The sequence below is a fragment of the Paraburkholderia strydomiana genome (assembly GCF_046030495.1).
Classification (GTDB): Bacteria; Pseudomonadota; Gammaproteobacteria; order Burkholderiales; family Burkholderiaceae; genus Paraburkholderia; species Paraburkholderia strydomiana_A.
In genome coordinates, this window is the sequence record NZ_JAQQCJ010000003.1 from 112,154 (window position 1) to 169,824 (window position 57,671).

49 protein-coding genes (2 of these 49 running past the window's edge) are annotated in these 57,671 nt (G+C 63.4%); 25 read left to right on the top strand and 24 right to left on the bottom strand.

Annotated features, from left to right (window positions below):
* Together PQQ53_RS05770 and PQQ53_RS05775 are read right to left on the bottom strand one after the other, a co-directional pair.
* Positions 1-1,436, bottom strand: the 5' portion of a protein-coding gene (locus tag PQQ53_RS05770) for an MFS transporter (protein WP_408323535.1). 61 nt of this gene lie to the left of the window's left edge; the window shows 1,436 of its 1,497 coding nt (coding positions 1-1,436); the start codon lies at positions 1,434-1,436; the stop codon falls past the left edge of the window.
* 169 nt (positions 1,437-1,605) lie between these two features.
* On the bottom strand, positions 1,606-2,907 hold the full coding sequence (locus tag PQQ53_RS05775; protein WP_408138940.1) for an MFS transporter: 1,302 nt from the start codon (positions 2,905-2,907) through the stop codon (positions 1,606-1,608).
* A gap of 355 nt (positions 2,908-3,262) precedes the next feature.
* Here PQQ53_RS05775 and PQQ53_RS05780 point away from each other — a divergent pair, with 355 nt between their 5' ends.
* On the top strand, positions 3,263-3,997 hold the full coding sequence (locus PQQ53_RS05780) for a response regulator transcription factor (RefSeq protein ID WP_408138938.1): 735 nt from the start codon (positions 3,263-3,265) through the stop codon (positions 3,995-3,997).
* Between the two features lie 1,192 nt (positions 3,998-5,189).
* The gene (locus PQQ53_RS05785) at positions 5,190-5,885 is read left to right on the top strand and encodes a response regulator transcription factor (RefSeq protein WP_408138936.1); all 696 of its coding nucleotides are present in this window, start codon (positions 5,190-5,192) and stop codon (positions 5,883-5,885) included.
* Between the two features lie 177 nt (positions 5,886-6,062).
* On the opposite strand, the gene PQQ53_RS05790 is transcribed toward PQQ53_RS05785, so the two are convergent.
* Complete coding sequence (locus tag PQQ53_RS05790; protein WP_408323419.1) at positions 6,063-6,968, bottom strand: dihydrodipicolinate synthase family protein; 906 nt, start codon at positions 6,966-6,968, stop codon at positions 6,063-6,065.
* Between the two features lie 360 nt (positions 6,969-7,328).
* Here PQQ53_RS05790 and PQQ53_RS05795 point away from each other — a divergent pair, with 360 nt between their 5' ends.
* The 6 genes from PQQ53_RS05795 to PQQ53_RS05820 all read left to right on the top strand — a co-directional run bounded on the left by PQQ53_RS05795 (position 7,329) and on the right by PQQ53_RS05820 (position 12,204).
* Positions 7,329-8,285: a 4-hydroxyproline epimerase gene (locus PQQ53_RS05795; protein WP_408323420.1), complete on the top strand. Its 957-nt coding sequence runs from the start codon at positions 7,329-7,331 to the stop codon at positions 8,283-8,285.
* Complete coding sequence (locus tag PQQ53_RS05800; protein ID WP_408323421.1) at positions 8,282-9,409, top strand: NAD(P)/FAD-dependent oxidoreductase; 1,128 nt, start codon at positions 8,282-8,284, stop codon at positions 9,407-9,409. The genes PQQ53_RS05795 and PQQ53_RS05800 overlap by 4 nt, the downstream gene beginning before the upstream one ends.
* Complete coding sequence (locus PQQ53_RS05805) at positions 9,402-9,683, top strand: 2Fe-2S iron-sulfur cluster-binding protein (RefSeq protein WP_408138930.1); 282 nt, start codon at positions 9,402-9,404, stop codon at positions 9,681-9,683. Before PQQ53_RS05800 ends, PQQ53_RS05805 begins: the two co-directional genes overlap by 8 nt.
* Positions 9,680-10,966, top strand: a complete 1,287-nt coding sequence (locus PQQ53_RS05810) for an FAD-dependent oxidoreductase (RefSeq protein ID WP_408323422.1) — start codon at positions 9,680-9,682, stop codon at positions 10,964-10,966. Before PQQ53_RS05805 ends, PQQ53_RS05810 begins: the two co-directional genes overlap by 4 nt.
* Before the next feature lie 130 nt (positions 10,967-11,096).
* The gene (locus PQQ53_RS05815; protein ID WP_408138927.1) at positions 11,097-11,864 is read left to right on the top strand and encodes an AraC family transcriptional regulator; all 768 of its coding nucleotides are present in this window, start codon (positions 11,097-11,099) and stop codon (positions 11,862-11,864) included.
* A gap of 10 nt (positions 11,865-11,874) precedes the next feature.
* Positions 11,875-12,204 (top strand): hypothetical protein, encoded by a 330-nt coding sequence (locus PQQ53_RS05820; protein WP_408152031.1) that lies wholly within the window; start codon positions 11,875-11,877, stop codon positions 12,202-12,204.
* A 134-nt stretch (positions 12,205-12,338) separates the two neighbouring features.
* Here the strand turns inward: PQQ53_RS05820 and PQQ53_RS05825 are convergent, their stop codons facing one another.
* The 3 genes from PQQ53_RS05825 to PQQ53_RS05835 all read right to left on the bottom strand — a co-directional run bounded on the left by PQQ53_RS05825 (position 12,339) and on the right by PQQ53_RS05835 (position 15,263).
* Complete coding sequence (locus PQQ53_RS05825; RefSeq protein WP_408138924.1) at positions 12,339-12,599, bottom strand: hypothetical protein; 261 nt, start codon at positions 12,597-12,599, stop codon at positions 12,339-12,341.
* A 155-nt stretch (positions 12,600-12,754) separates the two neighbouring features.
* Positions 12,755-13,087 carry a YdgH/BhsA/McbA family protein gene (locus PQQ53_RS05830; RefSeq protein ID WP_408138922.1) on the bottom strand — a complete coding sequence of 111 codons (333 nt, stop codon included), beginning with the start codon at positions 13,085-13,087 and terminating at the stop codon, positions 12,755-12,757.
* Positions 13,088-13,379: 292 nt separating this feature from the next.
* Positions 13,380-15,263, bottom strand: a complete 1,884-nt coding sequence (locus PQQ53_RS05835) for a bifunctional sugar phosphate isomerase/epimerase/4-hydroxyphenylpyruvate dioxygenase family protein (protein ID WP_408323423.1) — start codon at positions 15,261-15,263, stop codon at positions 13,380-13,382.
* Positions 15,264-15,582: 319 nt separating this feature from the next.
* On the opposite strand from PQQ53_RS05835, the gene aroQ reads away from it, so the two are divergent.
* From aroQ to PQQ53_RS05850, 3 genes are read left to right on the top strand one after another with little or no spacing between them, the layout of a single operon-like run.
* Positions 15,583-16,038 carry a type II 3-dehydroquinate dehydratase gene (gene aroQ / locus PQQ53_RS05840; protein ID WP_408138919.1) on the top strand — a complete coding sequence of 152 codons (456 nt, stop codon included), beginning with the start codon at positions 15,583-15,585 and terminating at the stop codon, positions 16,036-16,038.
* Positions 16,035-16,949 carry a shikimate dehydrogenase gene (locus PQQ53_RS05845; protein WP_408152034.1) on the top strand — a complete coding sequence of 305 codons (915 nt, stop codon included), beginning with the start codon at positions 16,035-16,037 and terminating at the stop codon, positions 16,947-16,949. Before aroQ ends, PQQ53_RS05845 begins: the two co-directional genes overlap by 4 nt.
* A 24-nt stretch (positions 16,950-16,973) precedes the next feature.
* A complete protein-coding gene (locus PQQ53_RS05850; protein WP_408138915.1) occupies positions 16,974-18,335 on the top strand; it encodes an MFS transporter in 1,362 nt (453 codons plus the stop codon).
* Between the two features lie 109 nt (positions 18,336-18,444).
* On the opposite strand, the gene PQQ53_RS05855 is transcribed toward PQQ53_RS05850, so the two are convergent.
* From PQQ53_RS05855 to PQQ53_RS05875, 5 genes are all read right to left on the bottom strand, one after another.
* Positions 18,445-19,140, bottom strand: a complete 696-nt coding sequence (locus PQQ53_RS05855) for a TetR/AcrR family transcriptional regulator (protein WP_408138913.1) — start codon at positions 19,138-19,140, stop codon at positions 18,445-18,447.
* 94 nt (positions 19,141-19,234) lie between these two features.
* Positions 19,235-20,524, bottom strand: coding sequence for an NAD(P)/FAD-dependent oxidoreductase (locus tag PQQ53_RS05860; protein ID WP_408138911.1), 1,290 nt, complete (start codon positions 20,522-20,524; stop codon positions 19,235-19,237).
* A gap of 175 nt (positions 20,525-20,699) precedes the next feature.
* Positions 20,700-21,503 carry an anti-sigma factor gene (locus PQQ53_RS05865; protein WP_408323424.1) on the bottom strand — a complete coding sequence of 268 codons (804 nt, stop codon included), beginning with the start codon at positions 21,501-21,503 and terminating at the stop codon, positions 20,700-20,702.
* Complete coding sequence (locus tag PQQ53_RS05870; protein ID WP_408323425.1) at positions 21,503-22,072, bottom strand: RNA polymerase sigma factor; 570 nt, start codon at positions 22,070-22,072, stop codon at positions 21,503-21,505. The genes PQQ53_RS05865 and PQQ53_RS05870 overlap by 1 nt, the downstream gene beginning before the upstream one ends.
* Positions 22,073-22,482: 410 nt before the next feature.
* The gene (locus tag PQQ53_RS05875; protein WP_408138905.1) at positions 22,483-23,415 is read right to left on the bottom strand and encodes a dihydrodipicolinate synthase family protein; all 933 of its coding nucleotides are present in this window, start codon (positions 23,413-23,415) and stop codon (positions 22,483-22,485) included.
* A 148-nt stretch (positions 23,416-23,563) separates the two neighbouring features.
* On the opposite strand from PQQ53_RS05875, the gene PQQ53_RS05880 reads away from it, so the two are divergent.
* Positions 23,564-24,553 (top strand): LysR family transcriptional regulator, encoded by a 990-nt coding sequence (locus PQQ53_RS05880; protein ID WP_408138903.1) that lies wholly within the window; start codon positions 23,564-23,566, stop codon positions 24,551-24,553.
* Positions 24,554-24,747: 194 nt separating this feature from the next.
* Positions 24,748-27,828 carry a transglycosylase domain-containing protein gene (locus PQQ53_RS05885; protein WP_408323426.1) on the top strand — a complete coding sequence of 1,027 codons (3,081 nt, stop codon included), beginning with the start codon at positions 24,748-24,750 and terminating at the stop codon, positions 27,826-27,828.
* 48 nt (positions 27,829-27,876) lie between these two features.
* On the opposite strand, the gene PQQ53_RS05890 is transcribed toward PQQ53_RS05885, so the two are convergent.
* The 5 genes from PQQ53_RS05890 to PQQ53_RS05910 form a co-directional block, all read right to left on the bottom strand.
* Complete coding sequence (locus tag PQQ53_RS05890) at positions 27,877-29,103, bottom strand: ROK family transcriptional regulator (RefSeq protein WP_408323427.1); 1,227 nt, start codon at positions 29,101-29,103, stop codon at positions 27,877-27,879.
* Between the two features lie 31 nt (positions 29,104-29,134).
* Positions 29,135-29,932, bottom strand: coding sequence for an ATP-binding cassette domain-containing protein (locus PQQ53_RS05895; RefSeq protein WP_408138899.1), 798 nt, complete (start codon positions 29,930-29,932; stop codon positions 29,135-29,137).
* Between the two features lie 29 nt (positions 29,933-29,961).
* Entirely contained in the window at positions 29,962-30,948 is a 987-nt protein-coding gene (locus tag PQQ53_RS05900; protein ID WP_408138897.1) for an ABC transporter permease, read from the bottom strand.
* A gap of 90 nt (positions 30,949-31,038) precedes the next feature.
* Positions 31,039-32,043, bottom strand: a complete 1,005-nt coding sequence (locus tag PQQ53_RS05905) for a sugar ABC transporter substrate-binding protein (RefSeq protein WP_408152040.1) — start codon at positions 32,041-32,043, stop codon at positions 31,039-31,041.
* 490 nt (positions 32,044-32,533) lie between these two features.
* Positions 32,534-33,565, bottom strand: a complete 1,032-nt coding sequence (locus tag PQQ53_RS05910) for a LacI family DNA-binding transcriptional regulator (protein WP_408138893.1) — start codon at positions 33,563-33,565, stop codon at positions 32,534-32,536.
* Between the two features lie 191 nt (positions 33,566-33,756).
* Between PQQ53_RS05910 and PQQ53_RS05915 the strand changes: the two genes are divergently transcribed.
* From PQQ53_RS05915 to PQQ53_RS05935, 5 genes are all read left to right on the top strand, one after another.
* Positions 33,757-34,920 (top strand): ABC transporter ATP-binding protein, encoded by a 1,164-nt coding sequence (locus PQQ53_RS05915; protein WP_408323428.1) that lies wholly within the window; start codon positions 33,757-33,759, stop codon positions 34,918-34,920.
* 17 nt (positions 34,921-34,937) lie between these two features.
* Positions 34,938-36,923: a beta-galactosidase gene (locus tag PQQ53_RS05920; protein ID WP_408323429.1), complete on the top strand. Its 1,986-nt coding sequence runs from the start codon at positions 34,938-34,940 to the stop codon at positions 36,921-36,923.
* Between the two features lie 82 nt (positions 36,924-37,005).
* A complete protein-coding gene (locus PQQ53_RS05925; protein WP_408323430.1) occupies positions 37,006-38,262 on the top strand; it encodes an ABC transporter substrate-binding protein in 1,257 nt (418 codons plus the stop codon).
* A gap of 248 nt (positions 38,263-38,510) precedes the next feature.
* Positions 38,511-39,488, top strand: coding sequence for a carbohydrate ABC transporter permease (locus PQQ53_RS05930; protein ID WP_408323431.1), 978 nt, complete (start codon positions 38,511-38,513; stop codon positions 39,486-39,488).
* 11 nt (positions 39,489-39,499) lie between these two features.
* Positions 39,500-40,351: a carbohydrate ABC transporter permease gene (locus PQQ53_RS05935; RefSeq protein ID WP_408138883.1), complete on the top strand. Its 852-nt coding sequence runs from the start codon at positions 39,500-39,502 to the stop codon at positions 40,349-40,351.
* Between the two features lie 88 nt (positions 40,352-40,439).
* Here PQQ53_RS05935 and PQQ53_RS05940 read toward each other — a convergent pair whose 3' ends face one another.
* Entirely contained in the window at positions 40,440-40,667 is a 228-nt protein-coding gene (locus PQQ53_RS05940) for a hypothetical protein (protein WP_408323432.1), read from the bottom strand.
* Here PQQ53_RS05940 and PQQ53_RS05945 point away from each other — a divergent pair.
* Complete coding sequence (locus PQQ53_RS05945) at positions 40,653-41,201, top strand: hypothetical protein (RefSeq protein WP_408323433.1); 549 nt, start codon at positions 40,653-40,655, stop codon at positions 41,199-41,201. The two genes, PQQ53_RS05940 and PQQ53_RS05945, sit on opposite strands and share 15 nt — an antisense overlap.
* A gap of 148 nt (positions 41,202-41,349) precedes the next feature.
* On the opposite strand, the gene PQQ53_RS05950 is transcribed toward PQQ53_RS05945, so the two are convergent.
* Positions 41,350-43,536, bottom strand: a complete 2,187-nt coding sequence (locus PQQ53_RS05950) for a hypothetical protein (RefSeq protein WP_408323434.1) — start codon at positions 43,534-43,536, stop codon at positions 41,350-41,352.
* Between the two features lie 990 nt (positions 43,537-44,526).
* On the opposite strand from PQQ53_RS05950, the gene PQQ53_RS05955 reads away from it, so the two are divergent.
* Positions 44,527-44,859 carry a DUF2322 family protein gene (locus PQQ53_RS05955; protein ID WP_408138876.1) on the top strand — a complete coding sequence of 111 codons (333 nt, stop codon included), beginning with the start codon at positions 44,527-44,529 and terminating at the stop codon, positions 44,857-44,859.
* 187 nt (positions 44,860-45,046) lie between these two features.
* On the opposite strand, the gene PQQ53_RS05960 is transcribed toward PQQ53_RS05955, so the two are convergent.
* Entirely contained in the window at positions 45,047-46,018 is a 972-nt protein-coding gene (locus tag PQQ53_RS05960) for a LysR family transcriptional regulator (protein ID WP_408138874.1), read from the bottom strand.
* Positions 46,019-46,139: 121 nt separating this feature from the next.
* On the opposite strand from PQQ53_RS05960, the gene PQQ53_RS05965 reads away from it, so the two are divergent.
* The 5 genes from PQQ53_RS05965 to PQQ53_RS05985 all read left to right on the top strand — a co-directional run bounded on the left by PQQ53_RS05965 (position 46,140) and on the right by PQQ53_RS05985 (position 51,166).
* Positions 46,140-46,997 (top strand): oxidoreductase, encoded by an 858-nt coding sequence (locus PQQ53_RS05965; RefSeq protein WP_408323435.1) that lies wholly within the window; start codon positions 46,140-46,142, stop codon positions 46,995-46,997.
* 181 nt (positions 46,998-47,178) lie between these two features.
* Complete coding sequence (locus tag PQQ53_RS05970) at positions 47,179-47,469, top strand: hypothetical protein (RefSeq protein ID WP_408138870.1); 291 nt, start codon at positions 47,179-47,181, stop codon at positions 47,467-47,469.
* A gap of 302 nt (positions 47,470-47,771) precedes the next feature.
* A complete protein-coding gene (locus tag PQQ53_RS05975; RefSeq protein WP_121323227.1) occupies positions 47,772-47,999 on the top strand; it encodes a hypothetical protein in 228 nt (75 codons plus the stop codon).
* A 520-nt stretch (positions 48,000-48,519) separates the two neighbouring features.
* The gene (locus PQQ53_RS05980) at positions 48,520-49,386 is read left to right on the top strand and encodes a M23 family metallopeptidase (RefSeq protein WP_408323436.1); all 867 of its coding nucleotides are present in this window, start codon (positions 48,520-48,522) and stop codon (positions 49,384-49,386) included.
* A 913-nt stretch (positions 49,387-50,299) separates the two neighbouring features.
* Positions 50,300-51,166, top strand: coding sequence for a sterol desaturase family protein (locus PQQ53_RS05985; protein WP_408152050.1), 867 nt, complete (start codon positions 50,300-50,302; stop codon positions 51,164-51,166).
* 33 nt (positions 51,167-51,199) lie between these two features.
* Here PQQ53_RS05985 and PQQ53_RS05990 read toward each other — a convergent pair whose 3' ends face one another.
* The 5 genes from PQQ53_RS05990 to PQQ53_RS06010 all read right to left on the bottom strand — a co-directional run.
* Positions 51,200-52,375 carry an MFS transporter gene (locus PQQ53_RS05990; RefSeq protein ID WP_408138864.1) on the bottom strand — a complete coding sequence of 392 codons (1,176 nt, stop codon included), beginning with the start codon at positions 52,373-52,375 and terminating at the stop codon, positions 51,200-51,202.
* Entirely contained in the window at positions 52,372-53,166 is a 795-nt protein-coding gene (locus tag PQQ53_RS05995; protein ID WP_408138862.1) for a DeoR/GlpR family DNA-binding transcription regulator, read from the bottom strand. The genes PQQ53_RS05990 and PQQ53_RS05995 overlap by 4 nt, the downstream gene beginning before the upstream one ends.
* Positions 53,167-53,408: 242 nt before the next feature.
* Positions 53,409-54,941, bottom strand: a complete 1,533-nt coding sequence (locus PQQ53_RS06000; RefSeq protein WP_408323437.1) for a PepSY-associated TM helix domain-containing protein — start codon at positions 54,939-54,941, stop codon at positions 53,409-53,411.
* Positions 54,942-55,025: 84 nt separating this feature from the next.
* A complete protein-coding gene (locus PQQ53_RS06005) occupies positions 55,026-57,449 on the bottom strand; it encodes a TonB-dependent receptor (protein WP_408323438.1) in 2,424 nt (807 codons plus the stop codon).
* 82 nt (positions 57,450-57,531) lie between these two features.
* Positions 57,532-57,671 carry the 3' end of a DUF2946 domain-containing protein gene (locus PQQ53_RS06010; protein ID WP_408138858.1) on the bottom strand. The gene runs 271 nt beyond the window's last position, so only the last 140 of its 411 coding nucleotides appear in the window; its start codon lies off the right edge, out of view — the gene reads right to left on this strand; it ends in the stop codon at positions 57,532-57,534.

Genomic DNA, 57,671 nt, shown 5'->3' on the forward strand with positions numbered 1-57,671 from the left:
GCCGCCGCATGCGGCTCGGGATCCACGAGGCAGCTCAACACGCCGCCCACCACCAGCAAGCCGACCGAGATCACGGTCGAAGCCTGCATCCCCGTGACGATCTGTGCCGCCGTCGTGCCGCTCGCCAGCGCGCCGAAGGCGGCCACGCCCACCGCGCCGCCCGTTTGCCGCGCCGTGTTCAACACGGCGGACGCCGTGCCCGCGCGTTGGGCGTCGGTCGACGCGAGCACGGCGGTGGTCATCGCCGGGACCGCGAGGCCCATGCCCGACGGAATCAGCAGGAACGGCAGCAGCAGACCAATGAGCGGGGTGGCGGCATCGACCCGATGCAGCAGGCCGTAGCCGAGCCCGGCGGTAATCGCCCCGAGGATCATCGGCACCCGCACGCCGAAGCGGCCGACCACCCAGCCGCTCGCCACGTTCGAGAGCAGAAAGCCGCCCGTCAACGGCAGAAACGCGAGCCCCGCCTGCAACGGCGTGTAGCCGCGCACGCGCTGCAGATAAAGACTCAGCACGAACACCATCCCGTAGTACGTCAGATTCACGCAGATGCCGAACAGCACGGCCGCGCTGAAAGTGCGCTTTCTGAACAGCGAAAGCGGCAGCATCGGCGCGGCGACGCGCGCTTGCACGGCGACGAACGCGCTCGCCGTGAGCAGTGCGACGACGAAGCCGCCTGCCACGAGCGGGTGACCGAGCCCCAGCGGCCGCCATTCGATCACCGCGGCGACGAAGGTGGTCAGCGCGACGATCGCAAGACACTGGCCGCCCAGATCGATTCCGCGCGGATTGACGTCGCCGTTTCTGCCGGCGTCGGCTGCAGGCGGGCTTCGGCGCCCAGCCTTGGGCCGCGGCACCCAGAGCAGGGTCGCCAGCAGACCGGCCGCGCACATCGGCAGATTGACGAGAAAGATGGCGCGCCAGCCGAATGCCGCGATCAGCAGACCGCCGACAACCGGTCCGGCCGCGATCGAGATCGCGCCCGCGGCGGTCCACAGGCCGACGGCGCGTGCCCTCAGTTTGGGATCGTGTCCATACGACTGATTGAGCAAGGCAAGCGAGTTCGGCAGCATCGCGGCGGCACCGATGCCCTGCAATGCGCGCGCGGCGACCAGCATCGTGGCATCGAGCGCGAGGCCGCAGGCGAGCGACGCGAGCGCGAACAGCACGATCCCGGCCGCGTACATGCGCCGGGCGCCGAAGCGGTCGCCGAGCGCGCCGGCCGACAGCATCAGCACCGCGAAGGCGAGCGTGTAGGCGTCGACGACCCATTGCAGGCCAGCGACGCTCGCGTGCAGGTCCGCGCCAATGCCTGGCAGCGCGATGTTGACGATGGTGACGTCGAGTTGCGTAACGACGAAACCGACGCTGACAGTCGCAAGAACGCGGCCGAGGGCGGGCGAAAGGGGGGAGGCTGGGGAGTTCATGCGGTACATCGTAGAGCCGATGCGGCGCACCATGCTTCGGGCTGGTGTGAAGTGTGGATGTTGGCCGGGGTGTGGTTGAGCGCGCAAGCCTGAAGCCCGGGAACCCTCAGTCGCAAACAACAACGGCGCTCCAAAGGAGCGCCGCCTCGTAACAGATCAGTCAGTCCACCCCGCCCGCTCAGCCCGCCCGCGGTGCATCCTTGATGAACAGCGTCGTCAATGCCCCGAGAACGCAGATCACCCCGACATAGATCGGCGCGGCCATCGGATTGGACTTCATCATCAGCGACACCGCGATCGGCGTGAGCCCGCCGAACACCGCATACGCGACGTTATACGAGAACGAAATGCCGGAGAAGCGCACGACGGGCGGAAACGCCTTGACCATCACGAACGGAATCGCGCCGATCACGCCGACGAACAACCCAGCCACCGCATAGAGCGGCACCAGCGCCGAGGTATCGACGGCGAGTTGCTGGAACATCACGTAGTACGTCACGGCCAGCGCGAGGCCGCCGATAAAAATCGTGCGTCCCGCGCCGATGCGCCCGGCGATCGAGCCGGCCATCACGCAGCCGATCGTCAGACAGAGCGTCGCCACGCAGTTCGCCAGCAACGCAGTGGCCGGCGCGATGTGAAACTGCTTCTGCAGCAACGTCGGCGTCATCAGAATCACGACGACGATCGCAGCCGACAGCATCCACGTGAGGAGCATCGACACGATCACGGCGCGGCCATGATCGCGCAGCACGGCCTTGAGCGGCACTTCCGCGGCGATCGCCTTGCGTTGCTTGAGCTCGGCGAACACCGGCGTTTCATGCAGCCAGCGGCGCAGATAAACCGAGAACATGCCGAACACGCCGCCCACCAGGAACGGCACGCGCCATGCGTAGGCGGAGATTTCCTCCGGGGCGAAGTGGTGGTTCACTGCCGACGCGATCAGCGAGCCGAGCAGGATGCCCGCCGTGAGGCCGGCGGTCAGCGTGCCGCACGCATAGCCGATGTGCCGCTGCGGCACGTGCTCGGAGACGAACACCCAGGCGCCCGGCACTTCGCCGCCGACCGCCGCGCCCTGCATCACACGGAACAACAGCAGCAGCACGGGCGCCATCACGCCGATGCTGGCGTAGGTGGGCAGCAGGCCCATCATCAGCGTCGGCACGGACATCAGCAGCACGCTCAGCGTGAACATGCGCTTGCGGCCGAACAGGTCGCCGAAGTGCGCCATGATGATGCCGCCGAGCGGCCGCGCGAGATAACCGGCGGCGAAGATGCCGAAGGTCTGCACCTGGCGCAGCCAGTCGGGCATCGCGGCCGGGAAGAACAGCTGGCCGATCGCCGGCGCGAAGAACACGAAGATGATGAAGTCGTAGAACTCGAGCGCGCCGCCGAGCGCGGCGAGACCGAGCGTCTTATAGTCGCTGCGCCCAAGAGGGCGTGGGGTGACAGCCTGCGCTCCACCCAGATTTGTCGCTTGCATTGCTATGTCGTTGTTTTGGAATGGGAAGCCACACGTAGCGCGTGGAAATACGGCGGTCGTCGGGCGAGAAGTGTGGCAGGCGCTGGGTAGAGCACGGGACACCGGCGCGCCGCCCGGGTAGGACGAACGCGGTGACGACTGGGGCCAGGCCGGGATTTTACAGGATGAAAGCCGCTCGCTTCGGGAAGTGCTTAATTGGATGGAAGCAAGTTCCCCCAGGCAAGGCTTTCTTGCGGTGCGTTGAATCGTACTCGCTGAGTCAGCTCAATCAATATGAAAATTAAGAATATTCCTATGGGATAGGGACGACATGCCTTGGAGAATGGCCTCCCAGCTATTCCGTTGAGAGTCACCTATGCGCGTTGCTGTACTTCAGCGTGACCCGGTCATGCGTTTGTCGATCGAACAGGCTCTCGTGAGAGCCGGCCACGCCTGCGTGACTTACGACGACGGCCTCGCCATGTCGAAGGCGCTCGCTCGTTCCACCGTGGATCTGCTGGTGCTGGACTGGCACGGCACCCGTCTGTCGGGTGCCGAAGTGCTGAGGTCGGTGCGTGCGGTCGGCGACGGCCGCCTGCCGGTCATGTTCGCGTCGAGCGACACGTTGGAGGAGAGCATGGTGCGCGCCTTCGCCAATGGCGCGGACGATTACGTGGCGTTGCCGTTGCGCCCGGCCGAGTTCCGTGAACGCGTCGCGGCTTTGTTGCGGCGCGCGTACCCGGATCGCCTCGGCGGCGCGAGTTTCCACGTCGGGCCCTATCATTTCGATACGCGTCGGCAACTCGTCATGCTGCGCAATCAGCCAGTGCCGCTGTCCGGCACTCAGTACCGGCTGGCGACGCTGTTCTTTTCCAACATCGGCCGCGTGATGTCGCGCGACCATATCTTCGCCATGGTCTGGGGCCGCGAGTTCCGTGAGTTCACCCGCACGATCGACAGCCACGTGTCGCGGCTGCGTCTGTTGCTCGAGATCGAGGCGCAGAACGAATTTCGTCTGCAACCGGTTTATAAGAGCGGTTATAGGCTGCTGCATTTGCGTCAAGGTGAATCGGATGATGAATCCGGTGTCGTGCAGAAGCAGGCTGCTTGAGATCTATTCCGGTTGGGTTTTGCGTTGATTCGATTTTAGGGGGGCCGGCGGGTCGTACGCCGTACTTTCGAGGAAACGTCATCCGTTCGGTCGAACTTTCTACTGAGCTCATCAAAACGTACTCTCTCCCGGAGACAGACTTCCTCGATTGATGCCGAAGCGCTGCAAAAAAGGCGGCATGCAGAACGTTTCTTGCATGTTCGAGTCCGCGAATTTTCACAATACGTTGAATTCATCAGTTTATCTGGATCTGTGCGACACAAATTCTGGCGGGAGTTGGCTACGCGAGCGTAGCTACGTAGCGAGGACCGGCTCCAGATGAATACCAGGCGGCTACATTTTGCCGGGAGTGCGACGTGCAAAAACAATCGCCTGGTTGCTAACTGACCTGGAACATGATCGGCAGGCTTTGCCTCCTCGCGAACTAGATGTCTTTTTCTCAGCGCAATGCGGCGAAAAAGGCGTCGCTTCGATGTGTTCGGCTTTGCATGGTGCGTCTACATTAGACGGCTGCGTGCAATCGTGGATTGAGCTAATGCTTTTGCTCGCGTTACGGTCGACTATTGAAAATATGATGAGTATCGCAAGCGAAATGAGGATGTAGTCGACAATGTCTAGATGTGGGTATTGCATTGATAACAGAACAAGGTATGCATAAGTCACGGAGCTGCGAGGGAAAATCGTGTAAAGACTTTTGTTTTCAGCGCGTTGTTAGAATTTTCCATGCTAGCAATGCGCCGGTAATGTTGCTGTCAACGATTGAAAGATAGATGCTGTGAAGCGGTTGCGAATTGCGATGAATGGTTTACCTGGAATCAATTTGTTTGTCAGCATAGAAGGACAAACTGACGCGAGCAGAGCGCCGTCGTCAATCAGAGGGCGTCTCTACTGTCGTGTCAAAAGAGGCAGTAGAGCGGGAGCGAAAAATCTCCGTGTCAAAACGCGAAACACGAATCACTGCAAAGCAGCCTCGTTGGCGAGGGGCCGCGTTGTGGCGATGTTATTTACTGAAACTACACGCGGAAGACGATAGATTAGTTCGTCGTCCGTATATATGCGTTGGATGTGATCGTGAAGACTTGAATGTCGGGCAGTATTTATGCTGTCTTCGAGATTCGAAACGCTAACTGAATGAAGAGCTTTTACGGAATGAACCGGGAAGACGAATGCTGGACGATCGTAGGAAGTCGTTATGAAGGTAGCTGTACTTGAGGATAGCCGGGAGATTCGCGAGTTTGTCTCTCACCAGTTGACGAGCGCAGGTTATCAATGTCAAGAATTTGTCGATAGTCGCTCGTTGCTGGACGAGCTGCGGCGGCAGACGTTTGATCTTCTGGTGCTCGACTGGATGCTTCCAGATAGACCAGGAACGGAAGTGCTTCACTGGGTTCGAGCGAACCTTCCACGCACGCTTGCGGTTCTGTTTTTGACATCACGAGCGAGCGATGACGACATGTCATCGGTCCTAAACTCGGGGGCCGATGACTATCTCGTCAAACCGGTCACATCAGCCATGCTGCTTGCACGCACTCGCGCGCTTCTGCGGCGATGTTCCATACCCGCCGAATCGTCTGGTCCGCAGAGTTTTGACGATTTCGAATTCGACTCCGGGCGCGGAGAATTACGATTGCGTGGCACGCTCATATCGCTGACGCCAAAGCAGTTCGCGCTCGCTCTGCTCCTGTTTCAGCATCTGGACGACCCGTTACCTAACGCACAGATTATCGAGACGGTGTGGAGAAGGGCGCCCGACGAGCCGGCGCTGCGGACGCTGAGCACGCATGCCTCGATGCTCAGAACAAAGCTGGGCCTTCGACCACAGAACGGCTATCGTCTGATGCCGATATATGGCTACGGATATAGATTGCAACGTGTGCCATCCGGTTGATTGAAATATCCTGGCTCGCCAACGTGCGGCGGCTAATCCCTTCTGCCGCCTCTGTTCAGTTCGACTCGCCCAGGCGCGAGAGCAACTGCAGGGTGCTGCATCTGCGTCAGGGCGAATCCGGCGGCGAGTCCACCACCGGTACACGCAGCGAGCAGTCTGGAGCGAAAGCCTGCCGCGTTAAACGGCAGGCAGCGTCGGCCGTGTTTCGATCGCACGACGAATCAGCGCTTCGACCGTCTTGCGTTCGTCGCCCACGAGCGCCAGACGAGGCGGCCGCACTGGCTCTGTGCCCAAGCCGACAACCGTCTCGGCCAGCTTGATGTTCTGCACGAGCTTCGGCGACACGTCGAGCGCCAGCAACGGTGCGAACCAGCGATAAATCGTGCGGGCTTCCTCGAGGCGTCCCGCTTTCAGCAGCTTATAGATCACCACGGTCTCGCGCGGAAAGGCGCACACCAGACCCGCCACCCAGCCATGCGCGCCCATCAGCATCGCTTCCATGGCGAGGTTGTCGACGCCGCACAGAATCGCGAAGCGGTCACCGACTACGTTGATCAGATCCGTCACGCGCCGTACGTCGCCGCATGACTCCTTGATTGCGACGATCTTCTTTTCGTCGGCGATCTCGGCGAACATGTCGGGCGTCATGTCGACGCCGTAGGCGAGCGGATTGTTGTAAATCATCAGCGGCAGCGAACTCGCATCGGCGACGCTGCGGAAATGGTTGAGCGTCTCGCGGCGGTCCGACAGATAACGCAGCCCCGGCAGCACCATATAACCCGCTGCGCCATGCTTGCTGCCGGCCTCGGCCTGGCGGCAGGCGTCGAGCGTGCTGTTTTCGGCGATCGTCAACAACACCGGCACGCGGCCGCGCGCGGCTTCTACGGCGACGTCGAGTACCTGCAGCTTTTCGTCGAGCGATAACGTCGATGCCTCACCGAGCGAGCCGCACACGATGATGCCGTCCACACCCGCGTCGATCTGCGCTTCGATATTCTTGCCGGTCCACCCGCGGTCTATGCTGAAATCCGCGTGGAATTTGGTGGTGACTGCGGGCAATACGCCTTCCCAGATATGCGCCACGACTGCTCTCCTGAGTGTGATGTGTCGATGCGCAGTGTAAGCAGGGAAAATGGCGGCGTCTTGCGCGAATCGCGCGCGGTGGATGACGATTTCGGCATAGTCGATCTATGTGTCATGACGTGCTTATGCCGCGCAACCGTGCTGCAAAGCGCATTCGCGGAGGGACCCATAATCAGTCGAAAGCGAATGAGCCTATCCATCCATTCATGACCGTCGCGATATCCGACGCGTACTGCCTACACGGACGCGCGGCGTGAGCATTCTCCATCGGCGCACCGGCAGCCTCTCGCGGCCGCTATGCCGAAATCGTCACAATCCACGCGCACGCTCACCAAGACCCGAATGCCCGCCGTTCCTACCATGAGCGTCATGAAAACGTTGAACATCATCGATTCGCACACAGGCGGTGAACCGACCCGCCTCGTGGTGTCAGGCGGCCCCGAACTCGGCGGCGGCACGCTCGCGCAACGGCTCGACACGTTCCGCACGCGCTTCGACGAGTGGCGCGCGGGCATCGTTACCGAACCGCGCGGTTCGGACGTGGTAGTCGGCGCACTGCTATGCGAGCCGGACGACCCCACGTGCGCGGCCGGCGTAATCTTCTTCAACAACGTCGGCTATCTCGGCATGTGCGGGCATGGGACGGTCGGACTCGTCGTGTCGCTCGCGCATATGGGACGGATCGGGCCGGGGCGTCATCGGATCGAGACGCCGGTCGGCGTGGTCGAAGCAATGCTTAACGACGACGGCAGCGTGGCCGTGCGCAACGTGCCGGCCTATCGCTATCGCGCGGCGGTCCTGGTTGACGTGCCCGGTTATGGCACGTTGACTGGCGACATCGGTTGGGGAGGCAACTGGTTTTTTCTCGTCGCCGATCATGGGCGCTCACTGGACGCGTCGGATATTCCCGGCCTGAGCGCGTTCAGCTCGGCGATTCGCGATGCGCTGATTGCGCAGCAAATCACCGGCGCGGACGGTGCGCTGATCGACCACATCGAACTCTTTGGACCCGGTTCGCGCGACGGCATCGACAGCCGCAGCTTCGTGCTGTGTCCCGGCAATGCGTACGACCGCTCGCCGTGCGGCACCGGCACCAGCGCCAAAGTCGCGTGTCTCGCGGCCGACGGCAAGCTGGCCGAGGGCGCGGTGTGGCGGCAGGAGAGCATCATCGGCAGCGTGTTCGAAGCGAGCTACGTTCAGGCGGGCGACGGCGTCTCGGTGATTCCCACCATCACGGGCCACGCGCATATCACGGCGGAAGGGCGGCTCTGTTTCGACGAGCGCGATCCGTTCGCGTGGGGCATTCGCGCGGCATGAGCGCGGACGCGGTGATCGTCGGAGCCGGAATTGTCGGCGCTGCATGCGCGGCGGAATTGGCCGCGCTCGGCATGCGGGTCGAGGTGCTCGACGCGCAGCGCATCGGCGGCGGCGCGACGGCCGCGGGTATGGGCCATATCGTCGTGATGAACGACTCGCCGGCGGAATTCGCGCTGAGCCGCTATTCGCGCGATTTGTGGCTGCAACTCGCGCCGCAGTTGCGTGCGCGCGACGCGTTTGCGCGTTGTGGCACGCTGTGGGCCGCCGCCGACGAAGAGGAATGGGAAGCCGCCCGCGCGATGCAGGCGGCGTTCGAAGCGCAGGGCGTCGCCGCACAACTGCTGAGCGCAGCCGAATTGCGCGACTGCGAGCCGGCATTGGCTGCGTCGTTGACGGGCGGCTTGCGTATCGAGCACGACAGCATCGTTTATGCGCCCACCGCCGCCGAATGGCTGCTGACGCAATCGCCCGACGCCGCGAACATCCGCGTGCGGCTCGCGGCGCCGGTGGCGTCGGTCAACGCGGGCGGCGTCACGCTGGCCGACGGCGAACGCGTCGGCGCGGCGTATGTGATCGTGGCGAACGGGCTGGGCGCGCGGCAACTCGTGCCGCGACTGCCCTTGCAAGCGAAGAAGGGCCATCTGCTGATCACTGACCGCTATCCTGGACTGATCCGTCATCAACTGCTTGAACTCGGCTATATCAAGAGCGCGCACCATGCGGCCGGCACGTCGGTAGCGTTCAATGTGCAACCGCGGCCCACGGGGCAACTGTTGATCGGCTCGTCGCGCCAGTTCGACATCACCGATCCCACTGTCGAAATGCCCGTACTCGCGCAGATGCTGCAGCGCGCCGCGCGCTATCTGCCGATGCTGCCGACGCTCAACGGCATTCGCGCGTGGACCGGCTTTCGCGCGGCCTCGCCGGACGGGTTGCCGCTGATCGGACCGGCTGGCGAGTTTGCGCCCGGCGTGTGGCTCGCTGTCGGGCATGAGGGGCTGGGCGTGACGACCTCGCTCGCCACCGCCAAACTGCTTGCCGCGCAGATCACGGTGAGCGCCGCGCCAATTCCCGTGGAACCTTATGTGCCCATCCGTTTTGCCGGGCAGGTGGCTCATGACTGACGCAGACGCTGACGTGGCCCGCATCCGTTTGACCATCGACGGCCGGCGTATCGATGTCGCAGCCGGCACGACCGTGGCGGCGGCACTCGTTGCCGCGGGCGTGCAGGGCTCACGACTCTCCGTCGGCGGCGAGCCTCGCAGCGCGCTGTGCGGCATGGGCGTGTGCCAGGAATGCCGCGTGACGATCGATGGCCGGGCACATGCGCTCGCTTGCCAGACGCTGTGCCGCGCCGGCCAGATCATTCACACGCAAGACGCGGCGGGCGTGCGATGACGCGGCACTTCGACATCGTCGTGGTCGGCGGCGGCCCTGCGGGCTTGAACGCCGCACACGCAGCGTTGCGCGAGGGTGCCACGGTCGCGCTGATCGACGACAATCCGCGCGCCGGTGGGCAGATCTGGCGGCAGGGTCCGGGGCAGACGCCGCAAGCGCCGCTGCACACGCTTCTCGTTGAATTGGAACAGCAGAGCAAGCTCACGCACTGGCCATCCACTCGTGTAATTGCCCCGCTGGATTCGCGCGGGTTGCTGCTCGAATCGGCGGAACTGGGTGGTGTGTGTATCAGCTATGACCGATTGATCCTCGCGACCGGCGCGCGCGAGCGGCTTTTGCCGTTCGCGGGCTGGACGTTGCCCGGCGTGACCGGCGCGGGAGCGTTGCAGGCGCTCATCAAAGGCGGCATGCCGGTGCGCGACGAACGGATCGTGATCGCCGGCAGCGGTCCCTTGCTGATCGCTGCGCTCGCCACAGCACGCGCGGCCGGTGCGCGGGTGGTAGCGGTGGTGGAACAGGCGCCGGCGTTCGAGGTCGCGCGCTTTGGCGCTTCATTGCTGACCGAGCCCGCCAAGTTGCGGCAAGCGCTCGGCATGACGCGCGGTTTCGCAGGGTTGCGCTACTGGACCGGCAGCATCGTGCGCGAGGTGCAAGGTGCAGGCCACGTGCAGCGAGCGATCATTCAGCGTGGCAGCCAGCCGGAGGTGACGCTCGATTGCGAGCGCGTCGCCTGCGGCTATGGACTCGTGCCGAACATCACGCTCGCGCAGTCGCTCGGCTGCGCGATCGGCGACGCGGGCGAGATCATCGTCGACGGCGAGCAGCGCACGTCGGTCGACTGCGTGCTCGCGGCCGGGGAGTGCACCGGCATCGGGGGCGCGGAACTGGCGTGTGTCGAAGGCGAGATCGCCGGGCTCGCGGCGAGCGGCGCTGCGGCTGCAAAGTGGACCGCGCTGCATTCGATACGGGCGCGCTGGCGCCGCTTCGGCCGACGCGTCGAGACCGCCTTCGCGTTGCGGGACGCCGCCCGTACGCCGCCCGCCGACGCCACGCTGCTGTGCCGTTGCGAAGACGTGCGCATCGGCGAAGTGCGCCACTGCGCCGACTGGCGCGAGGCCAAGCTGCTTACGCGCTGCGGTATGGGCGCTTGCCAGGGACGAATCTGCGGCGCGGCCGCGAGTGTGTACTTCGGTTGGCCGGCCGCCGCGCCGCGGCCGCCGTTCAGCCCAGCGCAAATCGGCACGTTGATGGTGCCTGGCGTGCCGGCGCCACCGGGTGATTGACGCACCCGCCCCACACCTTGCCGGGCGCCTCCGGATATTGTCGGCTACCTCACGGCCCTATAATCGACCGACCGCGCCAACGCCACTCGCGAATACACCTTTTCAGCAACGGACCAACGGGACCCGCACGATGAACACACTCGCTCATCCGCTCGAACCGGACAATGCCACGCTGTCGGACATGCTGTCGCACTTCAGGTTGCTGGAGCCGGTGTTCGACGCGATGCCGGACGTCGTGTTCTTCGTGAAGGATGCCGACGCGCGCTATGCGCTGGTCAATCGCACGCTGGCCTCGCGTTGCGGTTTCAAGGAGAAGGCCGCGCTGCTCGGCAAAACCGCCGAGGACGTGTTCCCGCGCCGCTTCGGGCGCATCTATACGGCGCAGGACAAGGCGATCATCGGCGTCGGCAGCCAGATGCTCGATCAACTGGAACTGCACCTGTATCCTGGCCGCCAGCCGGGCTGGTGTCTCACGTGCAAGCAGCCGCTGCGGGACCCGGCGGGCAAGGTGGTCGGGCTCGCCGGCATTTCCCGCGATCTGAAAGCCGACGAGAGCAGCCACCCGGCCTACAGCCGGCTCGCAGCGGTCGTGCAGTCGATCCAGGAAAATTACGTGCAGCCGTTGAATCTGAAGCAGCTCGCTGCGATGGCGGATATGTCGGTCGCGCAACTGGAACGCTATTTTCACAAAGTGTTTCACTTGACGCCGCGTCAGGTGCTGCTGAAAACGCGGCTGGACGCGGCCACCGCACTGCTGGTCTCGCACGACAAGGTCACCGACGTCGCCGCACTCTGCGGCTACACCGACCACAGCGCATTCACGCGGCAATTCAAGGCGACCGTCGGCGTCACACCGAGCGAATACCGGATGCTGCTGCACGGCACTTCGCGGAGCTGAGCCGCCGTCCATGGTTCGTCGCAGGCATCAATACTACGTGTACGTCGTCGCGCTCGACGACGCGGTCTGGAACGAGGCGCGCTTTCGCCGCGCGAATCCCGATTACCGGTTCGACAAGCCTTGCGTGTACGTGGGAATGACGGGATTGGACCCCGATTTGCGCTTCGACCGGCATAAGGCCGGCATTCAGGCGAACCGCTATGTGCGCGATTACGGCTTGCGTCTCGTCCCCGAACTATACGAAGTGTTCAACCCCATGCCTTACCGCGGCGCACAGGACATGGAAGTGGAACTGGCGATCGGGCTACGCGAAGCGGGATACGGCGTGTGGCAGGCCTGAAACGAGCGAGGTGGTGGTGGATGTGGGGGCGTGGCCTGCGCGTCGGGCGCGTGCACCGGCCGAAGCGCGGCGAGCCGGGAACCTTGGGTCTCTTGCAAGGGGGCGCGATTCAGCGGCCTCAGGCGCGGCTCGCTTTACTTGACGCCGAGCCCGCGCAGCACCGCATTGCCTTCGCGCGTCAGGCGAATATGCGACGAGCCGGCGTCGCCGGAAACGGTTTCGATCAGACCGGCTTCGTGAAGCTGAGGAATCTCGGGTTTCGCGGATGCGTCGATCGGCGCGTGCAGCAACAGCAGCAGCGTGGCGAGTTCGTGGTGGCTTAGCAGACGGCGCAGTATGGTGGGGCGCTTTGCCGGCGCGGGCGTATCGTTCGTGTTGGGATCGGGCTGGTTCATCGTGCGCACCTCGTGCGGGGTCGTGTCCGGGGGATCATGCGGACGGAGTCTTAAACGATTCTTAAGACTCCATTGTCCTGTAATACCGTGACATGAACATTGCAAAGGAACAACTTTCCGGATGTCCCACTTACGGTTCTTTAACCCGCAAATCCTTACGGGGCGCAGGTTTTGCCGGCCGACTCGAGCCACAGGTTGTTCACATGGCGCTTGCCCGCATAGAAACGGTAAGTTGTCGCCCCATTGTCGCTGCGCACCTTGATGATGTTCGAGTCGCCGAAGTCGAGCATCTGGCCTTGCGGGATCGCGGTGGACTTGAACGCGGCGTCGTGGCGGGTGGCGACCTGGGTCAGGCAGGCGACGACGTCGTCGACGGAGCGCTGCGTCGCGGTATCCGTGACGGGCTCACCGGCATCCGGATTCTTCTGAAAGTACGCGCAAGCGCTGAGGAGCAGGGGAACTGACAGGACTACGGCAAACTTCTTCATATCTCTCCTGGCGTTTCATTCGGCCGACGGGGATGTGACCCCGTACGTGGCGCAGCCGCGCGGCGTGGGCCGCAAAAATCAGGCGCCATTATATCGGGGCGGCGCGGATGCACGAGGCGAGGTCGCATGTGCCGTGCCTGAGATGGGGGGCGATGCGGCTGGAACTGTCTGGACTGCCGGGTCTGCCCAACCGCCAACCGCCAACCGCCAACCGCCAACCGCCAACCGCCAACCGCCAACCGCCAACCGCCAAACCCGCACACGGTCCGCGGAAAAGCAAACCGCCTGCTGCCTACTTACGCCGCTGCGCCTGAGCAGCAAGCCGCACCGCAGCATTGGCCGCGCCATAACCGTCGTAATCGCCGCGCCGCTCGACGATCTCCAGGAAAAAGCGCTGATCCAGCTGTTCCGTGTAAGCATGGAAAAACTCGCCGCCACGCTCATCGCGGTCGTACAGGATATTGCCGGCGCGCAACGCCTCCAGCATCTCGTCGGGCAACGCGTAACGCGCGGCGAGATCGTCGTAGTAATTGCGCGGGATGCGCAACACCGGCAGGCCGTCGGCGACGAATTCCGGAATCGCGCTGAAGATGTCGCCGGTGCTGAACGCCACGTGGTTCAGGCCGGAGCCGTGATACGTGTGCAGTGCCTCGGCCACCGCCGTGTGATGATCGACCGACGCGTTCAGCACGATCCGCACCGATCCGTCCCGACTGCGAAGCGCGCGGCTGCGCACCAGCCCGTACGGGTCCGGCACCAGCACGCCCGGCTCGGCCTGGAAGCCCAGTGCGGTTCTTAGAAACAGCACCCATGTATCCAGCGAATTCGCCGGCACCGACAGACACACGTGATCGATGCGGGAAAGCGGCCCGACTTCGGTCGGACCGTTGACGTCGGTGAGGACGAAATCGGCTTCGAACAGCGTGGGCTGATCCGGCGTTTCGTCGACGAAATAGTTCAGGCTGCCGTCCGGCCCCTGCACGGCGGGCAGCACGCGCTCGTTCGGGCCGATCTGACCGGAGAACGGCGCGTAGCCGAAACCGGCCGCGCGTTCGAACGCCTGATTGGCGTCGTCCACGCGAAACGCCGACGCGCACAGCGACAGGCCATGCTGCTGGAAGAACGCGTTGGCGAACGAATCGGGTTCGGCGTTCAGCACGATCGACGCTGCGCCGTGCTGGAACAACGTGACCTCTTTCGAGCGATGCTCGCCAGCCCGACGAAAACGCAGCTTGCCGAGCCAATCGACGAGTTGCGCGCGCGTGGTGTGGTCGACCGCGAATTCGAGGAACTGATAACCGACGTGGGCCGGTGCCGCAGGTGAGCGGTACAGATCACCGACCGGCTCCTGCGTGGATTCGAGCAGCGCGCGGGTCTGTTCCTCGAGGAACAGCAGCGAGCGGTGACCGTCCGCGGCCGTGATCGTGGTGGGGGCGGCGCGAAAGCCGTCATTGAAAATTTCCAGTGAAAGCGGGCCCTTGTAGCCCGTTTTCACGACCTGCGCGGTGAAGTTCGCCAGGTCGAAATCGCCCTGGCCGGGGAAGCACCGGTAGTGGCGGCTCCATTCGAGCACGTCCATCGCGAGCTTCGGCGCGTCGGCGATCTGCACGAACGCGATGCGCTCGCCCGGAATGTCGGCGATCGCGTCCACCGTGTCATTGAGCGACAGCGTGTGAAAACTGTCGAGCACGAGCCCGAGGTTCGGATGGTTCACCGCATCGACGAGTTTCCACGCGTGGCGGTAAGTCTTGACGTGCTTACCCCACGCGAGCGCCTCGTAACCGGCGATCACGCCGGCCGCCTCGGCCGCACGAGCCAGCGCGCCCAGTTGATCGACCATCAGCGCGTCGTCGCCGATGGTGTCGGGCGACACGTTGCTGCACACCAGAATGCGGTCCGTGCCCAGTTCGTGCATCACGTCGAACTTGCGTTTCGCGCGATCCAGATTGCGTTCGAGGCGCTCCGGGCTCACCCCGTCGAAATCGCGGAACGGCTGGAACAGCATGATCTTCAGCCCGAGATCTTCCGCGATGCGGCGCACGTCGGCGGGAGAGCCGTCGAAATACAGCAGATCGTTCTCGAAGATCTCGACGCCTTCGAAGCCCGCCGCCCGGATCGCGGTCAACTTCTCGACGAGGGTTCCGCTAATCGACACGGTGGCAATCGAACGTTGCATGAACGGCTCCTGCAAAAACAATCAGAACGGCAGTTGAAGAATAGGCACAGCGGTCAGCGCGGCGCGCCCGCGTGTGTCGCGCGATGCATGCTGCAATGCGCAAAGCGGGCCGACCGGCGACGTGCGTCCGCAAGACGCAGGCCAGAATTACCCACTCTAACGGAAGTTTCGCCAGTTTATACAAACTAACTAGATGGTACAAATTCGTAGAAACCCCCAATGACGCCGCTCGCCGATGAGTGCACACTTCGCTCCACGTCGTGGAGCAACCACGAGTGGCGTGGTCGGGTTTGCGCCTTACTTTGCAGGAGTCGTAGTCATGAGTTTTGCCTCCGTACTGGTCCTCAACGGACCGAACCTCAATCTGCTCGGCACGCGCGAGCCGGCCATCTATGGCGCGGAAACGCTCGACGACGTCGCGAAGCTGTGCCGCGACGCGGGCGAGCGCCTCGGTCTCGCGGTCGACTTCTGCCAGTCGAACGCCGAACATCAGTTGATCGACTGGTTGCACGCGGCGCGCACCAAGGTCGATGGCATCGTGATCAATCCCGCCGCTTACACGCATACGTCGGTTGCGATCGCCGACGCGCTTTCCGCGATCGACAAGCCGGTCGTCGAAGTGCATATCTCGAACGTGCATCGGCGCGAAGCGTTCCGCCATCATTCGTATGTGTCGGCGGTGGCGGATGCAATCATCGTTGGTTGCGGCACGCAGGGTTACGTCTTCGCGCTGGAGCGGATGGCGACCATCCTTAAGAATAGGGCGGCTAAGTGAACACACAAGCGAACACACGAGCAAACGTACCGGCGAACGCGCTGGTCAGCTCACAGGCCACGCCGAATTCGTATCTGGTCGGCCTGATCGGCGCGGGCATCGGCGGATCGCTGACGCCCGCTATGCACGAGGAAGAGGGCAGCAAGCTCGGCCTGCATTACGTGTACCGGCGCATCGATATCGAAGCATTGAAACTCGACGCCGCCGCGCTGCCGGACCTGCTGAACGCCGCCGAGCGCATGGGCTTCAACGGTCTGAACATCACGTATCCGTGCAAGCAGGCGGTGATTCCATTGCTCGACGAACTGTCCGACGACGCGCGCGCACTGGGCGCGGTCAACACGGTGCTGTTCAAGGATGGCAAGCGCATCGGCCACAACACCGACTGGTCCGGCTTCGCGCGTGCGTTCCAGCGCGGCTTGCCCGACGTATCGCTGGAGCGTGTCGTGCAACTCGGCGCGGGCGGCGCGGGCGCGGCGGTCGCGCATGCGGCGCTGCAGATGGGCGCGCAGTCGCTCACGCTGTTCGACGTGGACGCCGCGCGTGCCGCCTCGCTCGCCGACGAATTGCAAAAGCGCTTCCCGTCCAGCACGGTCAGCGCCGGCACGTCGCTCGCGGAATCACTCGCCGCCGCCAACGGCCTGATTCACGCGACGCCCACCGGCATGGCGAAATTGCCGGGCCTGCCGTTGCCGGTCGAATTGTTGCACCGCGATCTGTGGGTCGCGGACATCGTTTATTTCCCTATCCGCACCGCCTTGCTGCAGGCGGCCGAAGCCCTCGGCTGCCGCACGCTGAGCGGCGGCGGCATGGCGGTGTATCAGGCGGTCGACGCGATGCGAATCTTCACGGGCCTCGAGCCGGACGCCGAACGCGTGTATACGCACTTTCAGTCGTTGTTGCAACGATAACCAGAACGAGGAGACTAGCTCGACATGTCGCAACCGATTCAATCCACTTCTTCCGGCACGCCCCATCAGAAGGGCGCCACGGTCGGCACCGCGCGCCGCTCGAAGGCCCGTTATCAGATTCTCGGACTGCTCGCAGTCGGCACGATGATCAACTATCTGGACCGCACGGTGCTCGGCATCGCGGCGCCGCAGTTGACCAAGGAACTCGGCATCAACGCCGCGATGATGGGGCTGCTGTTCTCCGTCTTCTCATGGAGCTATGTGGCCGCGCAAATTCCGGGCGGCCTGTTTCTCGACCGCTTCGGCAGCAAGGTGACCTACTTCCTGTCGATGACGTTCTGGTCCCTGTGCACGCTTGCGCAAGGCCTGGTGCACGGGATCGGCGCGCTGTTCGCGTTCCGGCTGGGGCTCGGCGTGTCGGAGGCACCCTGTTTTCCGACCAATAGCCGCGTGGTGGCCACCTGGTTCCCGCAGAGCGAACGTGCGATGGCGACGGGCACGTACACCGTCGGCGAATACATCGGCCTCGCGTTTTTCAGCCCGTTCCTGTTCATGCTGATGGGAGCGTTCGGCTGGCGTTCGCTGTTCTATGTGGTGGGCGGCGTGGGCATCGTGTTCGGGCTGATCTGGTGGATGTTCTATCGCGAGCCGCACGAGCATCCGTCGGCCAATCAGGAAGAGCTCGACTATATCGAAGCGGGCGGTGGTCTCACGCATAGCCGCAAGCGCGACGATGTGGCGGCGGCGCCTGCGAAGAGCGGCTTCGAATGGCGCACCATCGGACGCCTGCTCAAGCATCGTCAACTGACGGGCATCTGCCTCGGCCAGTTCGCGGGCAATTCGACGCTGGTGTTCTTCCTCACGTGGTTTCCCACGTATCTCGCCACCGAGCGTCACATGGCGTGGCTGAAAATCGGCTTCTTCGCGATCATGCCGTTCATCGCGGCGTCGATCGGCGTGATGTTCGGCGGCGTGTTCTCCGACTGGCTGCTGCGCCGCGGCATCTCACCGAATGTCGCGCGCAAGCTGCCGATCATCGCCGGCCTGCTGCTCGCGTCGACCATCATTCTCGCCAACTATGTCGAGAGCAATGTGGTGGTGATCGCGATCCTGTCGGTGGCGTTTTTCGCACAGGGTATGGCCGCATTGGGCTGGACGCTCGTGTCGGATATTGCGCCCGAAGGGCTGCTCGGCGTGACCGGCGGCATCTTCAACTTCGCCGCGAATCTGGCCGGCATCATCACGCCGCTGGTGGTGGGTTTCATCGTCGCGGCAACCGGCTCGTTTGTCGGCGCGCTGGTGTTCATCGGCGTGGTCGCACTGATCGGCGCGCTGTCGTACATCTTCATCGTCGGCGATATCAAGCGGATCGTGCTGGTGGACTGAGCGGTCTTTCATTGGCTGAATGAGAAACGGGACGGGGGCTCACAAGCCCACGTCCCGTTTTCATTTTCATGCTGGCCTAACCACGGGCCGATACCGGTTCAAGCGCGCTTCAATCGTCCTTGCGCACGAAACGCAGCACCGCATCGACGATCATCGCGCGATGCCTTGCGCGCAGGCGCGGATGCGACGGATCGCGGCCGAACGCGGTGCCGAACGTATGGCGATTGCCGACGCGGTGAAAGCACAGCGAGCTGATCAGCAGATGCAGATCGATCGGGTCGAGGTCGCTGCGGAACTGTCCCGCCGCGATACCGCGCGCAAGCAGATCTTCGATCGTGTGAATGACGGTGACATTACGGCCCTTGAACGACTTCACCTGCTCGACGTACTTCGCGCCGTGAATGTTTTCGATGGTCACAAGACGCACGAAGTCACGCTGACGGTCGTGATAGTCGAACGTGAATTCGACCAGCGCGCGCATGCCCTCGACCGGATCCAGTTCGCTGACGTGCAGATCCTGTTCGAGCGCGCGAATGTCGCCATACACCTTTTCCAGCACGGCCTGGTACAACCCTTCCTTGCTGCCGAAGTAGTAGTACAGCATGCGCTTGGTGGTGTTCGTGCGTTCCGCGATCGCGTCGACGCGTGCGCCCGTCAGTCCCATCGCGGAGAACTCCTGGGTCGCGACGTCGAGGATGTTGCGCTTCGTCTGTTCGGGGTCGTACTTGCGCCGGGCGTCTCCACGCGGCGTATCGGACGGGATGCCGTTGGTATCAGGCTCGGCGGCCTTGCTTCCCTTTTTCATTGTGTATTCGAGCGGCGGTGACGGCGCATTCTAGCATGGCGAAACTGGCCTCTGGCGCGGGTCCCGGGCATAAGTGGCGGCGTATTGCGATGGCTCAGACGACGGGGCGCGCGGCCCGGCGGCGCGCGGCGAGCGCGTCGCGCGTCTGCATCGTGGTGTAGGTCAGTTGCGCGGCGGCGAGGCCGAGCGCGCCGAAGGCGGGCGTCAGGCCGAAGCGCGCGAACGCGTCGGGCACCGGATGCTCGCCGGCAATGGCCGCCGCGAGCAGTTCGCCGGACACGGTGGTCGGCGCCATGCCGTGTCCGCCGAAACCGACCGCATACCAGACGCCGTCCGCGCTGCGGCCGATTTGCGGCATCTTGTGCCGCGCGTAGCTCATCAGACCGCCCCAGGCGTACTCGATCCGCACGTCGCGCAATTGCGGATAGACCTTCAGCAGATCGCGCCGCAGCAGTCGCGCGATCGTGCCGGGCGCGCGGTCGCGCACCGAGATGCGGCCGCCCCATAGAATGCGCGTGTCGGGCAAAGGCCGGTAGTAGTCGAACGCGAAACGGGTGTCGTAGACGGCGGCGCGCGTGTCGATCGCATCGTGCAGGCGCGCGCCGAGCGGTTCGGTCGCCATCACGTAGGTGGCGATCGGCAGCACCGCGCGCTCGACGCGTGCGTAGACATTGCGCGCATAGCCGCCGCCCGCCATCACGACATGGCGCGCGTCGAGCGCCCCTTGCTGCGTGTGCACGACGAAGCCCGCGCCCGCGCGCTGCAGGCGAACGACCGGCGAGTGCTCGTGGATCGTGACGCCCGCGCGCGCCGCGGCATCGGCGACGCCGAGCACGTATTTGAGCGGATGAAAGTGGAACGCGTTGCGCTCGAACAGGCCGCCGTGATAGCGGCGCGTCTTCAGTTGCGAAGCGAGCTGCGCGGCCGCTACGGGTTCCCATTCGACGCCGAACGATTCGCGCATCAGGCGCCGCTGCGCGTCGAGACGGGCCGGTTCGTCGAACCAGTTCGCGAGGATCACGCCGGCATCGGTCGCATCGCAATCGATCCGGTAGCGCGCGATGCGCTGGCGCATCAGATCGACGGCGTCGGTGGTCAGCGTATAGAGCTCGCGGGCGTGAGCGGGGCCGAGGGTTTTCAGCAAATCGGCGCAATCGAGGCTGTAGCCGCCGAACACGAAGCCGCCGTTGCGTCCCGACGCGCCGAAGCCCACCTGCTGCGCTTCGAGGACGACGACCTCGCCGACGCCGCGCTCCGCAAGTCCCAATGCCGTCGACAAGCCGGCGAGCCCGCCGCCGATGATGCAGACATGGGCGCTGCGCCGGCCGGCCAGCGGCGCATGGTCGGAGGGGCGGGTGACGGTGGCTTCGTAAAAGCTTTGCATGGGGCTAAGGGTAGCGGCAATCGAGCGCTCGCGTCCAGTTGCACTTTAATGGAGTGACATCGCTGGAGCGGAGCGTCGCGGTATCGCCCGGGCGTTCAACACTCAATACTCCGAACAAAAGGCCGGCATCCGCACGCAGCGAACGCCGGCCTCGTCACTCAACTACAGAACCAGCTCAGGACACCGGCAGCAGCTTGCCCGTGAACACCACCGGACCACTCGGCGCATTGTGATCCGGCGAGCCGCCAGGCGCTTCGATCGATACCGCAAGCGCCTCGTAATTCTCCGGCTTCTGCTGACCGGCGGTGACCGTGCCGGTCGCGCTGTCCGGCAACAGGCCGAGCGACACCGGATGCCCGTTCGCCGGAATGCCCCACAGCTCCATCGTGCGGCCGGGCGGGACGTCGACCTTGCCGAGCGGTTGGAGCGTCATCGTCGAGCGGCCTTCGTCCCACGCGATCAGCATGACCGGACGCGCGTCCGTGCTGTTCAGCACGGCGACATGCGACACGGACGGCGCCGGCTTCTGCGCGATGGTCGGCGCGGGTGTCGGCACAGGTGTCGGGGCGGTCGGTACTGTCGTGGCCGGCAACAGCGCGCGCACCGCGACCACCACGGCGATGGCGGCAAGCGCCGTGGTGCCGATCGCCCAGCCGCGCCAGAACGCGAGGTTGTCGAATCGTCCGCGCGAAGGGCGCGCCGGCGTCGGCAACGCGCTATGCGGCCGCGCGGCCTCGCGCGCGGCGCTCAGGCCCAGACGCTGTTCGATCGCTTCCCATACGGCCGCAGGCGGCATGCGCGGCTGGGCGAGTTCGGCCATCGGCGCGAGGTGCCGTTGCCATGCGGCGACCGCAGCGCGGATCGACGCGTCCTGATCCGCATACCGTTGAAAGCGACGCCGGGCGGCGCCGCGCAACGTGCCGAGCACATACTCGGCGGCCAGCAGATCGACGAGCTGAGGATAGCGAGTCAGATTCATCACTCGCCTCCCAGACAGGTTTTCAGTTTGGCGAGGCCGCGTCTGATCCAGGATTTGATGGTGCCGAGCGGCACCCTCAGCATGTCGGCGATCTCGCTATGGCTCTGATCGCGCAGGTAAGCAAGCGCGACTGCCTGACGCTGGGCCGGTTCCAGCTGCTGCATGCAGCCGGCCAGCAGGCGTGCCTGCAGGCTGACCCCGGTCAACGCTTCGGGATCCGGATCGCCGCTTGCCACGAGATCGTCCAACGCATCGCTCCATTCCGTTTCCTGCGTATTGAGCCGTCGCAGGTGATCGAGAGCACGGTTCCGGACGATCGCGGACATCCACGTCATCGGTGCGGACAGTGCGCGGCGATAGTCGCCGGCAAAGCGCCAGATATTGACGAAGCTGTCCTGCAAGACTTCTTCAGCCCACTCATGCCTGTTCAATATACGGAGCGCGAGACCAAACAGTTTCGGAGCGGCGAGATCATAGAGTTCGCGCAGTGCCGCTGCATCTTCCCTGGCAATGCGTTCGATCAGCTCGGCGAGGGTTTCCGGCGTCAGTTCTCGAGGATCGGCGGTCATGGAAAGAAGTAGGGTGGGCTTGCGGGCCTATGTTACTCACTTTCTTCCCGGCCTTATATGTGGATTTTTCTTGCGACGCGCATCCGTGCGGAGATGGAACACGTATAGGCAACAGAGGCTGGCGCTGCGCTTATGCGTGCGGCCTCTCGAACACAAACAGAGCGATGTGGCTTAGCCGAATAGCAAGGACACGGGGTGCGTGGGCAGGGAGAGGCGTGCCGTTGCGCGGGTTCGAATCGACAGCCGGCGACGGAGCCATGCGATGCGGGACGGACAAAGCATCGCGGGCGGGTTTGATGTGGGGTTGCTTGAGCGTAGCGCTCATCCCTGTGAAGGTTCGAACACTTGCCGACAGCCTGGCAAGCGTTCGAACCGGAATGGATTCGCCGCCGCGTTTCGACGAACGCCTTTTAACGACCCCAGCGCAGCACCAGCGGATCGAGCCGCCGTGCGACTTTGAGCAAGCCTTCGCGGGTCGCCGGATGCATTGCCGGCAGCGGATGGCGCACCGCATCCGAACGAATCACGCCGCCTTCCTTCATCAGCGCCTTGCACGAGGCAAGCCCGCCCTGGCGGTTTTCGTAGTTGATCAGCGGCAGCCACTGCTGATAGTGCGCGGCGGCCGCTTCGGTCTCGCCGGCCGCATAGGCGTCGATGATCAGACGGATGCCGTCGGCGTAACCGCCGCCAGTCATCGAACCCGTCGCGCCCGCATCCAGATCGGCCATCAGCGTGATCGCTTCTTCGCCGTCCCACGGACCCACGATCGCATCGCCACCCAGTTCGATCAGCTCGCGCAGCTTGTTCGCGGCTTGCGGCACTTCGATCTTGAAGTACGACACGTTGTCGATCTCGCGCGCCATGCGGGCGAGAAACGGCGCCGACAACGGCGTGCCGCTCACCGGCGCGTCCTGGATCATGATCGGAATCTGGATTGCATCGGACACCGTACGATAGAACTCATAGATGCCGCGCTCGCCGATGCGGATCGTCGCGCCATGGTACGGCGGCATCACCATCACCATTGCGGCGCCCGCGGCCTGCGCGCTGCGGCTGCGTTCCGCGCACTGATACGAGCTGAAATGCGTGGTCGTGACGATCACCGGCACGCGGCCCGCGACGTGTTCGAGTACGACGTGCATCAGCGTATTGCGCTCTTCGTCGGACAGCGCGAACTGCTCGGAAAAGTTAGCCAGAATGCACAGGCCGTTCGAACCCGCGTCGATCATGAAGTCGATGCAGCGTTTCTGGCCTTCGAGGTCCAGCCGGCCGGCGTCGTCGAAGATGGTCGGCGCGACGGGGAACACGCCGCGCAATGCGGTGGGATGCGATGCCTGGGTCATGGTGATGTCGTTGTCCGTGGATGATCGGTGAAGCAGTTTGAATGTCTCCAACGCCGACTATACGGCGGCCCGCGTCGCAGGTATATTGAATTGTTTCCATCTTGTGATCGCTTTTACGACTCACCCCCTGAAACCTCGCACTTCTCCCATGAAAGACACGCTGAACGTTCTGCTGGCGAAACTGCGCATGAAGCAACTGCAACTGCTGATCGCGCTCGACGACCTGAAGTCGCTGCACAAGGCCGCCGGCGCAATGTCGATGACACAATCGGCGGCGAGCAAGGCGCTGCAGGAACTGGAATCGATGCTCGACGCGCCGCTCTTCGAACGCTCGAAGACCGGCATGATCCCGAATCAGCTCGGCCACTGCGTGATCCGCTACGCGCGCCTCGTCGCGACGGACCTGACCGCGTTGTGCCAGGACGTCGCCGAGATACGCTCGGGGCGCGGCGGCCGGCTCGCGGTCGGCGCGATCATGGGCGCGATTCCGGAGTGCGTCGTGCCGGCGCTGAACCGGCTGCATGCGGGGCAGCCGAATCTGTCGATCGAAGTAATGGAAGACACCAGCGCGCGGATGCTGCTGCAACTCGACGACGGCCGCCTCGATCTGGTGATCGGCCGCGCGGCGGTGGCGGCCGATCCGTCGAAGTATCAATATCGTCCGCTCGGCGACGAGCCGTTGTCGGTGGTGGTGGGCTACGGCCATCCGCCGCTGCCGAAGAAGGAGGTGCGCTTGCGCGATCTGGCCGGCCACCGTTGGGTGATGTATCCGTCGCACATGCCGTTGCACGCGCTGCTCGAACGGGAGATGGATCTGGCCGGCCTCGACATGCCGGACAACCCGATTTCGACCGCTTCCACGTTTGTGACAGTCGCGTTGCTGCAAAGCAGCGCCGAGCTGGTTTCCCTGCTGCCGACCGCGATCGCCGCGATGTTCGTCCGGCAGAAGATGCTGCGCGTGGTGCCGGTCAAGCTGAAGTCGCCGTCACAAACCTTCGGCGTGGTGACGCGCAAAGGCGGCGTGTTGTCGACGCCGGCCGAACAGTTCATCGAGTTGCTGCGCGACGAGGCGCTGGAGCACACGCCGACGCCCGCGCCTGCGCGGAAACGGGCGGCGCAAAAGCGCAAAACCGCCTGAGGCGGCGCGCCTCCGACGCGTGAAAGACACTCAATATCTCACGGCAATTCGCGTTTTGCCACGTGCCGCGACCATGTGTTGTAGCCGCGACACTGTGGGGTTAATACGAACCCATGGCGGCACGAGGTTCCGCGCTACACTGCTCCGAAGTCAGCCGGGTTAGGAAGCCTGGCGATCGCTCGGGGAGAGCAGCCATGAATCGGCCACTGCTTCGGTTTCCGCTTCGCGCGACCGGCACGACACCAGTGCGGAAGTGGTTCAAATGGGGGCTGGCGGCTGCGTTGCTGCTTGCGCTGGCATTGGCGGCGCGTTTCGTGCAGGTCGAGATCGAAACGTCACGGCTCCAGGCGCGCTACCTCTCCGAACTGACCCGCGACGTGGGCTATTCCGTCGCCGAAGGTCCCAGTCATTCGATCCGCTTTCCTCAAGCCGACAAAGGCCCGTACGACAGCCGTCTCGGCTATGCACTGCTGCCTTCGATCCAGCAACGATTGCTGACACGCGGGTTTGAAATCAGCGAGCAGGCACGCGATTCCGAGCGGATGCTGTCGTTGGCCGATAACGGTCTCTTTCTGCCCTACGCCGAAAAAGATATTGCCGGGCTGCAGCTTTTCGACGGCACCGGTGCGCCGCTTTTCGACGCCCGCTTTCCGGGCCACGTGTACGACAGCTTCGAGGCGATTCCGCCGGTCATCGTGAACTCGCTGCTGTTCATCGAAGACCGCTATCTGCTCGATCCCAACCAGCCGAACCGCAATCCGGCGATCGACTGGGGACGCTTCAGCCGCGCGTTGGCCGACCAGGGCGTACGCATTTTCAACAGTCATCAGCCCGCGCCCGGCGGCAGCACGCTCGCCACGCAGATCGAAAAATTCCGCCACTCCGCGGGCGGCCGCACGGCGACACCGCCGGAGAAGTTGCGGCAGATCGCATCGGCGTCGGTGCGAGCCTATATGAATGGCCCGCAGACGCTGCCCGCGCGGCAGCAGATCGTGGTCCGCTATCTGAACTCGGTGCCGCTTGCCGCACAACCGGGGATCGGCGAAATCAACGGCATCGGCGACGGTCTCGCCGCGTGGTACGGACGCGATTTCGGCGACGTCAACCGCCTGCTGAACGCGCCTTCGAGCGCACAGAACCTGGCGGAGCAGGGCAAGACGTTCCGCGAGGTGCTCTCGCTGATGATCGCGCAACGCGCGCCGTCGTATTTCCTGCATCGCGGCTATGGCGAGCTCGAACGGCTGACCGACAGCTATCTGCGGTTGCTGGCGAGCGGCGGCGTGGTGTCGGGTGAATTACGCGATGCCGCACTGTCCGCGCATGTCGAACTGCATCGCGCGCCCGCCGCCATGCAGAGCGCCGGCTCGTTCGTGTCGCGCAAGGCCGTCACGTCGATGCGCTCGCATCTGCTGGCCTCGCTCGGCATTCCGAGTTTCTATGAACTCGACCGCCTCGATCTGCAGGCCAGAGGCACGCTCAACAACGCCGTGCAGCAGGCCGTCAGCGAACGGCTCGCCGCCGCCTCGACGCGCGACGGCGCGAAAGCCGCGGGACTCGTCGGCTTCGAAATGCTGCGGCCGTCGGACGATCCGTCGAAAATCGCCTATAGCTTCACGCTGTTCGAGCGGCGCGACGGAGCGAACCTCGTGCGGGTGCAGACAGACAGCGTCAACCAGCCGTTCGACATCAACTCCGGCGCGCGCCTGAACCTCGGTTCGACAGCGAAACTGCGTACCGTGGTCACGTATTTGCAGATCGTCTCCGACCTGCACGCGCGTTATGCACCGCTGAGCACAGCGGAGCTGAAAGCCGTGAAGCCCGATCCGACCGATCAGTTGACGCGCTGGGCGCTCGACTATCTCGCGCACACCTCCGACCGCTCGTTGCAGGCGATGCTCGATGCGGCCGTGGAGCGCAAATATTCGGCGAGCCCCGGCGAAACGTTTTACACGGGTGGCGGCGCGCAGACCTTCAACAACTTCGAGTCCGACGACAACAGCCGCATCCTGACCGTGCACCGCGCGTTCCAGCACTCGGTGAATCTGGTGTTCGTGCGGCTGATGCGCGACATCGTCCACTACGAGATGGTGCAGACGACCGGGCCGTCCGCGCTGTGGCTCGGCGATCCGGCGATCCGCAAGATGTATCTGACGCATTTCGCCGATCAGGAAAGCCGCGTGTACATGAACCGTTTCTACGCGAAGTATCACGGCAAGACGCCTGATCAGGCGCTGGCGCTACTGATGCTCGGCGTGCGCAAGTCGCCGCCGAAAGTGGCGACGGTCTTGCGCAGCGTCGCGCCGGTCGAATCGAATGCGTGGTTCAACGCGCAGATGCGCGCGGCGCTGAAGAACACCCCGGCCGCATCGATGCTCGACGATGAAGACCTCGCGAACCTGTACGCGAAGTATGCGATCGACCGCTTCAATCTGAACGACCGCGGTTATATCGCGAGCGTCCATCCGCTCGAACTGTGGACGCTCAACTATTTGCGCGCGCATCCTGCCGCCACGCTCGACGAGATTCAGAAAGCGAGCCGTGACGTGCGGCTGTCGACCTATTCGTGGCTCTTCAAGACGCGTTACCACGCCACGCAGGATCGCCGCATCAAGCGGATGGTCGAGCTGCGCGCATACGACGCGATCGGCAAATCGTGGCAGGCGCTCGGCTATCCGTTCACGACGCTCACGCCTTCGTATGCGGCGGCGATCGGCGCATCGGGCGACCGGCCTGCCGCACTCGCCCAACTGATCGGCGTAATTGCCAACGACGGCAACAAGGTGCCGACCGAAAGCCTGACACAACTCGACTTCGCGAAAGACACGCCGTACGAAACGCACTTCAAGCGCGCGGCGCTCGCGCCTGAGCAGCAGTTGTCGCCGGAGATCGCCGGTGTGATGAAAACGCTGTTGCGCGATGTCGTGACGGGCGGCACGGCGCGGCGGCTCGCGCAAGGCATGACGTTCCCCGACGGCCAGACGCTGGCGGTGTACGGCAAGACGGGTACAGGCGACCAGCGTTTGAACGTCTATGCCAAAGGCGCGCGGCTAATCGAGTCGCGCAAGGTGAACCGCAGCGCGACCTTCGTGTTCGCGATGGGTGACCGCTTCTACGGCACGTTGACCGCGTGGGTGCATGAGCCGTATGCAGCGCATTATGAATTCACCAGTGCGTTGTCGGTGCAGTTGTTGAAGTCGATGGCGCCCGTGTTGCAGCCGCTGCTGGATAGTCCAAAGCCAAAGACGGCTGTGATGGCAAAGGTGGCCGCGAAGTGATGGCGAGGGCGAGGTGGGCGCGTGTTACTTGCCGTCAGCGATGAACACTCAATAATCCGTCTCGGACGCCGGCTTCAGGAACAGCTCATGCACCGGCGCGAAATGTGCATACAGCGGCAGAATCGCACCGCCCATCGCACGCGCATCGGCGCCGATCGCGCCTTCGAGCAATTGCGGGCGCACCATCCCTTCCCATTCGAAACGATCGAGCACACGCTCGGTGCGGCGAATGATCTCGCGCACCAGTTGCCGGTCGAGTTCGCCGTCGATCACGATCGCTTCGAGATCGAGCAACGCGGCCGCATTGGTCAGCGCGCTGGCGATTGCCGGACATGCGCTGTCGAGCCATTGCTCGGTATGCCGCCACAACTCCGGCGACAGCGCGCGATGATCGTGTGCGGCGGCGGGTAACGCGCCCGCGTCGCTGAACAGCTTTTCGAGCACGAAGCCCGATGCCGCGTGCAGCAATTGCCGCGCGGGTTTGCGCGCGCTGCCGTCGCGTAGCGGAATCGAACCGACGGCGCCCGCGTTGTCGTGCGGCCCGCCATGCAGGCGTCCGTCGATCACGAGCCCGCCGCCGATGAAGGTGCCGACGAACAGATACAGGAAGTTGTGAATGCCGCGGCCCTGGCCCATCACGAGTTCGGCCGCGCAGGCGGCTGTCGTGTCTTTGGCGAACTCGACGGGCAGCCCAGTCATGGTCGCGATGCGGGCGCGCAAGTCGATCTCGTTCCAGGCGTCGAGCGCGTCGGGCGGCGCGCCGAGAAAGTCGCGCCAACCGCCGAGCCACAGCGGCGCCGCGACGCCCATGCCGACCACCTTGGCGGCTTTCGCGCCGAGCGTGCGCTTCACGCGCGCGAGCTTGCTTTCGAGTGCGGGAAACAGCGTGCGCGGATCGGGATAGGCATACTCGAATACATCGCGGCACACCACGTGGCCGGCGAAATCCATCGCCAGCACGTCGAGGCTGCGGCGTCCCACCTTGATGCCGATGGTGTACGCGCCGTCCGCGCGCAACGCGATCGGCACCGACGGCTGGCCGATCCTGCCGCGCAGGCGCGCCTGCTTTTCGAGCAGGCCGTCGTCGATCAGACGGTCGACGATCATCGACACCGTTTGCATCGACAGGCGCGTGAGGCGCCCTACGTCGGCTTTCGGCAGCGGCCCGTGCAGGCGGATCGCCTGCAGCACGATGCGTTCGTTGAATTGACGCATGCCGACCTGATTCGAGCCGACCGTGCGTTTGAGCGGGGAGCGGGCGCCGGTGGTATCCATCGTCGGCAATCCGCTCAGTAGTGGGCGCGCGTCATGCAATCGCCTTGACGTCTGCTTCCTTTGCGCCGGTCATGATCGCAACCGCCTCCGACATGTGCACGTCGCTCCGGTTGACGAGCGCCGCGCGCCGGCCGAGCCGTTGAATATGAATGCGGTCGGCGACTTCGAACACGTGCGGCATGTTGTGGCTGATGAGAATCACCGGCAGCCCGCGATCGCGCACGCGCCGGATCAGTTCGAGCACCATGTTGCCTTCCTTCACGCCGAGCGCGGCGGTGGGTTCGTCGAGAATCACCACGTGGCGCGCGAAGGCCGCGCTGCGCGCCACCGCGACGCCTTGGCGCTGGCCGCCCGACAGCGTTTCGACCGCCTGGCGCATCGAGCGGATGCCGATCTGCAGGTCCTTCATATGCGCGGTCGCTTCTTCGAGCATGCGGCGCTTATCGATCATCTTAAAGAGCGAGCCGCGCCAGCCTGGCTTGAGCAGTTCGCGGGCGAGAAACAGGTTTTCGGCGATGCTCATGGCCGGCGCCACCGCGAGTTCCTGGTACACGGTTTCGATGCCTTGTGCGCGCGCATCCAGCGGGCTGCGGAATTTGACCGGCTTGCCGTCGAGCAGAATCTCGCCTTCGTCGGGCACGGTCGCGCCGGACAGCGCCTTGATCAACGACGATTTGCCTGCGCCGTTGTCGCCGATCACCGCGAGAATTTCTCCGGGCAGCACTTCGAAATCGCAACCGTCGAGCGCGGTCACGTTGCCATAACGTTTGACGAGTCCGCGTGCCTGCAGAACGGGCATCGTGGGGGAAGCGGAAATAGGTGTCGACATGACGGGCTCCATGCAAGTGCCGTGAGTACTCAACCGCGACGATGAGAGAGTTTGTCCGCAGCCACCGCGAGAATCACCAGCATGCCGGTGATCAACACCTGGTAGACCGAAGAAACGCCGATCAGCGTCAAGCCGTTGCGAAACACGCCGACGATCAGCGCACCGAGCAAGGTGCCGACAATCGAGCCGCGCCCGCCGAACAGGCTCGTGCCGCCGAGCACGACCGCGGTAATACTGTCGAGGTTCTCGGTTTGCCCCGCCTGCGGATCGCCGACGCCGGTGCGCGACACCGACAGCAGCGCGGCAATCCCATAGATCGCGCCGGCCAGCGAGTACACGGTGAGCAGGATTTTCTGCGAAGAGAGACCCATCAAACGCGCGGCCTCGGCGTTGTTGCCGAGCGCATATAAGTGACGCCCAGGCACTGTGTCGCGCAGCACGAACCAGGTGGCGAGATACATCAGCAGCGTGAGGACGGTGCCGTACGTGACGTCCGCCGGGCCGAGCTTGAACGTATTGCCGAAGAACATGATCGCGTCCGGCAGGTTCGACACGCTTTCCGCATTCGAATAGATCTGCGTGAGCGCGAACGCGATGTTCAACGTCCCCAGCGTGACGATGAACGCGGGCAGCTTGATGCGCGTGATCAACACGCCGTTGAGCGCGCCGAACAAGGTGCTCGCGGCGATCCCGCACAGGATCGCGAGAATCGGCGGCACGCCTAGCGTGACAGCGAATTTGGTCATGATGATCGAGCCGAACGCCATCACCATGCCGCACGACAGATCGATGCCGCCAGTCAGCACGATCAACGTCTGACCGATGGCGATGACCGCGACCACCATGGTCTGTTGCAGGATCAGCGAGAGGTTCTGGAACGACAGGAAGCGGCTGCTCTGCGAGATGAAGAAGCCGCACGCCAGCACCAGCGCGATCAGCGGACCGACCTCGGCAAGCGACGGCAGACGATCGGCGAAAGTACGTGAATGGCCGGCGGGCGCGGAAGGAGTCGACATGATGATGTCCTCGATACATGAGCGTGCCATACAGGCCACGCGGTAATTCAGATTGCGGCCCGCCGCGGCGGGCACGTCACACGGTGCGCGTTACTTGTTGCCCCAGCAGTTGTCGAGGCCGAACTTCGTATCCTTGCTGTCGATGCCGGACATCGGCTTGTCGGTGATCAGCGTCACGCCCGTGTCCTGATAGCCGGAGACTTTCTTGCCGGTCTTCGCGTACTCGACCCCGGCGTTCACGCCGAGTGCGGCCATCTTCAGCGGATACTGCTGCGAGGTCGCGGCGATCGAACCGGCCTTCACGTTGCGCACGCCTTCGCATCCACCGTCGATCGAAACGATCATCACGCTCTTGTCCTTGCCCGCCGCCTTGAGCGCGCGATACGCACCCGCCGCGGCCGGTTCGTTGATCGTGTAGACCACGTTGATGTCCGGCGATTTCTGCAGGCAGTTCTCCATCGCCGTCTGGCCCTTCGCCTGATCGCCGCGCGTGTCCTGGCTGCAGACCACCGACGGGTCGCCTTCCTTCACGCCGAAGCCTTCCAGAAAGCCGTTATGACGCAGCACGCCGACCGATACGCCGGGCGCGAGATCGAGCGTGGCGATCTTCGCGGGCTTGCCGTTCAGCGCGGCTTTCGCGTATTTGCCGATCAGCACGCCGGCCTTGAAGTTGTCGGTGGCGAAGAGGGCGTCGGTGGCATCTTGCGGATCGGTCGGCGTGTCGAGTGCGACCACCATCACGCCGGCGGCGCGCGCTTTTCTGATGCTCGGCACGATCGCCTTGGTGTCGCTCGGCGTGATCAGAATCGCTTTCGCGCCGGCCGTCATCATGTTTTCGATTGCGGTGACCTGGCTCGCGTTGTCGCCGTCGAACTTGCCTGCAGCGCTGATCAGCTTCGCGCCGTCTTTCGAGGCGGCCGCTTCGGCACCCTGTTTCATCTTCACGAAGAATGGGTTGGTGTCGGTCTTGGTGATCAGGCCGACGACCGGCTGATCGGCGGCCTGGCTTGCGCTCGCACACCACACCGCCGATGCCGCGACGCACATCGACACGATTTTTCTGGCGACAGGATGCCTGCGGGAATGATGATTCATGGGACGCTCCTCCGGTTGTTGGTGACGACGTTGTGAACTACTGGCTGCCAGCGGCGGGCGCGCAACGCTACGCGCCGGCAACCGGGTTATCGCGTTGATGTGAAGTGGCGGCTTGCTGCGACGCTGCGGCGAAAACGGGTCGCCTAAATCAGTTTGGTTGATTTAGTACAGCAGGCTGTGTGACTTGCGTCAAGGCAGGATTTCGACGGGACGTCGACACACGCGAGCATGCCCGAAGGCGGCGGGCCTTATGGCGAGAGGCTTACGCGCTGTGGTGCGATGCAAGATGAAGGAGCGGGGCTTCGGGAAAGTCCTGGCTCGTTCGACAGGTGTTTGAAGTCTGAATGATGCGATTTTCGCCGGCAAACGGCGTGCGTCGAGTGGGTATTCAGCAAACCCTGAAGTGCGTAGCGAACACGCTGGCGGCCAGGTGATTACCGTGCTCGAAGGATTCGCTACGTAACGTGCGCGCCGCGCTGTTACGGCTCCATCACCGCGCGCGCGGCGCACCCGTGGAGGCCCGCACGACAAGTTCGGGCGGGGACGAGACCCGCATCGGCACGTCGGCCGCACCGCGCCCTGTCTGACCGTACGACGACTCGATCAGCTCGCGCAGTAGCGACACCGCGAGTCCCGCTACCTCGACCGTAGGGACGGCCACCGTCGTCAACGCGGGCCGCGATTCGCGCGCGAGTTGAATGTCGGTAATGCCGATCACGGACAGGTCGCCGGGGACGTTCAAGCCGAGATCGGCGGCGGCGTGCATCGCACCGAGCGCCGGCAGGTCGTTGGTCGCGAAGATTGCGGTGAGCTTCGGATCGGCTTCGAGCAGTGCGCGCGCCGCGACGTAACCGCCGTGGATCGTATCGGCCGCGTGCCGGACGCGGTTCTTCGGCGCGCCGGCCGCGCGCAGCGCGTCGACGAAACCCTCGTAGCGGGCCGCATGAATGCCCGAAGCCTTGCTGCCGACAATCGCGCCGATCCGCCGATGCCCGAGCTCCAGCAGATGCGCGCCGGCCAGCTCGCCCGCGCGCCGGAAGTCCACCGCGACGCACGGCAGCCCTGGCGGTTCGTGCGGCCGTTCCCACATGCACAGCACCACCGGCGTGCCGCGCGCTTCGGTCGTATGGAGGTCGGCGAAGTCGAGATTCGCGTTCGTCACGAGCACGCCCTCGGAAAGCGTGCCTGCGATCTGGTCGAGATACGCGCGGCCGCTCAACGGATCTTCGTTCGTATTGCAGATGATCACGAAGTGGCCGCTCGTGCGCGCCGCGCGTTCGACGGCGAGCGCGAACTCCGGATAGAACGGATTGGCAATGCTCGACACCATCAGCGCGAGCGTCGGCGCGCGGCCTTCGGCGAGTGCGCGGGCGGCCAGATGCGGACGATAGCCGAGCGCCTCGACGGCATCGAGAACCCGCTGCCGGGTCGTCGCGCCGACGCGGCCGCGATTGCGCAGCACGTTCGATACGGTGGCAGGGGTGACGCCTGCATGACGCGCGACTTCGCTGAGTGTGGGCATGTTGTTTTCAATATTTGGGATGGCTGTTCGACATTTGCGTCGCGACGCAAGGCGCGGCACCATCTGTCGCACAAACAAACGATATCGGAGACAGGCTGGGCCCAACGATCGCAAGCGATCGATTTTTTCGGGTCTGCTGATTAAGCGCTTAATCTCCGACTTCGAGCTGATTAAATCACGGAGTCGATGCAATGGCGAGCATTTCGTTACGAGGCGTGCAAAAAGCGTATGGCGATGGCGCGCCGGTGATCCGCGACGTCGATCTCGAGATCGCGGAGAACGAGTTCTGCGTGTTTCTCGGTCCGTCGGGTTGCGGCAAGTCCACCTTGCTGCGAATGATCGCCGGTCTCGAAGACGTCAGCGACGGCGACCTGTCGATCGGCGGCAAGCTCGTCAACGACGTGCCCGCCGCGCAGCGCGGCGTGGCGATGGTGTTCCAGAGCTACGCGCTGTTTCCGCACATGACGGTGTTCGAGAACATGGCCTTCGGCCTCAAGCTCGCCAAAACCCCGAAGGATGAAATCGATCGCAAGGTGCGGGAAGCCGCGCGCATCCTGCAACTGGAGGCGCTGCTCGAACGGCGGCCCAAGGCGTTGTCGGGCGGACAGCGGCAGCGCGTGGCGATCGGCCGGGCGATCGTACGCGAGCCCGGCGTGTTTCTGTTCGACGAACCGTTGTCCAATCTCGACGCCACGTTGCGCGGGCAGACCCGCGTCGAGATCGCGCGGCTGCACAGGCAGTTTGCCAAGGCGAGCGTGGTCTACGTGACGCACGACCAGATCGAGGCGATGACGCTTGCCGACAAGATCGTGCTGCTGCATGCGGGCAAGGACACCGAGCGTTACGGCAGCATCGCGCAGATCGGCGCGCCGCTCGAGTTGTACCACCGTCCGAAGAGCCGCTTCGTGGCCGGTTTCATCGGCTCGCCGCGGATGAATTTCCTGCCGGGCAAAGTGACGTCGATCGATCCGCAAGGCGTGGCCATCACGCTCGACCACACCGCTGAAAACTTGCGGGTGCCGGTCAGTGGAGAAGGGCTGCAAAGCGGGCAAACGGTCACGCTCGGCGTGCGTCCCGAGCACCTGGAGTTTGTCGACGCGTCGTCCGCTTCAACCGCCGGTTCCGCCGACGGCGTGCTCGCGCGCACCGTGTCGCTCGTCGAGCAACTCGGCGAACACAGCTACGTTCACCTCGATCAGCCCGGCGGCGCCGTGCTGATCGCCAAAGCGCCGGGCGATACGCGCCTGGTACCCGGGGACGCTGCGCACTTGCGCGTGCCCCGTCTCGCTTGCCATCTGTTTACCGAAGACGGCTTTGCGGCCGCTTCGCTCGAATCCGTCGAACACTACGCATAACGTTAGGGGACATTGGGATGCGCCTTGGAGTCTGTTATTACCCGGAACACTGGCCGGAGTCGATGTGGGAAGACGACGCCCGCCGCATGAAAGCGCTCGGCATCGAGCAGGTGCGGATCGCCGAATTCGCGTGGAGCCGCATGGAGCCGACGCCCGGCGAATACGACTGGGGCTGGCTCGATCGCGCGATCGACGTGCTGGGCGCAGCCGGGCTGAAGGTCGTCATGTGCACGCCGACCGCCACGCCGCCCAAGTGGCTGATCGATCGTTATCCTGACATTCTGCCGATCGGCGCGGACGGACGGCCGCGCGCATTCGGTTCGCGGCGTCATTACGATTTTTCGTCGCCGTCGTATTTCGAAGCGTCGCAACGCATCTGCACCGCGGTGGCCGAGCGTTACGGCAAGCATCCGGCAGTCGCGTACTGGCAGACCGATAACGAGTTCGGCTGTCATCACACGGTGGTCAGCTATTCGCCCGCGGCAGTGCAGCGCTTCCGTGAATGGCTGAAGTCGCGCTATCGCACGATCCAGGCATTGAACGACGCGTGGGGCACGGTGTTCTGGAGCATGGAGTACCGCAGCTTCGACGAGATCGATGCGCCGGTGGCGACCGTCACCGAAGCGCATCCTTCGCATCGCCTCGATTACCGGCGTTTCGCGTCCGACGAAGTGGCGCGCTACAACCGCATGCAGGTCGAGATCATTCGCACGCATTCGCCGGGCCGCCCGGTTGCGCACAACTTCATGCAGCTCTTCACCGAGTTCGATCACTACAAGGTCGCGGCCGATCTCGACGTCGCGAGCTGGGACAGCTATCCGCTCGGCGCGCTCGAAGAACAATGGTTCGCGCCGGACGTGAAGGCGCGCTGGCTGCGCAGCGGCCATCCCGACTTCGCGTCGTTCAATCACGACGTGTATCGCGGCATGTCGAAGCTGCCGTTCTGGGTGATGGAGCAACAGCCCGGTCCGGTGAACTGGGCGCTGTGGAATCCGGCACCGCTGCCGGGCATGGTGCGCCTGTGGAGTTGGGAGGCGTTCGCGCACGGCGCGGGCTGCGTGTCGTACTTCCGCTGGCGTCAGGCGCCGTTTGCACAGGAGCAGATGCACGCGGGGCTGAACACGCCGGACAACCGGCTCGACGTCGGCGGCAACGAGGCGGCTCAGGTGGCGGACGAGATTCGCACGGTGCTCGCCGCGAATGCCGACGCCAACGCGGCGATCCGTTCGAAGGTCGCGCTCGTCTACGACTACGAGGCGAAGTGGCTGTTCGAGATTCATCCGCAAGGGGCGGACTTTCACTATCCGCGCTTCGCATTCGAGTATTACTCGGCGTTGCGTGCGCTCGGTCTCGATGTCGATGTCGTGCCGGTGAACGCGCCGCTCGATGGCTACAGTCTGATCGTCGTGCCGCCGCTGCCGGTCGTGCCGGACGATTTCGCGGCGCGCCTCGCCAGTTCGGGCGCGCAGGTGGTGCTCGGTCCGCGTACCGGTTCGAAGACGCCCGATTTGCGGATTCCGGCGAATCTTCCGCCGGGTTCGCTGGCCTCGGTGCTGCCGGGGCGTGTGTGGCGTGTCGAGTCGATGCGGCCGAACGCGACCGAAGGCGTGCGTCTCGCGGACAGCAAGAATGCGGGCAATGACGACGGTTATGCACGTCACTGGCGCGATTTCATCGATAGCGATGCGGCAGCCGCGCTCGACGTGCGCGCCCGTTTCGTGGATGGCCATCCCGCGTATGTGCGCAGCGGCTCGTTCCACTACTTCGCGAGTCTGTTCGACGACGCGCTCACGGTGCAATTGTTCGAGCGGATCGCGCGGGAGGCGGGTGTCGCGACCATGCAGCTCGGTGAGAGCGTACGCCTCAGCCGGCGCGGCGCGTTGACGTATGCGTTCAACTACGGCGACGCCACTCACGTGCTCGGCGACGTGGCCGACGACGCTTTCGTGATCGGTTCGCGCACGCTCGCGCCGCAAGGTGTGGCAGTCTACCGGTCGCGCTGACGCGCTGAAGCAGGAGCTTGAAGAGGATTCCACGCAGTAACAAACAACGACGCTAAATCAAGGCATAAAGGAGACAGGCAGCATGAAACTGAAACCACGCAAGATTCTGTTGGCATTCGCGTTGGCTGCGGCGGCAGCGGGGGCATCGGTCGTCAGCACGGCTTCGCAGGCCGGTACGCTCGCGGTCAATATCGCGTACAAGGGCGCAAGCCAGCGCGCGGTGTGGCAGTCGGTGATCGACGAGTTCAAGAAGACGCATCCCGGGATCGACGTGAAGGTGTCGTTCATCGATGAAGAAGCGTACAAGGTGCAGTTGCCCGGCTGGCTCTCCACCGTCGCGCCCGATATCGTCAACTGGCATGACGGCGAACGGATGGCGTATTACGCGCAGCGCGGCCTGTTCGAAGATCTGAGCGGCGACTGGGCGAAGAACGGCTGGAACGACATGTATGCGTCGACCAGGGAAGCGTCGTCGTATAAGGGCAAGCAGTACGCCGCGCCGACGGTGTACTACTCCTGGGGCATGTTCTATCGCAAGGACCTGCTGGACAAAGCCGGCGTGAAGGGCGAGCCGAAAACGTGGGATGAGTTTCTCGACGCTGCGAAGAAGCTGAAGGCCGCCGGCATTACGCCGATCGCCGTGGCGGGGCGCGACGCGTGGACGCTCGCCGGCTGGTTCGACTATCTCGACCTGCGTCTGAACGGCAATGCGTTCCATCAGAAGCTCATGGCCGGTGAGATTCCGTACACCGATCCGCGCGTGAAGAAGGTTTATACGACGTGGAAGCAATTGCTCGACGCCGGCTATTTCATCGACAATTCGCTCTCCTACGATCTGGACTCGGTGCAGCCGTTCCTGTTCCAGGGCAAGGCCGCGATGATGCTGATGGGCACCTTCATCACCGCCGGTTTCCCGGCGAACGTGAAGCCGCAAATGGGTTACTTCCAGTTTCCGGTGATCGACCCGAAGGTGCCGACTGCCGAAGATGGTCCGGTCGAATCGCTGCATATCCCATCGAAAGCGAAGAACAAGGCGGACGCGCACGCGTTCCTCGCCTTCGTCGAAACGCCTCAGATCGGCGCGCAACTGGCGACCGGACTCGGCTCGCTGTCGGCGAACAGCAAGTCGCCTGAACCTGAAGACCCGATCTCGAAGATCGGCTTCCAGATTCTCGCGAATACGAAGGGCGGCATTGCGCAGTTCTACGATCGCGATATGACCAAGGAAATGGCCGACGAAGGGATGAAGGGGATGCAGCAGTTCGTCTCCGATCCTACCAAGCTCGACGACGTGCTTGCGCAACTCGAGCAGACGCGCAAGCGGATCTATAAGAAGTGAGCGGGGCGGCCGTGAGGCCGCTTTTCCGTTGTATTTGACCGCGTTGCATGGGACCAGAGTAAGCGCTAAAGCGCCAACTCTGGTCGACCGCGTTGCATGGGACCAGAGTAAGCGCTGAAGCGCCAACTCTGGTCGACCGCGTTGCATGGGACCAGAGTAAGCGCTGAAGCGCCAACTCTGGTCGACCGCTTTGCATGGGACCAGAGTAAGCGCTAAAGCGCCAACTCTGGTCGACAGGAGAAAAGATCGTGTCGCAATCCGTGAGCCGTCACACCGTCGGCGGCCCTGTTGAACCTGGAGTGCCGGGAGCGCCTGCGCCGGGCGGCGCCGTGCGTGGCGGGCCATCGGCTGCGCCGCGCCGCCGCCGTCCCACGCCGACCGCGCGCCGGCAGCGGCGTGCCGCGTTCCTGTTTCTCGCGCCGGCCTGCGTGATGGTGGCGATCTATGTCGTCTGGCCGATCCTGTCGACCATCCGGCTAAGCTTCTTCAACTGGGACGGCATGACGGAGCCGTCGTTCATCGGCCTCGCGAACTACGTGGAGTTGTTCCAGACGCAGACGTTCTACACCGCGCTGAAGAACAACCTCATCTGGCTGGTGCTGTTTCTGCTCGCTCCGCCGATGGGCCTCGCAGTCGCGTTGTATCTGAACCAGGCGGTGGCCGGCATCCGCATCGTCAAATCGCTGTTCTTCGCGCCATTCGTATTGTCGGGCGTGGTGGTCGGTTTGATCTTCTCGTGGTTCTACGACCCGACCTTCGGCCTGCTCGCGCTGATGCTCGGCCATGGCGTGCCGGTGCTCGGCGATCCACGCTATGCAACATTCGGGATCGTGTTCGCGGCGCTGTGGCCGCAAACCGCCTATTGCATGATTCTTTATCTGACCGGGCTTGCGTCGCTGAACGCCGAACAGATCGAAGCCGCACGCATGGAAGGCGCGCATGGCTGGTCGATGCTGTGGCACGTGATCCTGCCGCAATTGCGGCCGACCACGTTCATGGCGATCGTCGTCACGATCATCGGCGCGTTGCGCAGTTTCGATCTGATCTCGGTGATGACGGGCGGCGGACCGTTCGAAAGCTCGACCGTACTCGCCTATTACATGTACGACCAGGCGATCAAGTACTACCGCATCGGCTATTCGGCGGCAGTGGCCGTCGTGCTGTTCGGCATCATGCTGGTGTACATCATTTATCACTTGCGGCGGATGCTGCGCGCCGAGCAATAAAGGAACCGATCATGTTTCCGATCCCGATCGACAAATGGAAGCCGCTCACGCGCCGCGCGTACAAACTGACGTTGCCCGTCGCCTTGCTGATCTGGCTGCTGCCGATGATCGCGGTGCTCGTCACCTCGGTGCGTTCGACGGAAGAACTGAGCGAGGGCAACTACTGGGGATGGCCAAAGCACTTCGCGATGTTCGACAATTATCGCGAGGCGTTGACCACATCGCCGATGCTGCATTACTTCTGGAACAGCGTGCTGATTACGCTGCCCGCGGTGGTCGGCTCGATTGCACTGGCCGCGATGGCTGGCTTCGCGTTGGCGATCTACCGCTTTCGCGGCAACTCGACATTGTTCGCCACCTTCGTCGCGGGGAATTTCGTGCCGGTGCAGGTGTTGATGATTCCGGTGCGCGACCTGTCGTTGCAACTCGGGCTGTTCAATACCGTGAGCGCACTGATTCTGTTCCACGTGTCGTTTCAGACCGGCTTTTGCGCGCTGTTTTTGCGCAACTTCATCAAGCAGTTGCCGTTCGAACTGGTCGAGGCGGCGCGGATCGAAGGGGCGAACGAGTGGACGGTGTTCTTCAGAATCGTGCTGCCGCTGATTCGTCCGGCGCTCGCAGCATTGGCGATTCTCGTGTTTACGTTCGTGTGGAACGACTATTTCTGGGCGCTGTGTCTGACGCAAGGCGATGATGCCGCGCCGATCACGGTGGGCGTCGCCGCGTTGAAGGGACAGTGGACGACGGCATGGAATCTCGTTTCGGCGGGGTCGATTCTGGCCGCGTTGCCGTCGGTGGCGATGTTCTTTGCAATGCAGAAGCACTTCGTCGCCGGCCTCACGTTTGGGGCGACGAAGGGGTGAGGGCGGGTTGCTTGATGCTTGATGCCGCAGAAGGGTTGCCCGCGAAAGCGGGCTTTTTTTGGGGCTTGCTATTCGGACCGAGGGTTGCTCACGGTCGGTACATCACGGCGCGCAGCGCTGCGTGGGGGCTATCGAGCGGTTGCCGGCCCTGGCTCGCGAACTTCACGGCTGGCGCCATCCATGGATGAGCAAACGCGACAACGCTTGCGCCCGCCTCATACGCGTCGTCCGCCGACGCCGCGACAGTGGCGAGACATGCATCCATGTCGCCACTTTTGAACAGCGCCCAGACTTGCGGCACATGAATGACTTTCACGGACGCATCGGTTCTGCTCGCGTGTTGCGCGAAGAGTCGCCGCGTGGGCTCGATCGCGGATTCAACGGCGCACAACACGGCGATAGATCCGCCGACTTCCGCTGCTGCGGCGGCCAATGCGGCATCCGCTCTCACGATGGGCACGGTCGAGCTTTCCATCTCCGCGACGGCGGGCCCGAGCGTAGCGCAAGTCACAATGACGGCGTCGGAATCGGCCGCCAATTGCTGAAGACAAAGGCTTGTCTGTGTCAGCAAGTCGGCGGTGAATTCCCCCGCGTGCTCAACGGCCTCACGGAGATCCGGTCTCACTTCATGGCGAAGTTCTTCGCTTCGCAGACCAATACGATTGGCCGCGTGTTCGAATACCTGGCGATTTCCGCCGATCGTGTGCAAAAAAGAAATGCGCACGGGTTTCTCCTCTCGGTGAAGTTGTCTGAGCCGGATTCATCCGCCTCGAGGCGGATTCGGCGCGTCGTGCGTCGGCAGCCGGGTCGGTTGCTGTACCGGCATTGTTGCGATGTCACGCTCGGCTAACAAGACAACTTGTGCTACTGGTATGACTGATACCTCTTTTGGGGAATGAATTGATGCCGACCGTGTATCGAGTTGCAGGAACCGGTGTTCCGGTTCAGACGCCGGCCTTTGGAGGAAGGCCGGCGCGTTCCCGCGCTCGATGCCGCGTTTAGCTCGCGTCAGCGTACTTCAACGTCCAGCTCAACGTGCGATTACCACCGCCCGTCAGTGCAAACGGATTCGTTGTACAAGCGAAGTTCGAATGCAATTGACCGATCGGCGTGGTCGACAGCGGATTGGTGGCCCCGGCCGCCATCGAAAAGTCAGACAGCGCGCAACTGTCGAAACCCGTGGTGCCGTAGTTGGTCGCAGCGCTGTTTGCATAGTTGACCGAGAAGGCACCGCTCGGGGAGGTGTTCTGGAAGTCCGCGAAAGACGTGAAATCCGTCTCGACCGACAGATTGCCGGTCAGCGTTGCCGAACTCAGCGTATCGGTTCGCGTCATTTCGCCGTGACTGAACGTCAACACCGTATGAACCTGGAGATCGAGATCCGACGCATAGGTCGCGTTCTTCGCCGCCTGCCGGAATTTGGCGGTGTCGAAAGAAACCACGACCTGGCCATTGTTTTCCTGAACATTCAGGTTCTTGTAATAGGTGACCGGGATATAGGTCTTGCCGTTATAAGAAACCTGAGGGATCAGCAAGGCGTAGCTGAGGTCCGTCGTGCCGTAGATCAGCTTGTCGGAGAACGGCGTTGGGTAGTAAGGCGTGAACGAGTTGTAGTCGGGCGCCTGGCTCAGGTTCAGGTTGATGACACGCTTGCCGTCTCGCACGGTGATGAGCGCGGCACTATAAGGATGCGCGGTATCGGTCGGCTGGTTGTACCAGGTGAGCGTGTAATGCGGCTTCGCATCGAGCCAGGCTTTCAGGTCTGCATCGGCCATGGGCGCTTTGCCGTTGAAGCCCAACTTGTCCCACCAGGCATTCACGTACATGAACTGATGCAGCAGGCTGAAGTTTTCACCCATCACCCGAGGCTTGCCGCGATACGTATCGGTCCCGCGGCCTTTGACCCACATGTTCACGGAAGGCGTCGGCAAGGTCGGGTCGTACCAGAACGTTTCGTAGCGATAGGCCGCCTTATAGATGAACGAATAGGCGACCTGCATTTCCTGCTGGGTCAATACACCCGCATTGGCGGCCGCGGTCAGCACTTCCATGAACGCCGTATCGCCGTACGGGCCGATGGAGCGCCCGTAGTTGAAGCCCTGGCCGTCGGCATTGAGCTGCGGGAGAATCAGGTCGACCGATTTGCGCAGATACGATTTCAGCTCCGGCGTCAGGTTGGCCTCATTGCCCATTTCGAGCGTCCGCTCGGTGACTTCGCCGATCAGCAGCGTGCTGTACCGGTCGAAACGCGCCTGATCGTAATAGGTCGTATGGGTGTTCGACGCTTCGTCCGAGAAGCCGCCAGAGGAATCGTTTCTGATGTGCCTGGTCAGCGTGTAGAGCAGCGCATCACGCGCGCCCATGGTTGCAACCGTCGCATCCGAAGTGGAAGACAAGGCCGGATTGCTCCAGCCGAGTTTCTGCCTGAGCCCCGCAATGCCGTAAGAGACGGCGTAATAGTTCTGAGCGGTATTGAGCGAGGCGACGTCGATCGACGTACCGGCGGCGGGGCAGGTATTCGTCTTGCCGCTTGCATCCGCACCGAACATGTCGCAGAAGGTCAGGCGGCTTTGCAGTGTGGCCAGCATCGCGTCGCTGAAGACTTCATTCAGCATGCCGTGCGCTTTGAAATTGTTGAGCGCAACGAGGTAGTAGTACTCGCCCCAGGACGTGTTCGCGTACATGTAATTGGCGCCGTTCGTCTGCGTCATCATGGCGGTCGTTATTTTCTGATACGTCGCCAGATAATCCGCGTAGGCCGGATCGCCCTTCGATTTCATGTCGATCAATATCCACGACAGACCAAGCGCGAGTTTGCCGGGCAGGAATTTATCGCCCGTGTTGGTATCCAGCACGTGGACTGGATTGCCGTCGCCAAGATCCATGGCGACTTGCGTGAAATCGGGTGCCTTCTTGATGAGATCGAATAACGCTCTCATCTGTCCCATCATCGTAATGGGGATGCCCGCGTCGGCCTGGACGCTCGTGTCGGGCGCGCCGTAGACGATCCCGTGCAGCGAAATAGCGCCGCCTTTGGATGGGTCGGGTGTGGTGACCGGTGGCGTGACGGGCGGGGTGTTCGGTGAACCGTTCGAGTCGTCATGGGTGCCGCCGCATGCGCTGAATAAAAGAGCCGTGGCGGTACTCAGCGCGAACGCAAATGAGGTTTTTCTCAGTGAAAGCATTTTTGTCTCCAGATTTTAATTTGATTTGATGCCTCAATTGATGCTTTTTATACTCGGTTGTCTGTTTTCAAACCTCCTTTAATCAGTTGAATCTGCAATTCTGTTCAATAAGCTCGTCAAGGCAAATTCGCGTGCATCGTTCGGCCCGTGAAAAGCCTTTGGTGCTGTCGTACTTCTTTAATCATCAGTTGTCAGATGACATGACCTGCTCGTACGCTTTCGTCGCGCATGGGGTGGATGCATGCTTAGCCATGCGCGCCATCATCGGCTCGCAGCCTTAATTCGGATGATGTCTCCTAAGGCGCCATCGCTGCGGCGCACCATAACGGTCCTCTCTCCGCCGATGAAATATTTCGTAAGTCATAGGAGATCATATCTCAACAAAGTTGGCAAGTCGGATGAAATTTGTTGAGCCGAGGGACGGCGCCATGCGTTGACTCGCAAAGTGGGGAGGCGGGAACACAATCCGAGGCTATTGATCAAATTTTCGATTTCGGACGTTAATGAATTCCCAGTGGACGAATAGCGAATTGAATTGGAAATGCATATGCACTTGCAAGGACCTCTCTCGATTGATTTGAAGTGAAGGATGATGCGCTCGATAGCGGATGGATAAGAGCAACGAAGTTCTCGCCCGGCGGCGGGCCACGCGTCGCATCTACGCTCCCGCATCGGTGCATATTTGCAGTTGAGTCCGACGGGATGGTGTGAAACGTTTGCGCGGCTCGAACCGAACCAGCCCAGAGCCGAAGAAAACGCGCCTGCTGATCAAAGCTGCACGCCAACGGATTTGACGTGCGACACCGCGCTAGAAGCCGCCTTGCGGATTTAACGAGGATTCCCTGGCATCGACCTCCATCCGCAGCGCGATTTCAGGTTCAGCATGGGTCGCCTGCAACGACACCGCGTTGAGCCGACACCGCTGCGCAAGCCTCTATCAGCTAAGATACGGCCCGCCATGTATTTTTTAGAACAGAAGGAGTGTTGTCAGTGATTCAACCGAGCAGCGTATTCAAGGAAAACCTCGCACAGATGCCGGCGATCGACGGTATCGCGCGTATCGATCTGGTCGACGGCAAGGGCATCGTGGTCGCGAGCATCGAGAACAAGCCGGGCAAGCAGGGCTCGCTCGCGCTGTACAACTATCTGCGCGAGACGTTCGGGACGCTGGACGTCAAAGCGGCCGAGGCAGGCCTCGCGCTGTTCGCCGAACACACGGCCGACGCGCGTAACCGTCCGGGTGCGCACCCGAACGTCGACCTGCTGCTCGCGATCGTGTCGGGCGGCGAGGCGTTGCGTATCGAAGTCGTCGCTGCGGGTTGAGGCGAGACGTCGTGGATCGGGCAGGTTGCCTCGATTGACGCTGAGGCCACTTGCCCTAGGCGCCACTGCCGGCGCGCAGCGCGATGTACGCCGTTTGACGTTGGCGTGGTCCTCAAGCCTCGACCATCGCGCGAGCTTTTCGCCAACAAACGAAAATAGCGCGCGAGAGACACACAGTGTGCGGCACCTAGCTACGTTTGCCCGCTGTCTTGCCTCGCTGCGCCGCACGAGCGGCGCGAAGCTCGGCCGAATCGAGAAAGAAGTTTTTGTTATCCGCCATCCGTTCGACCATGAAGTCGATAAAAGTCTTCACGCGCAACGGCTGTTCGGTTCTATGCCCGTAGTAGATATAAACGGCGCCGTACTCGGTGATGTGCGGCGTCAACAATGCAACGAGCCGGCCGGTTCTGATATGCGGGACCGCGTTGAAGCTGCCCAGCTGGCCGATGCCCAGACCCGATAGCACCGCCTGCGTTTCCATTTCCGTGTCGTTCGCGCAAATGGCAGGCGGCACGTCGCGATTGACGATCTCGCCGTTAATGTGGAACTGCCACGATGCGAGCTTGCCCGTGTTGGCGCGCCGATAGCCGGTGCAACGGTGCTGGTTGAGTTCGTCGATAGTTTGCGGCGCACCATGGCGCTCGATGTATTCCGGCGATGCGCAGACGATCAGCTGAATCGGCACAAGCGCGCGAGCAATCGAGCCGCCCGACGGCGGCGGCCCGCCGCGAAATCCCACATCGGCACGCTCGGTCACGAGGTCGGTGAAGTGATCGTCCAGTTGCACGTCGAGCTGTACGTTCGGATATAGCCGCTGGAACTGCTCGAAGTACGGCCACAGAACCGGCAGCCCGAGTGCTCGCGGCGCGCTCACGCGCAGCAGACCGCCCACCTCTTCCTTCGAGCGCCGGGCCTCGTTCAGCGCGGACGAAAAAATGGCAAGCGCCGGCTTCACGCTGTCGAACAGCCGCTGGCCTTCTTCGGTCAGGCTGAGCTTGCGCGTGGTCCGGTGAAAGAGCCGCACGCCCAGTTCCTTCTCGAGTTGCATGACCGCATGGCTCGCCGCCTGGGGCGAGATGCCCTGATCGACTGCCGCGCGCCGCAGGCTTCCCAGCGTCGCGGCGCGCACGAACGTGGTGATCGCACGAATTTCGTTCATCGGCCGCGCCTCGGATTAGCAAATAAAAGTTGATTATCAGTCTAGCAATGAGTGGCTAGTTTGTGTCAGTCGGCGCTCCTACCATGAGCATCACTTTTACACCACTCGTAGGAGAAACATCATGGCTGACCTTCATCAAAGCGGTTTCAAGCGCGTCTGGTTCATCACTGGCGCATCGCGTGGCATCGGCGCGCTGATCGCCGAAGCCGCGCTCGCAGACGGCAACGCGGTCGTGGCGGCGGGGCGCAATGTGGCGGCCATCGTCGAGCGGCTGGGAGACTCCGCCGCTTTGCTGCCGGTTGCGCTGGACGTGACCGACGAGGAGCAGGCGAAGGCCGCAGTGAGCGCCGCCGTGGAGAAATTCGGCCGCATCGACGTGCTCGTCAACAACGCGGGCTTCGGCCTGCTGGGTGCGGTGGAAGAGTCCGCCGACCGCGACGTGCGCCGCATGTACGACACCAACGTGTTCGGCCTGCTGAACGTCACGCGTACGGTGTTGCCGGTGATGCGCCCGAACCGCTCGGGCCATGTGATCAACATTTCGTCGATCGGCGGCTATCGCGGCGCGGCGGGGTTCGGCGTGTATTCGTCGACGAAATTCGCCGTCGAGGGCATCACCGAGGCGCTGCATGACGAGTTGAAGCAGCTCGGCATTCACGCGACGGTCGTCGAGCCGGGCTATTTCCGCACGGACTTCCTGGACGCGTCGTCGCTGATGGTCGCGCCGGATGTGATCGCCGACTACGACGCTTCGTCGGGCGAGGTTCGCCGCAAAGCGAGGCAGATGAATCACAATCAGCCCGGCGACCCGAAGAAACTGGCGCACGCGCTCGTCGTGCTGGCCGACGCGCCGAATCCGCCGCTGCGTCTGCCGCTCGGAACCGACACGCTGGCCGCCATCGCCAGGAAAAACGCCTACGTGGAGCAGGAAACGCAGACCTGGAGAGCGCTGTCGGCCTCGACGGATTTCCCTGCGTGAGAAGCTTGGGGCGTTGCAAGCGAAAGCGGGCCGTCAACTGGCGGCCCGCACCTATTCTTCAGCGGAATACCGCGTTTTTCGAAGGCCTCGGATTGGCTTCACAAACGGCTTCTATTCGACAGATTGAAAACTGCGGGTCCGGCACAAACTAGCGTCGTGCCATTCGCGCTAGGAGCCTGCGATGTCTTCCCGCCACGACAAAGATCACCCGTTCGAAGCCGGTTTGCCGGAACAGGCCATGCCCGAACCGAACACCGCGCCGCTGGGTCGGGACGCTGCAATGCACGAGTTGCAACGCGCTTCGGAAACCGTGTTGCGCCTTGCCACGCAGACTCACACCGCTGTCGCCCGTAGCGACGTGGCGGGCGCGGACATCGCGCGCACGTCGCTGGAACGGCAACTCACACTGACCACGCGCATGATCGACGAACTTCTGTTCGGCGGTAGCGACGATCAGCCTACGACGCACTGAGCGGCCGGCACCCGCGACGATATCAATCCCAGTCTCGATCTTCTGAAAACTGAAATGAGCGCTTTAACGGTACTTCTTTGCATCTGGGCCACGGTCGCTTTCTGCGCGATCCTTTTTATCCGTGGCGCCAGCGCGCGCGTCGAGCGTCCGGCGAAAACGCCGCCATTGCGTGCGTCGCGCTATTCGATCGCGGAGTAACGGCGGCCCATGCTGCCGCCGCGGCGCAAGCAGGCGAGGTAACATGAAGTGCGCCAGCGCCCATGCTGGATTGCACTGACGGTACCTTCAGCGGAGGTTTTCGCATGGACACGCATTCGATTCTGGGCATGATGCACGCCGAAGAGGCTTTGCTGGTTTCGGTCGTGCGGTCGTTGCCGGCGGACATCAAACGCAAGATCGCCAATGATTTCCACGAACAGGTTCAACTCGCGGAAACGTCGCATCTGAATCCGACCACCGATCGAGAAGCGAGCGACGCATTCAAGGCCCATCTCAGACGGTTGTCGAACATGCTGGCTTCGTTGTCTTGAGCGAAGAGGGCGGGACGGAATTCTCAATGCGGTGCGTCGCCGGATCAAGCCGGGCAATTCGACTCACGCATTCATTGGAAGCATCGAGCCGCAGCCAGACAGCCGCTCGTCCCCCCGTGTTCCGATTTGCCCCCCAAAAAAGCCGATAAAACGGGCTCCCTCCGCCATTCGCGCTATCTCCGCTGACATGCGGCAGTGCTTACCGAAAGCGCGCAGTCGCAAGCTGCCAGGCCCCGTTTATTGGGGGCAGCTTAAGCCTCGCTTAAGAAAGCGTCCCTAGGCTTGCCACCAACCTTATGCAGCGCCTCATGCAGTGACCAGCGGCGCTGATCAATAAACCCACCAGCATGTGCGTGTCGTCGGCGCACCGCCGGTCGACCGCTTTCAGTCAATGCCCCTATCTGTAGCTCGTGTCCTGCCCGGACGGGCCGGCAAAATCATCGTTGTCTGTGCGATCAGCTCCGTGTGCGCGGCCTACCTGGTGAGCCATGATCGCGCGACTCGCACCGAGGACCCCGACGTGTCTCTGGTGAGCAAAGACTCGGCGAAACCCGCCGCCACTTCACCTGCCGCGCCGGACTCAACCAGCATCCCCGAGACGAAGCCTCCCGTTTTCACCGTCAAGCACGCATCGATCGAACACAGCTTCGCTGCCGCCGCGAAAGCCATGGGTGTCGACGCAGCCACCACGGCGATTCTGGCGCGCGCATTCCGCGGTGAACTCAATTTTTCGCGCGATCTGCGATCCGGCGACAGCGTGAGCGCAGTGTTCGACGACAGCGGCGACAGCGCTGCGGAGAGTGAGCCGCTCGCGGTTAGAGTCGTTCGTGGCGGGACGACGCACGACCTGTTCCTGCACAAGGATCTTCAGGGCAAGCCTTTCTATTATTCGAAAGACGGCGCGAGCACCAGGCCTTCGTTCGAGCGCTATCCGCTGGAATTCACGCGGGTGTCGTCGGGCTTTTCGTTGCATCGACTCGATCCGGTGCTGCATCGCTGGCAAAGTCATGACGGTGTCGATCTCGCCGCACCCGCCGGCACGCCCGTTCATGCAACGGCGCGTGGTGTGGTCCGCTTCATCGGCCGGCAGACCGGTTACGGGAAGGTGGTCGTCATTCAGAATCCGCCGCCATACTCGACGACGTTTGCCCATCTGTCGCGCTTTGCGAAGGGCTTGCGTCGCGGCAGCCGGGTCAGTCGCGATCAGGTGATCGGCTATGTCGGCGAAACGGGCTGGGCGACCGGTCCGCATCTGCACTATGAAGTCCACGTGGACAACGTGCCGCACGATCCGCTGACCGTCGAGTTGCCGCAGAAGACGCCGCTTCACGCCGACGAGATGCCGCAGTTCAAGGCACGCGTCGCGGAATTGACGGCACTCCTGTGAGCCGATGCGGGCCGCGATGACGCAACGCGTGCGCGGCCCGTCGCGTCATGGTGAGCGCGAAAATCCTTCGAGCGGACGGTGCCTGCGTCTCAGCTTTGCGACATCTCGGTCCGCTCTGGGAAACGCTATTTTGTTCACACAAACAACGGTATATCTGACCGAAGCGTTCGGCAAAGCATTGTCAGCCGGTACGGCTACGGGTTTTCCATCGGCCGGTAAAGCGCGCGGCCCGCTTCGCACGGAAGCGCTGCCACGCTAACGGGTCGCGTCTCAATTCCGAGTCATTACGTGCCGTGAAGCACGTGTTAAAGCAGAAGCCGAATTGAAAACTGCGCACACGATGTTGTCCAGCAAGGCTTTGAGGTCTCATGGCATAGCTGTTGCAATAAGCGAATCACAAAGCAAAACACGCTGCAGCCGGAGATACAAAGCAGGTACCACGCAGTGAACAAATTCCGGCAGCAGCAAATGTCTTCGTGGATCGCGTTCGGGGAGATCGACGCATCTCACGGGGTGCGGCGGGGCCAACAAAAATACGGATGTCGATAAAACAACGACACGGGTGACCGATACGAAATATATCGACCACCCGTGATCGTGACGACGTGTGACGCGGGGGCCTCGCCACTTTTTTTCTGTCCAGTTCGTGCGAGGCGTCATTCATTCGAGCGTGAGTCAGGCAGAAGATTGCTGAAACTACGATGCCGTTCGATACCCATCCAGCCCAGACGTCGACATGACGCTTCACATTCATATCACCAAAGCTCACGCGAACCGAACGCTTGCGTACCACCCGGCAGACTGCGAAGATCGCAGAAAGCGCCTGTCATCTCTGGCTTTGCGTTGACCCGCGCCACGCCGACCAGCTGCCCGGCAAGGTGCCTTTGATAGACCCTGGTCACCGGGGAATCCCATGTTTGCGTCAAGCCCGTTTTCCGGCCTGTTGCACCACGCGAGCCTCTGGCTGCAGGCGTACGCGCTCGTGCTGGCCATGATGGGCGTGGGTGCGTTGCTGGAGCGTCGCTGGCCCGCCACGCTGCTGCAATCGCGCTCGGGGCAGCGTTTGAACATGGCCTATGCGGGTTTGTATCTGGCGCTCGTGGAGGCGGTGAAGCCGTTGACCGCGGCGGCGAGCGTCGCAATCGTGAACGCGCTCGGCGGCGGCATGGTCGTGCTGGTGTCGCGGGGGTGGGGTGCGCTGGCGTCGTTCGTGATCGTGCTGCTGACCATCGACCTGCTCGAATACGCGTTCCATCGCCTGCAGCACACGTGGCCCATGCTGTGGAAGCTGCATTCGCTGCACCATAGCGCCGTCGATTTCAACGTCACGGTGACCCTGCGCCATCACTGGTCCGACGCGCTGATCAAGGGGTGTCTGCTGTATCCGCTGGTCGGCGTGCTGTTCAGGGTCGAGCCGTGGATCGTCGGGGCGACTTCCGTCGTGTTCATGTCCGGCAATTATTTTGCGCATCTGAATCTGCGCGTGGACCTTGGCCGATACGTCACGTGGATCAACAATCCGCAATATCACCGCTTGCATCACTCGACCCGCGCCGAGCATTTCGATCACAACTTCACGCAACTGCTGCCGCTCTGGGACCACCTGTTCGGCACGCTGTGGGTGCCGGCGAAACACGAGTGGCCCGCCACTGGTCTCGACGACGGCACGCAGCCGCACTCGCTGCTCGGCGCGATCAGCTGGCCGCTGGGCGTGCAGGTCGGGCGCGCCGTTGCGCTCGGCCGCGAGCCGATCGCGCTGCTGGACAAGGAAACGAAGTGACCTTGCCGAGCGGGCGCAGACCGGGCCGCTGAGTCAGGCGAGCCGCGCGCTGCGCACCGCCTTGCCGCCGAGCAGGCAAACGATCAATGTCGCCATCAGGAGCACGCACAGTGCCACGCGTAAGCCGAGCACGCCAGCGCCGAGGCCGATCAACGGCGGTCCGACCAGGAAGCCGGCATAGCCGGCGGTAGCGGCCATCGACACGCCCGTTGCCGGCGTCACGGTCGAGCGGCCCGCCGCGCTGAAAATCACCGGAACGATATTCGCGAGGCCGACGCCGACCATCGCAAAGCCCACGCAAGCGGTCAGCACGGTCGGCAGACTGAGCACCAGCGCGAGACCCGCCACCGCAACCAGCCCGCCGAGCGCGACGACCCGGCTCGAACCGAAGCGGCGCACGGACACATCGCCGACGATGCGGCAGGCCGCCATCGAGAACGCAAACGCGGAGTAGCCGATGGCGGCGACGCTCGCCTCCTGATTCAGGGTCGAGCGCAAGTACACTGCGCTCCAGTCGGCGACTGCGCCTTCCACCAGCATGCAGAGAAACGCGAGCATCGCCAGTTTCATCACGCCGCCGCTGGGCCACGCGAATCCACTCGATGCCGCGGCCGCGCGCGGACCGAGGTCGCGCAACGCCAGCGTCGCCGCGCTGACGATCAGCACGGCAATGAACGCGTCCGGCGCGAGCAGTCCGCCGATCACGCCGACGCCGCCTTTCTGCAACATTGCACCCGTTGCCGCGCCGAGCAGGCCGCCCGCACTCCAGGCTGCGTGAAACGACGACATGATCGGCGCGCGCCACTGCGTTTCGATGGTGCTGGCGTGGCCGTTCATCGACACGTCGAGCGCGCCGTTCGCCGCGCCGAGCGCGAACAGAACGAGGCACAGCACGGCCAGGCTGGGCGCGAACGCGGGCAGCGGCAACGCGATGACGAACGCCGCGCCGAGCAGCGCGGTGGCGCGGCCGCTGCCGAAGCGCGGCGCGAGTTGCCCCGCCAACGGCATGGCGACGATGGCGCCCAGCGCAAACGCGAACAGCGCGATACCGAGCGACGTGTCGCTGAGCGCGAGACTTTCCTTGATGCGCGGCACTTCGACGGCCCATGCGCCGATGCCGAAGCCGTTGGCGAGAAACACGCCGACGGTCGCAATGCGCTCCTTGAGCGGCTTGACGTGGTCCACATGAGCATTGGCGAGTGCGTTCATGAGCGCGCCACCATCACGTTGTCGCAGACCGCTTCGAGACTCGCGAGCCGAGCGGCCGGCACGTCGGCTTCGACGAACAGATAGTCGATGGCCGCGGCCGGCGCCACCGAAAAGGGCGCGGCGGTCATCAGCTTTTCCGAGGTCAGCGCGATGGCGATCTGGCCGCTCGCTTTCACCATCGCCCGTTTAAGTTCGGCATCTTCGGCATCGAACGCGGCGACGCCTTCGTCGGGATCGAGCGCACAGGCGCCGAGAAAGCACAGGTCTGCGCGGACTTGCTGGATCTGCAGCAGCGCGGTTGCGCCGAGTGCGCCCGCCGCACCGCGTGCGATGCGCCCGCCGACCAGAATCACGTCGAAGCCCGGGCGGTTCAGCAGACGGCTGCACGCCTCGGGCGAATTCGTCACCACGGTCAGGTCCGCGTTGTCGGGCAGCGCCGCGGCGATCGCGACATTGGTCGAGCCGGCGTCGAGCAGAATGATCTGCTTCGGGCGCACGATCGACGCGGCCGCGCTCGCGAGACAGGCCTTGCGGTCCACGGCTTCACTCATGCGGACCGCGGCGGGCTTGTCGGCGGGCGAGATCAGCAAAGCGCCGCCGTAGACGCGCTTGCAATGTCCCTGTTCGGCCAGATCACGCAGATGACGCCGCACCGTGTGTTCGGAGGTCTGGAGTTCGGCGGCGAGCGCGGCCGCCAGCACGCGACCGTGCGTGCGCAGCCGCTCCAGAATCACCTGCTCGCGCTGCTCGGGCAGCAGTCCGTTGAGGGCTTCTTCACGTGTTCGCTGCATATGGACACCTTGCCGTTGAGATTAAATCGATCATAAACGAGCAAAATGTATCGTAAACGTGCAATTGAGGCAATGCGCGCTTTTGAAAAGGCTGGCGAGTCAGGAGAAGCGGAGCCACGCGAAAGTGGCTGCGAGCAGGCGTGCGGCGCTCGGCACGGCGAGACCGTGGACGCCGCCGCGGCCTGAGCAGATTGAAGTATGCGGCGGGTAAGGCGGCTAGTTCGTCTAGCCGCGCGCTTCGGCTAGCCGCTGGTCAGACGCCGCGAAGTCCGCCCAAAAAACATCCAGTCGAGCACCCACACCGCGACAAGCGTCGCGCCCATCAACGGAAAAACGATGCCGAGCAGGACGAGGCCGGTTTTCCAGCCGCGCATCGGCGGCGCGCCGCGTTCGCGCGAGGGTGCGCCGAGCGTGCGCTGCGGCCGCCGCTTCCACCACATCACGCAGCCCGTCACGGCCATCGCCGCGAGACCGACCGAAATCGCGGCGCAGAGAATCTGATTGGCGAGCCCGAAGTAGCGGCCCATATGCAGCGATGTCCCGTACGACACGGCCTTCGACACTGCGCCGTAGTCGCTGTAACGGATGTCTTTCAGCACCGCGCCGCTGTATTGGTCGATATACAGCGTGCGCTCCTTCTTCGGATCGTCGGGAAAGTACGAGACGGTGTAGACACCGGTCGCGGAGGTCGGCAGCACGATGCTGTAGCCGTCCTTCACGCCAAGCGACGCGGCGATTTCGACGATGCGGCCGAGAGGTAGCGCCTGGGGCGCGTCGGCGTCCGCGTCGTCGTGGGTGACGGCGGAGGAAGGCACGCGCGTGTTGCCGACCGCCCAAGGGGTGAGCGGCAGAGGCAGGTCGTCCATCACCATGCCGGGCATCGAGTCCGCGTCGGACGCGTGGCCGTGGTGTTCGTCGTGTGCGTGTCGTGCAGAGTTGGCCTCGTCCCGCACAGGCATATTCATCGACGAGTCTCGCTCGCGACGCGCGCCCGGCAACACCGAGCGCAACGGCAAGCCGCCCCACGAACCGGGCGGCGCGCCGAGATTCGCGGCTGTCGCGAGGGCCTTGAACTGCTGACCCCACGAACCCGACCAGGGCAGGCCCGTCAACACGAATGCGAGCGCGCCGAGCGCGAGCCAGATGCCCATCACGGCATGCAGGTTTTTCCACAGTGCGCGCCCTTTGAGCGTGAAGCGCGGCAGCAGCGCCGCGCGTGCGGTGGTTTTCTCGCGCGGCCACCAGAGCGCGACGCCGGTGCCGATCAGCACCAGCGTCCAGCATGCGGCGAGCTCCATCAGCAGTTCGCCGGGTTTGCCGAGCAACAGCTTGCGGTGCAGCATCCGGTCCACCTGCATGAAGCGCCGCTCGACGCTCAAGGTCCCCAGCAATTCGCCGTTGTATGGATTCAGATAGGCGCTCTCTTTATCGCCGTCGGCGAGACGGAAGACGTACTCGGCGCTGCGGCGTGGATCGCTCGCGATGACGGCGGTCACCGCGGTCGAGCCAGGCGGCATGGCTGCGCGGGCTTTCGCGAGCAGGGCGTTGTCGGGCAGCCTGGGCGTCGCCTGTGATTCGACGATCAGCCGATGGCGATACAGCAGCGGCTCGATTTGCGGCTGGAAGCAATACAGCGTGCCGGTGATCGCGAGCACGACCAGAAACGGCATCACGAAGAGACCGGCGTAGAAGTGCCAGCGCCAGAGCGTCCGGTAGCCGGGGTTCGGGGCACCGGTGGCGGGGTTGATACGTTGAGCGGCGGTAGTGGTGGACATGCAATCCTCGTCAGGCATGAATGGGGCGGTCGGCTTGCGCTCGTGAGGCACTCATATCGAGCGTCCTAAGGCGCGCTGAAGCGCTCAGATGCGCAACTTCGCTTCCACATAAAACGTGCGGCCGGGATAGGGGTGATAAACGAAGTAGCGCGCGTCGAACAGGTTGTCGACGCCGATGCCGATCTCGCTCAGCTTCGTCGGCCTGAAGGTGAATTTCGCGTCCGCCACCGTGTACGAACTCGTGCCGCCGAAGACGTCCGGGTTCGTGTCGGTATTGGTCAGCGTGTTGTACTGGCGTCCCGAGTAGCGCGCGGCGAGCGTGAGCGCGGCGCGTTCGTCGAAGTGATAGGTCGCGGCGATATCCGCACGCCACAGCGGAATCCGGTAGAAGTACTTGCCGACCGTGGCCGGGTTCTGCGCGTTGGCAATGATCTTCGATTGCGTATAAGCGACGCTCGCCAGCAGGTCCAGACCGTGGACCAGCACGTCCTGTCCCGAGTAGCTCGTCTCGACGCCGCGTGAGCGAACCTTGCCGATGTTCTGGAAGTTCGTCACGTTGGGAATCACGGTCGTGTCGGTCTGGCTGAAGATCGTGTTCTTCACGTCGTCCTGGAACAGCGAGAAGCGGAACACGCCATTCCAGTGCGCCCATTCGGCGCTCAGCTCTTTCGACAGATCGTCTTCGGGTTTCAGGTTCGGATTATTGTTGACGATCGACGAGCCGTTGATTTGCCCCTGGAACAGTTCGCCGACGGTCGGAAAGCGGTAAGCGCGGCCAATCGATGCGCGCAAGGTCAGATCGTCGCTGACGTCGAACGACAACGACGCTTTCGGCGAAAAGTGACTCTGGCTCGCATCGCCAAACGCAACGGTCTTGCCAGGCAGCGACTGCGCGCCGTCATAGGCTTGCCAGTTTTCGTAACGCACGCCGTAGACGAGCTTCCAGCGCGGCAGAAAACGCCAGGCGTCCTGGGCGTACAGCGCCTGGGTCTGCGTCTTGCCGACGAACGCGTTCGCAAACGACGTCGCGTCGCCCTCGCGCCAGTTCAGCGTGTTGTAGCCCTGGTTGTCGAGGAAGTAGTTGTCGTAGTGATAGCCGAAGCTCAGTGCGTGATTCAGAAGACCGGCCTGAGTGTTCATCGGCGTATACGTGCCGCGCAGATCGAGCGTTTTCCACCCGGTGCCGTCACCGAAGATCACCGTGCCCGGTCCATTGCCAGGTGCGCCGGAATTCGCGGTGCGCGCGACGCTGTTGCTGATGTCGTAGTACGAAGCAATCGCCTCGCCGTTCCAGCCGGTGGCGTTGCGCGTTTTCAGCGAGAGTCCGTACAGCCAGTTTTCGCTGTTTCCGCGGCTCGGCGCGAATGCGGCTTCGGGAATCGTGTAGCGGTAGCCGCCTATCGACACCGTGCCGCTGTAGACGGGGTTGCCGTTTTCATCGCGCAGGAAGGTCGAGGTCTGGCTGTCGTAGGTCTGGTGCCAGTAGCCGAGCGTGAAGCCCGCTTGCAGCGTCGGCGTGAAGTCGTACTGCATCTTCAGCTTGAACTGGTCCTGCACCGTGTGTTCGATGCCTTCGCCGTTCACGCCGAGGACGGTGGTCGGCGTGTTGGTCTGGTTGTTGTAGAAGTACGCGCCGGTCACGGGCGTGTCGCCGGCTTTCGCGGGTGTGGCCGATTGCGCGAGCGTCGCGAACTGCAATGGCTGGCTGGTGTTCCCCAGGTGATTCACGCCGAGAAGATAGGAAAACTTACCGATCCGGTCGCCGATCGACGCGCTCATTTCGCTGCCGTTGAAATTGCGGTTCACGCCGTACAGGCTGAAGTGCTGGGTGAATGCCTTGACGTCCGCGTTGGCTTCGAATTGCTTCGGCATGCGCGTGCTGATGAGCACCGTCGCACCGAGCGAGTTGCCCGGATATAGCGCCGAATACGGACCGTAGATCACGTCGACCTGCTGGATCTCGTCGGGATACACCATCGACCAGCGCGGCGCGAACGTGAAGCTGTTGCCGAGCAGGTTGGAGAGCAGCAGACCGTCCGCGTAGACGAGACCGCGCGCGCTTTGCGCGTTGCTCGTGCCGCGCACGGCGATGAGCGAATTCAGATCGCCGATGAAGCGCTTGCGCACGGCGAGGTTCGGCATGTACTTCAGCACGTCTTCGGTGTTGACGACGTTCCAGTTGGCAAACTGCTCGCGCGTGACGGTCTCGACCGAGGCCGGCAGGTTCGGGTCGACGGCGCGCGGCGCGGTCGCCGTATTTGCATTGGCGCTGACGCTGACCGCGGGCAGCGTGGCCTCGGTGTTCGTGCTGTCGGCGGCGTGGGCTGACGACGATACGAGGGCCGTCACGAACGCCGATACGCAGGCCGGAATCAGCGCCGGCCAGTACGCGGGAAAACCCGCCGCGCAGCGCGGGTGCGGCAACCGGCGAAACGGGGCAACTCGTAGGATGCCGCGTGCGTCACGGCGCACGCAAAGGGACAGGCTTCGCAGGGCGAAGTTGAACATGAACGTTTCCTTGATGCATTGAACAGACGATCGCGCGCACCCTCGACGGGTGCGACGAATGCGCGATCAGGACTGGCAGGGATCAGGAAACGGCAGGCGGGGCTCTAGGGCGTCCCGAGGGGAACGCGCCGAGCGGCGTGAAGCGGGTGGAGAGCGTGGGCGGCGCGGTGCCGGACAACGCGAGGGCGGCGGGGGGCTCGACGGCGGCGACCGTCGGCATCG

Excerpts from the sequence above, each read along its gene's own strand:
- PQQ53_RS05775 (WP_408138940.1), bottom strand. The coding sequence starts at position 2,907 with ATGCAAGCGACAAATCTGGGTGGAGCGCAGGCTGTCACCCCACGCCCT.
- PQQ53_RS05780 (WP_408138938.1), top strand. The coding sequence starts at position 3,263 with ATGCGCGTTGCTGTACTTCAGCGTGACCCGGTCATGCGTTTGTCGATC.
- PQQ53_RS05785 (WP_408138936.1), top strand. The coding sequence starts at position 5,190 with ATGAAGGTAGCTGTACTTGAGGATAGCCGGGAGATTCGCGAGTTTGTC.
- PQQ53_RS05795 (WP_408323420.1), top strand. The coding sequence starts at position 7,329 with ATGAGCGTCATGAAAACGTTGAACATCATCGATTCGCACACAGGCGGT.
- PQQ53_RS05800 (WP_408323421.1), top strand. The coding sequence starts at position 8,282 with ATGAGCGCGGACGCGGTGATCGTCGGAGCCGGAATTGTCGGCGCTGCA.
- PQQ53_RS05805 (WP_408138930.1), top strand. The coding sequence starts at position 9,402 with ATGACTGACGCAGACGCTGACGTGGCCCGCATCCGTTTGACCATCGAC.
- PQQ53_RS05810 (WP_408323422.1), top strand. The coding sequence starts at position 9,680 with ATGACGCGGCACTTCGACATCGTCGTGGTCGGCGGCGGCCCTGCGGGC.
- PQQ53_RS05815 (WP_408138927.1), top strand. The coding sequence starts at position 11,097 with ATGAACACACTCGCTCATCCGCTCGAACCGGACAATGCCACGCTGTCG.
- PQQ53_RS05820 (WP_408152031.1), top strand. The coding sequence starts at position 11,875 with ATGGTTCGTCGCAGGCATCAATACTACGTGTACGTCGTCGCGCTCGAC.
- PQQ53_RS05825 (WP_408138924.1), bottom strand. The coding sequence starts at position 12,599 with ATGAACCAGCCCGATCCCAACACGAACGATACGCCCGCGCCGGCAAAG.
- PQQ53_RS05830 (WP_408138922.1), bottom strand. The coding sequence starts at position 13,087 with ATGAAGAAGTTTGCCGTAGTCCTGTCAGTTCCCCTGCTCCTCAGCGCT.
- PQQ53_RS05835 (WP_408323423.1), bottom strand. The coding sequence starts at position 15,263 with ATGCAACGTTCGATTGCCACCGTGTCGATTAGCGGAACCCTCGTCGAG.
- aroQ (WP_408138919.1), top strand. The coding sequence starts at position 15,583 with ATGAGTTTTGCCTCCGTACTGGTCCTCAACGGACCGAACCTCAATCTG.
- PQQ53_RS05850 (WP_408138915.1), top strand. The coding sequence starts at position 16,974 with ATGTCGCAACCGATTCAATCCACTTCTTCCGGCACGCCCCATCAGAAG.
- PQQ53_RS05855 (WP_408138913.1), bottom strand. The coding sequence starts at position 19,140 with ATGAAAAAGGGAAGCAAGGCCGCCGAGCCTGATACCAACGGCATCCCG.
- PQQ53_RS05860 (WP_408138911.1), bottom strand. The coding sequence starts at position 20,524 with ATGCAAAGCTTTTACGAAGCCACCGTCACCCGCCCCTCCGACCATGCG.
- PQQ53_RS05865 (WP_408323424.1), bottom strand. The coding sequence starts at position 21,503 with ATGAATCTGACTCGCTATCCTCAGCTCGTCGATCTGCTGGCCGCCGAG.
- PQQ53_RS05870 (WP_408323425.1), bottom strand. The coding sequence starts at position 22,072 with ATGACCGCCGATCCTCGAGAACTGACGCCGGAAACCCTCGCCGAGCTG.
- PQQ53_RS05875 (WP_408138905.1), bottom strand. The coding sequence starts at position 23,415 with ATGACCCAGGCATCGCATCCCACCGCATTGCGCGGCGTGTTCCCCGTC.
- PQQ53_RS05880 (WP_408138903.1), top strand. The coding sequence starts at position 23,564 with ATGAAAGACACGCTGAACGTTCTGCTGGCGAAACTGCGCATGAAGCAA.
- PQQ53_RS05885 (WP_408323426.1), top strand. The coding sequence starts at position 24,748 with ATGAATCGGCCACTGCTTCGGTTTCCGCTTCGCGCGACCGGCACGACA.
- PQQ53_RS05890 (WP_408323427.1), bottom strand. The coding sequence starts at position 29,103 with ATGGATACCACCGGCGCCCGCTCCCCGCTCAAACGCACGGTCGGCTCG.
- PQQ53_RS05895 (WP_408138899.1), bottom strand. The coding sequence starts at position 29,932 with ATGTCGACACCTATTTCCGCTTCCCCCACGATGCCCGTTCTGCAGGCA.
- PQQ53_RS05900 (WP_408138897.1), bottom strand. The coding sequence starts at position 30,948 with ATGTCGACTCCTTCCGCGCCCGCCGGCCATTCACGTACTTTCGCCGAT.
- PQQ53_RS05905 (WP_408152040.1), bottom strand. The coding sequence starts at position 32,043 with ATGAATCATCATTCCCGCAGGCATCCTGTCGCCAGAAAAATCGTGTCG.
- PQQ53_RS05910 (WP_408138893.1), bottom strand. The coding sequence starts at position 33,565 with ATGCCCACACTCAGCGAAGTCGCGCGTCATGCAGGCGTCACCCCTGCC.
- PQQ53_RS05915 (WP_408323428.1), top strand. The coding sequence starts at position 33,757 with ATGGCGAGCATTTCGTTACGAGGCGTGCAAAAAGCGTATGGCGATGGC.
- PQQ53_RS05920 (WP_408323429.1), top strand. The coding sequence starts at position 34,938 with ATGCGCCTTGGAGTCTGTTATTACCCGGAACACTGGCCGGAGTCGATG.
- PQQ53_RS05925 (WP_408323430.1), top strand. The coding sequence starts at position 37,006 with ATGAAACTGAAACCACGCAAGATTCTGTTGGCATTCGCGTTGGCTGCG.
- PQQ53_RS05935 (WP_408138883.1), top strand. The coding sequence starts at position 39,500 with ATGTTTCCGATCCCGATCGACAAATGGAAGCCGCTCACGCGCCGCGCG.
- PQQ53_RS05945 (WP_408323433.1), top strand. The coding sequence starts at position 40,653 with ATGAATGACTTTCACGGACGCATCGGTTCTGCTCGCGTGTTGCGCGAA.
- PQQ53_RS05950 (WP_408323434.1), bottom strand. The coding sequence starts at position 43,536 with ATGCTTTCACTGAGAAAAACCTCATTTGCGTTCGCGCTGAGTACCGCC.
- PQQ53_RS05960 (WP_408138874.1), bottom strand. The coding sequence starts at position 46,018 with ATGAACGAAATTCGTGCGATCACCACGTTCGTGCGCGCCGCGACGCTG.
- PQQ53_RS05965 (WP_408323435.1), top strand. The coding sequence starts at position 46,140 with ATGGCTGACCTTCATCAAAGCGGTTTCAAGCGCGTCTGGTTCATCACT.
- PQQ53_RS05970 (WP_408138870.1), top strand. The coding sequence starts at position 47,179 with ATGTCTTCCCGCCACGACAAAGATCACCCGTTCGAAGCCGGTTTGCCG.
- PQQ53_RS05975 (WP_121323227.1), top strand. The coding sequence starts at position 47,772 with ATGGACACGCATTCGATTCTGGGCATGATGCACGCCGAAGAGGCTTTG.
- PQQ53_RS05985 (WP_408152050.1), top strand. The coding sequence starts at position 50,300 with ATGTTTGCGTCAAGCCCGTTTTCCGGCCTGTTGCACCACGCGAGCCTC.
- PQQ53_RS05990 (WP_408138864.1), bottom strand. The coding sequence starts at position 52,375 with ATGAACGCACTCGCCAATGCTCATGTGGACCACGTCAAGCCGCTCAAG.
- PQQ53_RS05995 (WP_408138862.1), bottom strand. The coding sequence starts at position 53,166 with ATGCAGCGAACACGTGAAGAAGCCCTCAACGGACTGCTGCCCGAGCAG.
- PQQ53_RS06000 (WP_408323437.1), bottom strand. The coding sequence starts at position 54,941 with ATGTCCACCACTACCGCCGCTCAACGTATCAACCCCGCCACCGGTGCC.
- PQQ53_RS06005 (WP_408323438.1), bottom strand. The coding sequence starts at position 57,449 with ATGTTCAACTTCGCCCTGCGAAGCCTGTCCCTTTGCGTGCGCCGTGAC.